The sequence below is a fragment of the Longimicrobiales bacterium genome (assembly GCA_029245345.1).
GTDB lineage: Bacteria > Gemmatimonadota > Gemmatimonadetes > Longimicrobiales > Gaopeijiaceae > CALFPJ01.
This window is the reverse complement of the sequence record JAQWPM010000026.1, coordinates 1-54,633: the sequence shown is the minus strand read 5'-3', so window position 1 is coordinate 54,633 and position 54,633 is coordinate 1. Positions and strand designations below refer to the sequence as shown.

Annotated in this window: 50 protein-coding genes and 4 tRNA genes; 8 read left to right on the top strand and 46 right to left on the bottom strand. The window is 61.5% G+C overall.

Annotated features, from left to right (window positions below):
• From P8L30_16420 to pyk, 18 genes are all read right to left on the bottom strand, one after another.
• On the bottom strand, positions 1-133 hold a 133-nt coding region (locus P8L30_16420), incomplete at its 3' end, for a GTP-binding protein (protein ID MDG2241790.1).
• Between the two features lie 50 nt (positions 134-183).
• Positions 184-255, bottom strand: a tRNA-Thr gene (locus tag P8L30_16415).
• A gap of 30 nt (positions 256-285) precedes the next feature.
• A tRNA-Gly gene (locus P8L30_16410) sits at positions 286-359 on the bottom strand.
• A gap of 55 nt (positions 360-414) precedes the next feature.
• Positions 415-496: transfer RNA gene (locus P8L30_16405), tRNA-Tyr, on the bottom strand.
• A gap of 206 nt (positions 497-702) precedes the next feature.
• Positions 703-775 (bottom strand) — tRNA-Thr (locus tag P8L30_16400).
• Positions 776-862: 87 nt separating this feature from the next.
• The gene (locus P8L30_16395; protein MDG2241789.1) at positions 863-1,225 is read right to left on the bottom strand and encodes a hypothetical protein; all 363 of its coding nucleotides are present in this window, start codon (positions 1,223-1,225) and stop codon (positions 863-865) included.
• 31 nt (positions 1,226-1,256) lie between these two features.
• The gene (gene cysS, locus P8L30_16390; protein ID MDG2241788.1) at positions 1,257-2,690 is read right to left on the bottom strand and encodes a cysteine--tRNA ligase; all 1,434 of its coding nucleotides are present in this window, start codon (positions 2,688-2,690) and stop codon (positions 1,257-1,259) included.
• 37 nt (positions 2,691-2,727) lie between these two features.
• On the bottom strand, positions 2,728-3,426 hold the full coding sequence (gene pyrF / locus P8L30_16385; GenBank protein ID MDG2241787.1) for an orotidine-5'-phosphate decarboxylase: 699 nt from the start codon (positions 3,424-3,426) through the stop codon (positions 2,728-2,730).
• 49 nt (positions 3,427-3,475) lie between these two features.
• A complete protein-coding gene (locus P8L30_16380) occupies positions 3,476-4,384 on the bottom strand; it encodes a dihydroorotate dehydrogenase (protein MDG2241786.1) in 909 nt (302 codons plus the stop codon).
• A complete protein-coding gene (locus tag P8L30_16375; protein ID MDG2241785.1) occupies positions 4,381-5,712 on the bottom strand; it encodes a hypothetical protein in 1,332 nt (443 codons plus the stop codon). The genes P8L30_16380 and P8L30_16375 overlap by 4 nt, the downstream gene beginning before the upstream one ends.
• Entirely contained in the window at positions 5,709-6,998 is a 1,290-nt protein-coding gene (locus tag P8L30_16370; GenBank protein MDG2241784.1) for an N-acetylmuramoyl-L-alanine amidase, read from the bottom strand. Before P8L30_16370 ends, P8L30_16375 begins: the two co-directional genes overlap by 4 nt.
• A complete protein-coding gene (smpB, locus tag P8L30_16365) occupies positions 6,995-7,465 on the bottom strand; it encodes an SsrA-binding protein SmpB (GenBank protein ID MDG2241783.1) in 471 nt (156 codons plus the stop codon). The genes P8L30_16370 and smpB overlap by 4 nt, the downstream gene beginning before the upstream one ends.
• Positions 7,466-7,493: 28 nt before the next feature.
• A complete protein-coding gene (locus P8L30_16360) occupies positions 7,494-8,096 on the bottom strand; it encodes a L,D-transpeptidase (GenBank protein MDG2241782.1) in 603 nt (200 codons plus the stop codon).
• The gene (locus P8L30_16355) at positions 8,093-8,995 is read right to left on the bottom strand and encodes a YihY/virulence factor BrkB family protein (protein MDG2241781.1); all 903 of its coding nucleotides are present in this window, start codon (positions 8,993-8,995) and stop codon (positions 8,093-8,095) included. Before P8L30_16355 ends, P8L30_16360 begins: the two co-directional genes overlap by 4 nt.
• A gap of 71 nt (positions 8,996-9,066) precedes the next feature.
• Positions 9,067-9,492, bottom strand: coding sequence for a YtxH domain-containing protein (locus tag P8L30_16350; GenBank protein ID MDG2241780.1), 426 nt, complete (start codon positions 9,490-9,492; stop codon positions 9,067-9,069).
• A 109-nt stretch (positions 9,493-9,601) separates the two neighbouring features.
• Positions 9,602-10,990 carry a glucose-6-phosphate isomerase gene (locus P8L30_16345; protein ID MDG2241779.1) on the bottom strand — a complete coding sequence of 463 codons (1,389 nt, stop codon included), beginning with the start codon at positions 10,988-10,990 and terminating at the stop codon, positions 9,602-9,604.
• Positions 10,987-11,721: an MBL fold metallo-hydrolase gene (locus P8L30_16340; GenBank protein MDG2241778.1), complete on the bottom strand. Its 735-nt coding sequence runs from the start codon at positions 11,719-11,721 to the stop codon at positions 10,987-10,989. The genes P8L30_16345 and P8L30_16340 overlap by 4 nt, the downstream gene beginning before the upstream one ends.
• An 80-nt stretch (positions 11,722-11,801) precedes the next feature.
• Positions 11,802-13,220, bottom strand: a complete 1,419-nt coding sequence (gene pyk, locus P8L30_16335; GenBank protein MDG2241777.1) for a pyruvate kinase — start codon at positions 13,218-13,220, stop codon at positions 11,802-11,804.
• A gap of 185 nt (positions 13,221-13,405) precedes the next feature.
• Between pyk and P8L30_16330 the strand changes: the two genes are divergently transcribed.
• Entirely contained in the window at positions 13,406-14,545 is a 1,140-nt protein-coding gene (locus P8L30_16330) for an HRDC domain-containing protein (protein MDG2241776.1), read from the top strand.
• A gap of 76 nt (positions 14,546-14,621) precedes the next feature.
• Here P8L30_16330 and P8L30_16325 read toward each other — a convergent pair whose 3' ends face one another.
• Both P8L30_16325 and P8L30_16320 read right to left on the bottom strand, forming a co-directional pair.
• Positions 14,622-15,008, bottom strand: coding sequence for a TraR/DksA family transcriptional regulator (locus P8L30_16325; protein MDG2241775.1), 387 nt, complete (start codon positions 15,006-15,008; stop codon positions 14,622-14,624).
• An 89-nt stretch (positions 15,009-15,097) separates the two neighbouring features.
• Positions 15,098-16,093 (bottom strand): ketoacyl-ACP synthase III, encoded by a 996-nt coding sequence (locus tag P8L30_16320; GenBank protein ID MDG2241774.1) that lies wholly within the window; start codon positions 16,091-16,093, stop codon positions 15,098-15,100.
• 87 nt (positions 16,094-16,180) lie between these two features.
• On the opposite strand from P8L30_16320, the gene P8L30_16315 reads away from it, so the two are divergent.
• Positions 16,181-16,465: an oxidative damage protection protein gene (locus P8L30_16315; protein ID MDG2241773.1), complete on the top strand. Its 285-nt coding sequence runs from the start codon at positions 16,181-16,183 to the stop codon at positions 16,463-16,465.
• Between the two features lie 411 nt (positions 16,466-16,876).
• Here the strand turns inward: P8L30_16315 and rocD are convergent, their stop codons facing one another.
• From rocD to P8L30_16285, 6 genes are all read right to left on the bottom strand, one after another.
• Positions 16,877-18,091, bottom strand: coding sequence for an ornithine--oxo-acid transaminase (gene rocD, locus P8L30_16310; GenBank protein ID MDG2241772.1), 1,215 nt, complete (start codon positions 18,089-18,091; stop codon positions 16,877-16,879).
• A gap of 104 nt (positions 18,092-18,195) precedes the next feature.
• Positions 18,196-19,140 (bottom strand): carbon-nitrogen hydrolase family protein, encoded by a 945-nt coding sequence (locus P8L30_16305; protein ID MDG2241771.1) that lies wholly within the window; start codon positions 19,138-19,140, stop codon positions 18,196-18,198.
• A 7-nt stretch (positions 19,141-19,147) separates the two neighbouring features.
• Positions 19,148-20,092 carry a M28 family peptidase gene (locus P8L30_16300; protein MDG2241770.1) on the bottom strand — a complete coding sequence of 315 codons (945 nt, stop codon included), beginning with the start codon at positions 20,090-20,092 and terminating at the stop codon, positions 19,148-19,150.
• 16 nt (positions 20,093-20,108) lie between these two features.
• On the bottom strand, positions 20,109-21,353 hold the full coding sequence (locus tag P8L30_16295) for an amidohydrolase family protein (protein MDG2241769.1): 1,245 nt from the start codon (positions 21,351-21,353) through the stop codon (positions 20,109-20,111).
• A 149-nt stretch (positions 21,354-21,502) separates the two neighbouring features.
• Positions 21,503-24,040: a vitamin B12-dependent ribonucleotide reductase gene (locus P8L30_16290; GenBank protein MDG2241768.1), complete on the bottom strand. Its 2,538-nt coding sequence runs from the start codon at positions 24,038-24,040 to the stop codon at positions 21,503-21,505.
• Positions 24,041-24,322: 282 nt separating this feature from the next.
• Positions 24,323-27,403, bottom strand: coding sequence for a BamA/TamA family outer membrane protein (locus tag P8L30_16285; protein ID MDG2241767.1), 3,081 nt, complete (start codon positions 27,401-27,403; stop codon positions 24,323-24,325).
• A gap of 5 nt (positions 27,404-27,408) precedes the next feature.
• Between P8L30_16285 and P8L30_16280 the strand changes: the two genes are divergently transcribed.
• Positions 27,409-28,089 carry a hypothetical protein gene (locus P8L30_16280; GenBank protein ID MDG2241766.1) on the top strand — a complete coding sequence of 227 codons (681 nt, stop codon included), beginning with the start codon at positions 27,409-27,411 and terminating at the stop codon, positions 28,087-28,089.
• Here P8L30_16280 and P8L30_16275 read toward each other — a convergent pair.
• Both P8L30_16275 and murQ read right to left on the bottom strand, forming a co-directional pair.
• On the bottom strand, positions 28,035-29,753 hold the full coding sequence (locus P8L30_16275; GenBank protein MDG2241765.1) for a glycosyltransferase family 39 protein: 1,719 nt from the start codon (positions 29,751-29,753) through the stop codon (positions 28,035-28,037). The two genes, P8L30_16280 and P8L30_16275, sit on opposite strands and share 55 nt — an antisense overlap.
• On the bottom strand, positions 29,750-30,649 hold the full coding sequence (murQ, locus tag P8L30_16270; protein ID MDG2241764.1) for an N-acetylmuramic acid 6-phosphate etherase: 900 nt from the start codon (positions 30,647-30,649) through the stop codon (positions 29,750-29,752). Before murQ ends, P8L30_16275 begins: the two co-directional genes overlap by 4 nt.
• 65 nt (positions 30,650-30,714) lie before the next feature.
• Here murQ and ggt point away from each other — a divergent pair, with 65 nt between their 5' ends.
• On the top strand, positions 30,715-32,532 hold the full coding sequence (ggt, locus tag P8L30_16265; GenBank protein MDG2241763.1) for a gamma-glutamyltransferase: 1,818 nt from the start codon (positions 30,715-30,717) through the stop codon (positions 32,530-32,532).
• Between the two features lie 12 nt (positions 32,533-32,544).
• On the top strand, positions 32,545-34,338 hold the full coding sequence (locus tag P8L30_16260) for an ABC transporter ATP-binding protein (GenBank protein ID MDG2241762.1): 1,794 nt from the start codon (positions 32,545-32,547) through the stop codon (positions 34,336-34,338).
• Between the two features lie 7 nt (positions 34,339-34,345).
• On the opposite strand, the gene P8L30_16255 is transcribed toward P8L30_16260, so the two are convergent.
• From P8L30_16255 to P8L30_16200, 12 genes are all read right to left on the bottom strand, one after another.
• Complete coding sequence (locus P8L30_16255; GenBank protein ID MDG2241761.1) at positions 34,346-35,077, bottom strand: cytochrome c biogenesis protein CcdA; 732 nt, start codon at positions 35,075-35,077, stop codon at positions 34,346-34,348.
• Positions 35,078-35,086: 9 nt separating this feature from the next.
• Positions 35,087-36,583 carry a phospholipase D-like domain-containing protein gene (locus P8L30_16250; protein MDG2241760.1) on the bottom strand — a complete coding sequence of 499 codons (1,497 nt, stop codon included), beginning with the start codon at positions 36,581-36,583 and terminating at the stop codon, positions 35,087-35,089.
• Positions 36,584-36,678: 95 nt separating this feature from the next.
• A complete protein-coding gene (locus tag P8L30_16245) occupies positions 36,679-37,236 on the bottom strand; it encodes an FtsX-like permease family protein (protein ID MDG2241759.1) in 558 nt (185 codons plus the stop codon).
• Positions 37,237-37,291: 55 nt separating this feature from the next.
• Entirely contained in the window at positions 37,292-37,603 is a 312-nt protein-coding gene (locus tag P8L30_16240; GenBank protein MDG2241758.1) for a hypothetical protein, read from the bottom strand.
• Between the two features lie 129 nt (positions 37,604-37,732).
• Positions 37,733-38,716, bottom strand: a complete 984-nt coding sequence (gene speB, locus P8L30_16235) for an agmatinase (protein MDG2241757.1) — start codon at positions 38,714-38,716, stop codon at positions 37,733-37,735.
• Positions 38,717-38,746: 30 nt separating this feature from the next.
• Complete coding sequence (locus P8L30_16230) at positions 38,747-39,247, bottom strand: Fur family transcriptional regulator (GenBank protein ID MDG2241756.1); 501 nt, start codon at positions 39,245-39,247, stop codon at positions 38,747-38,749.
• On the bottom strand, positions 39,244-39,690 hold the full coding sequence (locus P8L30_16225; protein ID MDG2241755.1) for a hypothetical protein: 447 nt from the start codon (positions 39,688-39,690) through the stop codon (positions 39,244-39,246). Before P8L30_16225 ends, P8L30_16230 begins: the two co-directional genes overlap by 4 nt.
• Positions 39,672-40,718 (bottom strand): bifunctional oligoribonuclease/PAP phosphatase NrnA, encoded by a 1,047-nt coding sequence (locus P8L30_16220; protein ID MDG2241754.1) that lies wholly within the window; start codon positions 40,716-40,718, stop codon positions 39,672-39,674. The genes P8L30_16225 and P8L30_16220 overlap by 19 nt, the downstream gene beginning before the upstream one ends.
• 104 nt (positions 40,719-40,822) lie before the next feature.
• Complete coding sequence (gene coaE / locus P8L30_16215) at positions 40,823-42,127, bottom strand: dephospho-CoA kinase (GenBank protein MDG2241753.1); 1,305 nt, start codon at positions 42,125-42,127, stop codon at positions 40,823-40,825.
• On the bottom strand, positions 42,084-42,545 hold the full coding sequence (locus P8L30_16210) for a DedA family protein (protein MDG2241752.1): 462 nt from the start codon (positions 42,543-42,545) through the stop codon (positions 42,084-42,086). Before P8L30_16210 ends, coaE begins: the two co-directional genes overlap by 44 nt.
• Before the next feature lie 158 nt (positions 42,546-42,703).
• The gene (locus tag P8L30_16205; protein ID MDG2241751.1) at positions 42,704-43,087 is read right to left on the bottom strand and encodes a hypothetical protein; all 384 of its coding nucleotides are present in this window, start codon (positions 43,085-43,087) and stop codon (positions 42,704-42,706) included.
• Complete coding sequence (locus P8L30_16200; GenBank protein MDG2241750.1) at positions 43,080-43,448, bottom strand: hypothetical protein; 369 nt, start codon at positions 43,446-43,448, stop codon at positions 43,080-43,082. The genes P8L30_16205 and P8L30_16200 overlap by 8 nt, the downstream gene beginning before the upstream one ends.
• Positions 43,449-43,710: 262 nt before the next feature.
• Here P8L30_16200 and P8L30_16195 point away from each other — a divergent pair, with 262 nt between their 5' ends.
• Positions 43,711-45,864, top strand: coding sequence for a dehydrogenase E1 component subunit alpha/beta (locus tag P8L30_16195; protein ID MDG2241749.1), 2,154 nt, complete (start codon positions 43,711-43,713; stop codon positions 45,862-45,864).
• Here P8L30_16195 and P8L30_16190 read toward each other — a convergent pair.
• Entirely contained in the window at positions 45,861-46,358 is a 498-nt protein-coding gene (locus P8L30_16190; protein ID MDG2241748.1) for an outer membrane beta-barrel protein, read from the bottom strand. The two genes, P8L30_16195 and P8L30_16190, sit on opposite strands and share 4 nt — an antisense overlap.
• 95 nt (positions 46,359-46,453) lie before the next feature.
• A complete protein-coding gene (moeB, locus tag P8L30_16185; GenBank protein MDG2241747.1) occupies positions 46,454-47,623 on the bottom strand; it encodes a molybdopterin-synthase adenylyltransferase MoeB in 1,170 nt (389 codons plus the stop codon).
• Between the two features lie 317 nt (positions 47,624-47,940).
• Between moeB and P8L30_16180 the strand changes: the two genes are divergently transcribed.
• Positions 47,941-48,153, top strand: a complete 213-nt coding sequence (locus tag P8L30_16180; GenBank protein MDG2241746.1) for a BlaI/MecI/CopY family transcriptional regulator — start codon at positions 47,941-47,943, stop codon at positions 48,151-48,153.
• Here the strand turns inward: P8L30_16180 and P8L30_16175 are convergent.
• From P8L30_16175 to P8L30_16165, 3 genes are read right to left on the bottom strand one after another with little or no spacing between them, the layout of a single operon-like run.
• Complete coding sequence (locus tag P8L30_16175) at positions 48,150-50,399, bottom strand: DUF2723 domain-containing protein (protein ID MDG2241745.1); 2,250 nt, start codon at positions 50,397-50,399, stop codon at positions 48,150-48,152. The genes P8L30_16180 and P8L30_16175 overlap by 4 nt on opposite strands.
• 28 nt (positions 50,400-50,427) lie before the next feature.
• Complete coding sequence (locus P8L30_16170; GenBank protein MDG2241744.1) at positions 50,428-51,696, bottom strand: aminotransferase class V-fold PLP-dependent enzyme; 1,269 nt, start codon at positions 51,694-51,696, stop codon at positions 50,428-50,430.
• A gap of 33 nt (positions 51,697-51,729) precedes the next feature.
• Complete coding sequence (locus tag P8L30_16165) at positions 51,730-52,170, bottom strand: RidA family protein (protein MDG2241743.1); 441 nt, start codon at positions 52,168-52,170, stop codon at positions 51,730-51,732.
• A 155-nt stretch (positions 52,171-52,325) separates the two neighbouring features.
• Here P8L30_16165 and P8L30_16160 point away from each other — a divergent pair, with 155 nt between their 5' ends.
• The gene (locus tag P8L30_16160; protein MDG2241742.1) at positions 52,326-53,426 is read left to right on the top strand and encodes a hypothetical protein; all 1,101 of its coding nucleotides are present in this window, start codon (positions 52,326-52,328) and stop codon (positions 53,424-53,426) included.
• Here P8L30_16160 and P8L30_16155 read toward each other — a convergent pair.
• Positions 53,423-54,633 (bottom strand): HEAT repeat domain-containing protein (locus tag P8L30_16155; protein ID MDG2241741.1); only part of this gene is annotated, 1,211 nt, incomplete at its 5' end. The genes P8L30_16160 and P8L30_16155 overlap by 4 nt on opposite strands.

The following is a 54,633-nucleotide window of genomic DNA, read 5'->3' as shown; positions in this document are numbered from 1 at the left end:
CCGCGTCTCCGCCATGCTTCTTGGATTGAGTGAGCGTGATCGCTGCTGTCAGCGTCGTTTTACCATGATCAACGTGACCAATCGTGCCCACGTTGACGTGTGGTTTCGTCCGCTCGAATTGTGCCTTACCCATCGTTCGCTCTCTGAGTCTGTTCGTGTGTTTCCTTGCTACGTCGGGTAGCAAGCTCTGAGCGGGGATTGAACCCGCGACCTCGTCCTTACCAAGGACGCGCTCTACCACTGAGCTATCAGAGCGCGTTGCTGACTTCTGTACTTCACACTGCAAGCGGGAGACGGGACTCGAACCCGCGACCCTCAGCTTGGAAGGCTGATGCTCTAGCCAACTGAGCTACTCCCGCAGCGCTTCAAACTCCAGCTTTCGACTTCATTTGCCTTCCGCAAGCGGAGAAGCAGTGGTGGGGGGAGGATTCGAACCTCCGAAGGCGTAGCCAACAGATTTACAGTCTGTCCCGTTTGACCGCTTCGGTACCCCACCAAATTTTCCCGAAACAGTCCTTTCGGGGGTGTTCACTCAATCCGTCCACGCATCCCCACCTAACGCGGAAAAGAGCCGCCCCATGCAGATGGGGCGGCCTTTTACGGCCGAGCTATGGAAGGTAACCGACCCCCTGCGAGGCGTAAACCCCCGAAACGCACCGTAACTACAGGTCATCCGAGGTCCTGCTCGGAGGACGAACCACAAGCTGGCGAAGGGACTTGAACCCCCAACCTGCTGATTACAAATCAGCTGCTCTACCAGTTGAGCTACGCCAGCACTCGTTAGTGAAAAAGTAACCCAGCCGCCTGAACGGTCAACGAATTGCGTGCAGATGGCACACCTAGGCCGTCCAGCGGGCTGCCTTTACATGCGGAGGACCCGGGCCAGGAGTCCGATGGCCACGGTAGCCGCCAGTAACAGCCCCCATCCTACCCTGGACCCTGTCTCGTACACCGGATCAGCGGTCGCATCCTCTGGCGTGCGCACGACCCCTGTCGGTGTGACATCGTAGAAAAATGAGAGCACGACGGCCAAAGGTAAGCCCAGAACAGCGGCTCCGAGGAGAATGCGGTGCAAGGTGTCACTCTCTCCTCCCGTTCCGACCACCCACTTCGCCACCTCGACCAGGGCAAACGCGATGGTGATATAGGCGCTGGAGACCCGGCCGACGCGGCGGCGCCTCAACTCCTCCCAGGCCCCTACCCTGTTCTCTTCTGTTTCGTCCATGGGTTCTCTTTGGCTCAGCGGGAAGAAGCGGCTAGCCGACCACCTTCCAGCGTGTCCCGTCCGCTCCGTCCTCGAGTACGATGTCCTTCTCCGCGAGCTCGTCTCGAATCGCATCGGACGTCGCGAAGTCCTTTTTGGCTCGCGCATCCGCACGTTCCTGGATCTTCTGTTCGACATACGCGGCCATGTCGTCATCCACCGACCGTGAAGCGTGTGCGACTTCGAGAAGGCCGAGCACCTCGTCCATCGATCGAAGAACCACGACGACGGCATCACGGTCCGAGGACGACACCACCCCCCGCGAGTCCAATTCGGCATTGACCCCACCGACCAGAACAAAGATCGCAGCCATGGCATCTGCAGAATTGAAGTCGTTGTCCATCGCAGATTGGAACGACCCGCGCGCCGACTCGGCCAACTCCGGGAGCTTCGAGGCTTCTGCCGCGTCATCCACGACCGCGGCATCGAGCCGGGCTTCGAAATCCAATATGCGTTGAACCGCAGCCGCGGACGCCTTTAGTCCGTCACGCGTGAAGTTCAGCTCACCGCGGTAATGCGACGAGATGAGTTGGTGGCGGATCGAGGCAGGATCGTACCCTTCTTCGAGGAGTTCGCGGACCGTGATGAAGTTGCCGAGTGACTTCGACATCTTCTTGCCCTCGACGAACAGATGCCTCACATGCATCCAGTAACGGACGAACGGCAATCCGGTCGCACATTCGGACTGCGCGATCTCGTTTTCATGATGCGGGAAGACAAGATCTTCGCCCCCGAGGTGCATGTCGAGGGTGTCACCCAGTTCGGTTGTGCTCATGACCGAGCACTCTAGATGCCAGCCAGGCCGACCCCTGCCCCAAGGTGAGTCCCACGCAGCGCCGACCTTCTCGTCTTCTTCTGTGGCGGCCTTCCATAGGGCGAAGTCACGGGCGTCTTCCTTCTCGTATTCGTCGTGGTCCACGCGGGCGCCAACGATGAGCGTCGAGGTGTCGATACCCTTGAGCTTTCCGTATTCAGCGAATGACTCGATCGAGAAGTAGACCGCACCATCCTCAGAGGCATACGCGTGTCCGCCTTCGACCAGTCGTCCAATGAAGGTGACCATGCGCTCGATGTACTCCGTCGCGCGCGGATAACGATCGACGGTGCGGATTCCCAGCGTTCCGGTGTCCTCGAGGAAGACGTCTCCGAACGGGCCGGTATGCTCCGTGATGGACAGGCCAGCCGCAAAGGCAGTCTCGATCACCTTGTCATCTACGTCCGTCAGGTTCATGACGAACGTGACGTCATATCCGCTCCACTCGAGATAGCGGTGCACGAGATCGAAGAAGAGGAAAGTCCTGAAATTCCCAATGTGGGCATGGTTGTAGATGGTCGGTCCACACGCGTATACCGTGGCCCTTCCCTCATTGAGAGGCTCGAACAGCTGCAGTGATCGCGTCGCGGTGTTGTGGACCTTCAGCGTCATCCATCCCCCAGATCATTAATAGCGACTGCGGCGGCGGTCATTCCTCGACGGACGTAGCGATTTCACTCAAGATCGCTGCCAGCGAAGCGGCTGGGTCGTCGGCCTGTGTGATCGGACGGCCGATGACCAGATAGTCCGAGCCAGCCAGCACCGCGGCGGCGGGAGTAGCTACCCGGCTCTGATCTCCCCGATCCGATCCGGACGGCCGAATCCCGGGCGTAACGATAAGAAGGTCTTCGGGGACCTGCCGACGCAGCCAGGACGTCTCGAGCGCGGACGCGACCACCCCATCCAATCGACTCTCCGTAGCCAACTCTGCCAAGCGTCCGACCTCTTCACGGATCGACCGAATCTCTCGTCCCCACACCGACTCGATCTCGGCCCCGGACAAAGACGTCAGTACGGTGACTCCTAGGATCTTGATTCGCCCTGCAGCCGCCTCCCGAGCAGCGTCAAGCATCGCGGTGCCCCCCGCGGCGTGCACGGTGAGCAGATCAACCCCGAGTTCGGATGCCGCGCGCACGCCCCCCGCAACGGTGTTGGGAATGTCGTGGAGCTTAAGGTCCAAGAAGACCCGCTTCCCACGTTCCGTGAGCTCCGTGACCACGGCCGGGCCCGCTCGTGTGTAGAGCTCTAGGCCCACCTTGTAGAAGGTCCCCGCCTCGCCGAGCACGTCGACCATGGCGAGGGCCTCGTCAGCCGACGCAAAGTCCAGTGGGACGATTACCTCAGCCACACGCCCTCCCTCTCCCATGAAAATTCGTGGTTCGTACCTATAGGATGGCTCATTTCGGTGGTGCGCGCAGGTCGTCCCATCGATCTGAAGGGCGCCCCCACCTACTCAGTCCGCGCACGACCTTCTCCGCAGCGCGTGGAGCGGCGAATGAGGCAGTGCCTATTTCGACTAACGAAGCCCCTGCTCGGGCGTACGCCACAGCATCGGTCGGAGCGAACACTCCGCCCACACCGACGATGGGCAGCACCGTTGCCGCTGAAGCTATGCCTACAGCCCTCAGCCCAACGGGTCTCAGCGCCGGGCCACTCATCCCTCCCTGCCCCGCACCTAACTCCGGTGTGCCATCCCTCGCATGAAGGAGGATTCCAGGAACGGTGTTCACTAGGGTCAACGCGTCCGCACCGGCTTCCGTCGCGACCCGAACCGTATTCCCAAGATCGGGATCGTTCGGTGCGAGTTTGGCAACGACGGGCCGCTCCGTACGGGCCCGACATCCGCTGAGGATTTCCGAAACAGCCTCTGGATCGAGCGCGAAGGGCGCGCCGCCCCTCTTCGCGTCGTTCGGACATGACAGGTTGACCTCAAAACCGAGGAATCCGTCCTCCCCGTCCAACCCCTCTATAAGACGGAAGTACTCCTCTGTCGTGTGACCGGCGATGCTTACCAAGACCTGTGCCCGGCGGATGTTGTCGCGGATCCAGGGCAGCTTATCTCGTTTGGTCCCCTCGAGTCCTGGGTTCGCGAGTCCAATGGAGTTAAGCATACCGCCGCCGAACTCGGTCACACGCGGGGCGGGGTTTCCAGTGCGCGGTTCCATGGTGACGGATTTCGTGACGAAACCACCCAACGCCTCGAGATCGATGACGTCCTGCAACTCCATCCCGAAGCCACAGGTACCTGCGGCAAGGAGTACAGGATTCTGGAACCGCACGCCTAGAACGTCAGTCTCCAGCCTCATCGGTTCCTCACCTCTTGTAGGAGCAGCGCCAAATCCTCTTCTAGGGCCTCGAACCCTGGGGCGGCAGAGCCCCGGGCGGCCAGAACGTAAGGACTCTCGCGGTGCACCTCCAGCCGCCCCCGCAGCCAGGCTCGGTCACCCTCTCCAGGAGACACGTCGATAGCAGCCAAGAGTGCCTTCGCCGCCCAAGGCTCGCGCGGGTCCGCGTCGGCGTAGGCCAGGAACAGTCCTCGCGAGAGGATCGGAGCTTGGAGGTCGTCTCGGGCGATCTCGCCGGCGGCGAACCAGCCCAGAGATTCTTCGAGCCCGAGCGCCGCCAGCCGGTCAACCTCGTCGATGAGCTCAACGAGTTCTTCGACCGCGGGCTGTTCCCCTGCGGGAAGTAAGAGGCCCCTGACCGCGGCCAGCTCCGCGAGATCCCTAGCCCGCACGAGACGAACCTTCGCGAGCCATAACCGAGCTTCACCTGCTCCCTCGCCGATGCCCCGAGCAACGGCCCAGGCGGCCTGTGACGCCGCCGCGGTGTCGCCGGCCTGTTCGAGAAGCACAGCACGTGTGAGCCGGATCCTGGCCCGACCCACCCGACCCCAATCCGCGGAATCCGCACCCGCAAGGAAGCCAGCCACGACCGACGGGCCCCACTGGAGCGCGGCCGCGTGCGCGAGCACTGCCACGGAATCGAGGCTGGGCGCCGCTTCGCTCGACTTCAGGAGTCGAGTAAGTGCTTCGCTCGCTCGCCTCGGCTCGTCGAGTTCGACGGCCCATCGTAAGCGGGCCAACCCGGCCTCTACCCGCGTCCCAGCGTCGACGCTCGGCGCACGATCGAGGTCCCACCATCCTCCGTCTCTTTGACCTTCTTCCAGTAGGATCCGGCCACGGAGCAGATGCCCATCGGCCAGGGCGGGCCCGGACGAGAGGCCATCCAGGGCTCGATTCACGAGTCGAAGGGCGCCCTCACGATCCCCGATCTGTTCAGCCGCCACAGCTCGGTACACGAGAATAGCGAGGCTGTCGCCGGGCTCCTCCGCTAGCGCTTCCGCGGTCTCGAATGCGGCCTGAGCCGCGCCAGTTTCGCCCATGCGCAACCGTGCCCGGCCCAACAGGAAGAGCGCATCCGGCGCCCATTGGCCCTCCGGATCTCGCCGATACCCCTCCGCAGCTTTGCGGATCACGTCCTGATAGCTGGCCGTCGCGAGAGAATCGCGACCTGCTCGCCGATGGGCCTCTGCTTGGTCGTAAGCCTGTTCTGCGTTGTAGATAGAGTTGTAGTACACACACCCATTCATGAAGAAACAAACCGTCATGATGGCTGTTGCGGTCCGTATCACACTCCGTCTCCCGGTCCCCCGGTGCCGCTACCCGGCGGGTATCGCTCGAAGAAGCGGAGAACGGCACGCGCGATGGAGCGAGCCGCCTCGTCCTGAAACCGTTCCTGAACGAGCAGCGGCCCTTCGTCCTCATTAGTCACGAAGCCGACCTCAACGAGCACGGACGGCATAACGGCGTTCGTAAGCACCGCGAGCACTCCCTGTTTCACGCCACGGTTCGGTCCCGGATGGAAGTTGGCCATCTCCTCCTGAACGAACTCGGCTAACATTGCCGACCAATGCTGGTGATCGAGCGTGCGTAGCTCTCGGAGGATGAAGCCTAAGTCAGGCTCGGCATCTGCGTCGATGCTCTGCCCTTGAACCTGGAGCGGAGCATTCTCGATCGCCGCGACGCGTCGCTCGTGATCCGTCCTCGCCTCGGAAAGGAAGTACGTCTCGAAGCCCCGCACGGACCGATTGGTGAGTCCGTTCGCGTGTAGTGAAATAAACACTCCTGCCTGCTCGCCCTTCCATTCGGTCGCCTGATCGCCTCGGTCCCAAATCGGGACGAAGGTGTCGTCATCCCTCGTCAGGTAGACCTTGATTCCAGGCTCACGCTCGAGAAGGTCCGCCATGATCAGTCCGATTCCGAGAGCGACGTCCTTCTCACGAACGCCATTTCCGAGCGTACCCGGATCCCCTCCGCCGTGCCCAGGATCGATGATCACGACCCGATCGCCTTCGTACTCAGGGGTGATCACTGGGTCTGGGTCAGAAGCCACGGGGTCGGTCGCGGGAGCCCGTTCGGTCTCGGTTAGGCCCTGCGGTTCACTTGGTGAGAGTGTCTCCACCACTGTGCCACCCCAATCCGCCGGATCGGCCGCCTGAAGTGTGAACGTCGGACCGTCGAACGCATACAGCTCCGAAATCCGTCGAGGGACGAAGTCGATGAGGAGTTGGAGCGGGACGAAGGTCTCCGAGTCCTCTCGGTACGGTGCGTCTGCGAGCTGAAGTACTTCTTCGTTCCAGAAGAAGAAGGGCGACCCCAAGCGCATGGTTACGATCACTCCGTGGGGCCCCGACAGCGCAATAGCGGTCTCAACCTCAGCTACGGACCACCCCAACTGCTCGAACACGCCGAGTTGCAACGCCGCGAATCCGCGCTCCATCGAAGCCGATACGAACTCCTCTACTCCATCGGCACGTTGCACCCGGACCTCGGGAGCAGCGTCTTGGGCGCGCGTGGGGCCGGCCCACGCTAGGGTCACCGCAATGGCCAGCGCAGCTCCGACCGTGCCGTACCTCATCGATTCTCCAGCGCTCTGCGGGCGTCGAGGTCCTGCTGGCGGCGCTTTAGGTCTTCTCGCTTGTCGTACAGCTTCTTTCCGCGTGCCAACGCGATGGTCACCTTCGCAAAATTCCGAGAGAAGTAGATCTCGAGGGGCACCAAGGTGAGTCCCTTCTCCTCGACTTTCCCCATGAGGCGACGAATCTCGTCTCGGTTGAGGAGGAGTCGGCGGACCCGAAGCGGGTCAGCGTTGGCCCGATTGGCTTGCTGGTACGGATTGATGTGCAGGCTGTGCAGCCAGACCTGACCTCCCTCGAGGCGAGCATGGGCATCCTGAAAAGACACCTGACCGGCACGAATCGACTTCACTTCAGGACCCTTGAGTTCGATGCCGGCCTCGAAGGTTTCGAGGATCTCGAACTCATGGCGAGCCTTCCGATTCCGCGCCACGCTCTTTCGACCTGAGTCGCCCCTGTCCGTAGCCATTAGCAGGCCATTCCAGAGTGCGCGCACATCAAAAGATCAACACCGGAGTTCCGACGTCCACGAGGTGCATGAGTTCCCGGGCTGACTCGTTGGTGAGCCGAATGCATCCATGGGACACCCGTCGCGCCTCAGGATCCGGGTTAAGGAGAAGCCCGGGCTGATTCGTTCCATGGATCGCGATGCCAGCGCCCAAGAAGATCGCCGTATTGCCCATGATCCCGGCCATGATACGCGACGGGTGATCCTGAGGCGGCACAGGGGCGCCCTTTTCGATGAAGTGCCAGTCCGGGGCCTCCCACAACGGGTCCTTCTCCATGCGCTGGACCCGGAAAAGGCCACGGGGCGTAGAGAAGTTCCACTGATGCTCCTCCGTGTCGAGCCGGAACCCGGTCCCTGTGCCGGCCGGAGCCGACCATACCGAACGGATCCCGTCGAAGAGGAAAACTCTGTTCTCACCAAGATGCACGACGATGTAGGGTGCGTCGTGGTCAACGAGCGGCCGATCGACCTCGATCGCATGTTCGGACACATCAGCGCGAAAGCCCTCGGGCCCGCCCGACATGTGTGACGATTCCTGAGCCGCGGCCGGAGCCGAGGCAAGGAACAGGGCCAAGGGGAGGGTCCCTCTCATGGGCGGTTCTCAAAGCTCATGACTCCGGCTCTACTCGCTCGTCGCATGGTGTACACTTGGGCAACTTCGCCCCCGAGAATAAACCCTATCGACCCGTAATAGATCCAGAAAAACAACACCGCGACGGTGGCCAAATTTCCGAACGTAGAGCCGTAGTTCGCGACTCCTGTCGCATACCAGGAGAACGCCCATTTCAGGGCCTCGTAGAGCAAGGCCGAGAAAGTGGCTGCGACCCATGCCGTCGACCATGGGATACGGCGCGCTGGAAGGTACCGATACGCGAAAAGGAACAGCACCCATATGGACACCAGCGCCAATACGTATCCGAGGATCCTCTCAGCCCACGAGAGCGTACTGGCGCCGAGTCCGAGCATGCCACCGCCCTGACTGACGCCCGTCTCGACCATGACCGTGACGCCAAGATTGAGCGTCACCAGCACAACTCCGACGATGACAGCCTGAACGTCGAAGATCTTCCCGCGAAGGATGCTTCGCTGTTGCTCAATGTCGAAGATCTTTCTCAGCACGACGCGTAGCGACGCGACAAGCCGAGTACTGACCCAAATAAAGAAGAGGGCGCCGAATACGGTGAAGCCCGTGCGCTGCTCCACTAATCCAGCTACTGGACCACGCAAGGACTCGACGACATCCAAGCCGCCTCCGGTGAGCGGGAGATTGTCCCCGAACAGCGCCAGGACTGCGTCTGTGGGATCTGGGAAACGAGCACTCAGCACGTAGCCAGTCAGTCCAACTCCAAGGATGATCAAGGGGACCAAGGCCACGAGGACATTAAACGCGATCGCGCCAGCCATGAAGAAGATCTCGTCTTCTGCAGACTTGTCCCAAAGCCGGCGAAGGAACTCGCGGACCCGATAACGAAGGCTGTAATGCAGCGGCACGGGTGTGCCCTCCGCCATCAAGCCCTAAAGGCTCCTAGCGAGTTGGGCCCGTCCGCAACATGCAGAGGCCACTACTCCTCGGCCTCCGGCTCCTCAACCCCGGCGCCCACGGTATCACGGGCGGCATCGACACCCGCCCTGTAAGCGGCCTTCGATGTCTCGAGTTTCTCTTCGAGATCGCCGCGCGCGTCTTCAGCAGCCTGGCGCCCCGCGTCCACGGCCCGCTTCACAGTTTCGAGTCGGTCCTGGACACCCTCACGGGCGGTATCGAGGCGCTCTTCCAACTGAGCTTGAGCATCCTTCATACGGTCTTCTGCGGTGCTGCGCAGTTCGCGAGCGCGTTCCTTGAGCTCTTCCTGGGTCTCGGCACCCGACTTGGGGGCAAATAGAAGGGCCAAGCCCGCGCCGACGAGGGCACCGATCACGAAGGAGCCCATCTGGCCGCCTCCGCGGTCCCGTTCAATGACGATGTAGGGTTGTTCGTCGTGGTCACGCATGGTCTACCTCCCAACGTCTCATCCGCTCACCCGAACTAGGGTGGCCCGTATTCCAAAGTTAACGGTGCCCTTGAAGGCTATCTACCGGTCGGACCATGAGTTGCACGTCTCATACCACCCAGTCTGGGTCCGGCTCGGCGATCTCTGGTACCACGACACCTTCACGGCCCATCAGCCCATATGTGAGCAGCTTCGACAGCTCAACGCCAGGTTGATCCATCGGGTTCACGCCATAGAGAGTTCCGGCGATCACTGTCGCGACCTCGAAGAGCATATACAGCTGTCCCAGAGCGAAAGCATCGATCTTGGGGAGGACGATCGTCGCGTTTGGTCGCCCTCCTCTCCGGAGCGCCTCTGCCGTGGCGCGTCGCTCTGTGGTCAGGAGTTCGGCCAGCGAGTGCCCGCCAAGGTAGTCAAGCGCCGGGATTTCAGGATGCCGGTCCGGTATGGTGACGTCGGCTTCGGCGTCATCGACGTCTACGAACAGCACCACCTTGTCGTGCGGACCTTCCATGAGCAGCTGCAACACAGAGTGCTGATCCGTCGCCCCGAGTGCAGGTAGCGGAGTCGGGCCGGTGGGCCTGTTGGTGCCGTCCAGTCGCTGCGTCTTGCCAAGGCTCTCCGCCCAGAGCTGCTGGAACCAGAGCGCCACGGCACGAAGTCTGTCCGCATAAGGCATGAGGACATGGACTGATCTGCCCTGCTCCGTGTCTGCGTGATGAAGCAGACTGGCGAGGATGCCTGCCGGGTTCGATGCGAGGTCCGTCGAGCGGCAGCGCTCCTCCATTTGGGCGGCTCCCTCAAGCAAAGCGTCGATGTCCACGCCACTTACGGCGGCGGGGAGCAGCCCGACCGCGGACAGAACCGAAAAACGCCCGCCCACGTTACTGGGTACGGGAAGCATCGGGATCCCTTCGGCATCACCGATCTGCCGCAACGCCCCGTTCTCGGGATCGGTGGTAAAAAGGAAATGACCTCGCGCTTTGTCAGAGCCCACTTCCTTATCGAGCCGGTCGCGCACGACCAGATACTGCGCCATCGTCTCCGCCGTCGCGCCCGACTTGCTGATGACGTTGAAGAGAGTCCGCGCCGGGTCGACCCGGTTGAGTAGCGCCTGCAGGGTGTACGGATCCGGGTTGTCCACGACATGTAGCCGGGGATAGTGATCCCGTGCCTCGTCAGACCTCGAGTTCCAAAAGGGTCCCAACAGGGCGTCCCTCAGCGACGTCGCGCCCAGGCCCGACCCTCCGATGCCCAACACCACAACGTCCTCGAACCACTGCCCAAACCCATCGGCCAATTCCTTTACCTGCGCGACGTGGTCCGCCGCATAAGGCAGGTCGAGGAAGCCGAGCACTCCAGCTTCGCGCTGGGCTGCAACATCAACCATCGCTGCAGTAAACCGCTCAGCCATGTCGCCGCGAAGCAAGTCGGGAGATACCCCACCCTCGGTCTGCGGCGACATCAGATTTCCGAAATCGATCCGGATCGATGTCATGACGGCACCTCTACAATGAGTCCATCGTGGGCGGCCATGACACCGTCAGGCAGCCGCTCTTCGAGTTCAGCGTGTGTGACGCGATGGGTCAGGTGCGTCAGATAGGTCCGCTCCGCGCCTACTTCACGAGCAGCCTCGATCGCCTCTTCGATGTTGAAATGCGAAGGGTGGGGACGTCCGAACCAAAGCGCGTTCAGCACCAAGACGTCGACCCCCTTCAGGGCTTCTAGGGTCGTCGGAGGCAGACGCTTCCCGTCTGTGATATAGCCGAGCTTGCCGACTCTGAAGCCGTAAACGTTGGTCGGGCCATGGGGGACTAACAGGGGCGTGAAGCTCTCACCCACGATGCCGACAGGGCGCCCCTCTTCCAGCTCGTGCAGCTTCACACTGGGGATAGAACTCCCAGGCGCGGCCTGAACGGCCTCGTCGAAGATGTACTCGAAGTAGCGGGCAATCTTCTCCCGATACTCAGACGCAATGTAGGCGTCTACGTCGCCGCGACGGGCGGTGAACACACGTAGGTCATCGATGCCGTGCACGTGATCCGCGTGAATGTGCGTGAACCAGACCGCGTCCACTGCAGACACCCCCGCGGCGATCAGCTGGAGACGGAGTTCCGGAGGGGTGTCGACGAGCAAAGACCCGCCGTCCGTTTCTACCAAAGCTCCGTGACGGGTGCGCCGGTCTCTCGGGTCCGTGGACGAGCAAGCTGGACAGTCGCATCCAACCACGGGTACGCCAAACGAGGTGCCAGTCCCAAGAAAGGTCAATCTCACGGGGCTACGAGATCCGAGGGCGCCGCATCATACGGCTAGAGGCGCTCGAGGCGCATCGTGTTGGTCGAACCGGACTCGTAGAACGGGAATCCTGCGGTCACCGGAACCGAGGCACCTGGCTCACCGGCCTCACTTTCGATCACTGCCTGTCGCCCGAAGGCCGACTGACGCTCATACGACATCTCGACTCGGGCAGCCAACACCGGCCGGACCCCCCAAACGGCCGACAATTGCCGGTGCGTGTGTGGATCCGGGGTAACGGCAAAAATAGGAACCGAGGGTCGGTAAGACGAAACTAAACGGGCGGAGAAGCCAGACTTGGTGAGTACGATGATCGCTGGGGCGCCGACCCTAGCGACGGCGTCGACCGTGGCCGCCGCAACCGCGTGCTCACGCGGCGAAGCACCGCCTCGCGAATGCAAGCCTGGGTGCGTGAGATACCGCGGACCGCGTTCGAGAAAGCCACTTCTCTCGATTTCGGTGCCGATGCTCACAATGGCATCCAGCGCTTCAAGCGGATACTTCCCGACCGCGGTCTCTCCGGAGAGCATCACCGCGTCCGTTCCGTCGAGAATCGCGTTCGCGACGTCGGATGCTTCAGCGCGCGTAGGACGAACGTTCTCGATCATGGACTCGAGCATCTGAGTCGCGGTGATCACTGGCCGCCCGTAATAGTTGGAGAGTTGGATGATGCGTTTCTGAGCGAGCGGGACTCGTTCGAACGGGAGCTCCACGCCCAGATCCCCGCGCGCCACCATAACCGCGTCAGTCTCCGACAGGATCTCTTCGATCGCGCGAACCGCCTGTACCTTTTCGATCTTGGACACGACGAGGGCTCGCCCACCGACCCGACGCTTCAGGTCGATCACATCGTCGGCCGAACGCACGAAGGACAACGCGATGTACTCCGCCCCTTCTTCCAACGCAAAGTCCAAATCCGACAGGTCTTTCTCCGTCAGGGACGGAGCCTGCACGTTTACGAGGGGCAGGTTGATGCCCTTTCTGGGCTTTAGAAGCCCACCGCGCACGACCTCCAGTCGGGTCCGGTCCCCGGTGGTACCGACGCAGCGGAGTTCGAAGCTGCCGTCGTCGAGCAAGACAGCGTCGCCTTCTTGGATCTCACTCGCCAGCGGCTCGTACGTAGTCGGGATCTCGTCCTCGGTCGCGACAGCCTGAGGAGCCATCACTACCATCTCTCCAGCCACCAACTCGATAGGAGCAGACAATTCCCCCACGCGGATCTTGGGTCCGGACAGGTCGACCATGACCCCCACCGGGCGCCCGACTTTTTCTGAGGCAGCGCGCACCGCAGCAATAGAAGCCCGGTGATCCTCCCGAGAGCCGTGCGACATGTTCACCCGGGCCAGATCCAAACCCCGCTCGACCATCGAGAGAACGGTCTCAGGCGACGAAGTCGCCGGGCCCAGCGTGCAAACGACCTTGGTTCGGAGCATGAACTCGACACGAGGTGGTGGGGAGCGACCGTTCAGCCGCCTGGATAGGAATTGTGGTCGCGACCCGGAGAGCGGGCAACACCCAGGAGCGAGTACACGCGTGCTGTGAGGGGTGGCGCTGCAAGGACACCCCCGCTTTTATTCGGCCCTCCTTCACATTGTGACCACGAGGCGCCCGAAGGCGCATGGCCTACATCCATATACAAAGCGAGTCCGACAGCCAACGACTCGCCGACGACCTCAGTGGAGTGACCCAGTTCGCGCTCGACTGTGAGGCTGCTGGCTTCCACCGATATTCGGATCGCTTGTGTCTGCTTCAAGTCACAACTCCGACGGCGACGTACATCGTCGACCCGCTCGCGTTCGACGCATCGGATCTTTTTAGGACGGTGCTAGAAGATCCGGAGATTGAGGTTGTCATGCATGGCGCGGACTACGACCTACGTCTGCTCCTCCGAGATCTGGACATCACGCTGCGTGGGCTCTTCGACACTCAGATCGCGGCGTCGATGTTAGGACTCGAAGGACTCGGATTGGCCGCGCAACTGGCCGAGCGCTTCGGCGTGAAGCTCACCAAGAAGTATCAGCGCGCGGATTGGGCTGAGCGTCCACTCACAGAAGGAATGCTGGACTACGCTGCGAGCGACACGAGGTACCTGTTGGAACTACGATCCCAGATGGCGGCGGAGTTGGAAGTTGCTGGGCGGACCGCATGGGCGCAGGAAGAATGCCGCGCGCTGGAAGCGGCGGCAGTGGCACCCAAAGAGGTATCCGAGCCCGTGGATCCAGTGGCGCGCGTCAAAGGCGCCAGAGATCTTGATCCCAGGCAAGTACACGCCATCAGGGTAGCAGTCGAGTGGCGCGATGAGATCGCGAAGCGCCGTGACCGCGCAACGTTTCGTGTAGTCGGAGACGGCCCACTCATCGATGCTGTCGCACTCGCACCACGCCGCGCAGAAGAGCTGGTCGACCTCAAGGGCTTCCCCGGCGGACTGGCCCGCAACGAAGGGAAGGAGCTGATCCGGCGGCTCCATGCAGTCACCGAACTCTCGGACGAGGAGATCGTCCCCTATCCAAAGCGAAGGGGTGGCCCGGGTCGAGCGCCGCCGGAAATCGAAGAGTTGGCCGACAAAATCAAGGTCGTCCGCAACCGCCGCGCCGACGAATTGGGCCTGGCCCGCGGATCGTTACTGAGCAACGCCGTGTTGCTGGAGATCGCGAAGGTGAGCCCCTCCTCCATTGAAGAACTCAAGGCGATTGACGGCGTGCGAAACTGGAAGGCGGACGTGGCCGGTGAAGAAATTCTGGCGGCCCTGACGAGCTGACCACAGCCGCTCTGAACGAAAAGGGGGATCCGGCGTCGAACGCCGGATCCCCCTTTTCGTATCGATCTCAGTCCGGCTAGTCGATCGCCGACTCTTCCTTCCGCTTGCAATCGATGCAGTAACGCGCATGCGGCAGGGCATCAAGGCGCTCGAAGCCGACCGCGGCCTGGCAGGTATGGCACTGTCCAAAATGTTTGGGATCGTTGAACAGCCTCCGAAGCGCCTCCTCGAGGCGGTAGAGGTAGCGGCCTTCCTTCGTCGCGGAGACGGCTGCCTTTTCGCGCTCCTGCGCCTCAGTGCCCTGGTCCGCCATGTGGTCTGTATAGGTGGACAGATCAGAGTCACCCGACTCCCGACCGGCCTTAGCCATCTGGTCAAAGAGCCCTAGTGCCTTGAGTGCACGAGCCCGCTCGACGAGCAGTCTCTTCTCAAGGTGAGAAAGCTGTTTCTTGGTGAGAGCCATGATCGCATCTCTGTCTAGTCAAACTTGATAGCCTGAAAAACTAACCAGGGGCCCCGAAAGGGTAAACGGTGGTCAGGACCCTACATAATCTACCAACGAATGAGCGCGGAACCCCATGTGAAACCGGACCCGAATGCGACGAGCGCGAGTAAGTCACCGCGCTCCAAGCGTTCCTCACGAATGGCTTCCGCCAACGCAATGGGAATCGTCGCCGCAGTGGTGTTTCCATAACGCTGAATATTGTTCACTACTTGGTCGTCGCGTAGCTGCAATCGCCGCTGCACCATTTGAGAAATCCGAAGGTTGGCCTGGTGCGGGACGAGCAGATCAATGTCCTCCGTGGTCAACTCATTAGCAGCCAATGCCTCGTGTACGGCCTCTGGCATCCGAGTGACTGCGTGCTTGAAGACCTCCTTGCCTACCATCATCGGATAGTGCCGACCCGCGGCGATATCCTCAGCCGAGATGCGTGGGTTGGACTGAGACGACGGCGACTCAGCCCAGAGCATCCGGGCGTGCTGCCCGTCCGAATGTATGTGCGTCGAGAGCACCCCTCTGCCTTCCTCCTCCGTCGCGGTCAGTACCGCGGCTCCGGCTCCGTCCCCGAACAGGACGGCGAGATCTCGCCCGCGGGTCGTTAGGTCGAGTCCGGTGGATTGGATCTCCACACCAACGAGAAGGATGGTCTTGTACTGCCCAGAACGGATCCACGCATCTGCCACCGACAGGCCATAAACGAAGCCCGAACATTGAACTCTAATGTCGAGCGCTGGGACGCCCTCGAGTCCGAGTTCGTGTTGTAGAAACACACCTGTTCCGGGAAAGAATACGTCGGGAGTCAGCGTGGCCAACACAATCGCATCGACGTCCGAGGCAACCATTCCGGCGTCCTCAAGCGCCATGAGACTCGCGCGCTTGGCCATCTCTGTCCCAGTGAGACCGTCGGGGACCCATCGGCGCTCCTCGATCCCGGTCCGTTCCACGATCCACTCATTCGAGGTGTCCATCAACGCGGAGAGGTCCGCATTGGTCACAACTCTCTCGGGGACGTAGAAGCCGGTTCCAGCAAAAACGGTACGTGGCACAAATGCCTCCCAAAGGCGAACATGATGGGGATCTGGAAAGAACCGGTAGGGTACAGCCCGTCCCGATTCACTTTCGAAAGATAAGAAATGAGCGCCGACACTATCCAATGCCATCGCTGCGGAGCGGATGCAGCGAAGCTCGCGAAAGCTCCCTTCCGTACCGAACTAGGTGAACGGATCGCAAACCAAATCTGTACCAATTGCTGGCAGGAGTGGCTTCAGCACCAGACCTCGCTGATCAACCACTACGGTCTCGACCCGAGAGACCAGAAGGCACGGGCCTTTCTGTACGAGCAGATCGAAACCGTGCTGCTCGGTGACGGCGACGGCAAAGGCATCGACACGACGAAACAGGGCTCAATCGAATGGTAGGTGGGTTCGAATGGGCGGGAGTGCACGCGCCCCGCTAAGGGGTCGTTCACTCGGGTCCTTCGTCGTGGGCGTCTGTGGGTTCTTCCGGGATCTTGCGGTGTGGTGCTGCACGTTTTTCGCTCGTTCTCTATGCGAAGCGTAGCTTCGATTGCCCTTAGCGCGACGCGCGCGCTCCCGCCCACTCGCTCTTGGGGTCACAAAAGCCTGTGCCCCCACGGCGCCGTTGTGACCCACACGACACAGCCGGAGGGGAGGACCGGCGGAGCTTTCGAAGGGGTATCGAAGCTCCGCTTCGCATAGCGAGCGGACGAGTAGCAATGGACCCCGGACACAGTGACCAGACGACGCCACGACCCCGGCCCCCGCGAACGACCCCTTCGAAAGCTCCGCCGGGCCTCCCCGCAGGGCTCCCTAGGCGAGCACTTCCTTTGCATGTCCCAAGGCGAACTCGAGATCTTCTTTCGAGATCGTTAGCGGCGGCGCGAAGCGGATCACTTGGTGGTGCGTCTCTTTGGCCAGGATCCCTCGTGCTTGGAGCGCTTCACAGTACGGGCGCGCAGTGCCGCTCGACTCCTTGATGACCACGCCGATCATCAATCCCTTCCCTCGCACTTCTTCAACGTGAGGGGAATCGATCTTACGGAGTTCCTCCATGAACCATGTGCCGAGCTCGTCCGAGCGTTTTGCCAACTCTTCGTCGAGAATCACTTCGAGCGAAGCGAGTCCAACCGCCGCGCCGAGCGGGTTCCCGCCGAAGGTAGATCCGTGATCCCCCGGTGTGTACATATCCATAAATTCCGCGTCTGCGATGGCAGCGGACACCGGATAGACTCCACCACCGAGCGCCTTTCCAACGATTAGGACGTCGGGGCGGATGCCCTCCCAGTCGTAACAGAACATCCGGCCTGTACGACCGAGGCCCGTCTGAATCTCGTCCGCAATAAGTGCCACGTTGTTGGCGGAGCACACCTCGCGCGCCTGGGCCAAGAACCCCTCTGCGGGAACCACCACGCCACCCTCGCCCTGGAGAGGTTCGACTAAGAAGCCGACGGTGTTCTCGTTGATGGCTGCCTCGAGCGCCTCGGCGTCGCCGTATGGGATCTCTACAAAACCTGGAGTGAACGGACCGAAGCCGTCTTTGTACTGTGCCTCTGAGGAGAACCCGACAATGGTCGTGGTTCGCCCATGAAAGTTGTTTTCACAGACGATGATCTCGGCCTTTCCCTCTGGAACGCCTTTCACCTTGTATCCCCACTTCCGGACCATCTTGATCGCCGTCTCGACCGCTTCAGCGCCCGTGTTCATTGGGAGCGCCTTTTCGAAGCCCGTCACCTTGCACAGCGTCTTCAGGAACGGACCCATCTGGTCGTTGTGAAACGCTCTAGAGGTCAGCGTGAGCATCCCCATCTGCTGAACCGCGGCATCGATAATCGCGGGGTGCCGGTGACCTTGGTTGACCGCCGAGTATGCGCTGAGCATGTCGAGATATCGTGTGCCCTCGACGTCCCAGACCCAAGAGCCTTCACCCCGCTCAAGCACAACAGGGAGCGGGTGGTAGTTATGCGCGCTGAAATGGTCGACCTCTGTAAGGAGGCCCTCGGTCTTGGTCACTGTGGCTGTGCTCATGATCATATTCTCAGTGTTCACGTGAAAGCGGCGAACCGAGAATATGTATGTTTATGCGTCATAACGGAATAGTCTTCCGTTACTGAGCTTCCGCGTCCCTCAGATCAGCCTACAGGAGGATGCTCGGTCTCATCTACATCCAAGTAGAAAACATCGGGCCGCGCGTAGTGGCCGGTGACGTCGAAGTCGAACTTCGCTCGGCCGATCGCAGTCATGTCGAGTTCAGCCAACAAGATGCCCTCTTCGTCCCAAAGCGGCCCCGCCAGGCATTCCCCTAGCGGGTCGTAGATAGCCGACCCTCCTCGGCACAACGTCTCAGGCCAGGCGTTCAACTCGTCCTTGATCTCGAGATCGTCGGGATACATGTCGCGGTGGACGAACTGGTTACATCCGAGCACAAAACAGCGCCCCTCGAGCGAAATGTGCTGAAGGGTCGACTGCCATCGATCGCGCGCATCTGCGGTTGGGGCCAGATAGATCTCGACCCCTTTGCCGTACATCGCCATCCGCGCGAGCGGCATATAGTTCTCCCAGCAGATCAGACCTCCGATGGTGCCGAGTGGGGTATCGATAGCGGTTAGCGTACTGCCGTCCCCCTCACCCCAGATCAGTCGTTCCGCAGCGGTGGGCTTGAGCTTCCGGTGCTTGCCTACGAGCTCGCCCTCCGGACTGATGTAGAGCAGCGTGCAGTACAGGGTGCCTCCGCTATATGTGCTGTCTCGTTCGATGACCCCGACACATAAGAAGACATTCGCCTCGGCTGCGGCCGCGCACATCTGATCCACTTCTGGTCCTGGGACATCGATGGCCCCGGCATGATACCGACCAAAGGCGCGCCGACCTGGCTCGGAGCGGCCGCCAACCGCGGTACCAAACGCCAGACCCCACGGGTATCCACCCACATAAGCTTCCGGGAAGAGCACGAGATCCGCCCCTCTAGAGCCAGCCTCTGCGGTCATCGCGCACACCTTGGCCACGGCGGCCTCAGTGTCGAATGGGCATGCCGCCGCTTGTACTACCGCAACGTTGACGGTCGAAGAGTCAGTCATGGGTGGATCATCCTCCAGAGTAAATCAATTCCGTCACGACCTGCCCCACGATTCCGAGGGTCCGCGCACTGACGTTCGCGGGCGAGTCGTTGGGTGTGTGCCAGAAGGGATTGGTGGGCCCACCATAAGTGAAATCGATCACGTTGGCAGTTGGAAGGCCCGCCTGAATGAGAGGGACGTGATCGTCATTCAAGTGGACGCCGAGCGATTCCGGAAAGACGTCCGCGTGACCCAGACGGGCCGCAGCCCTCCAGACCTTGCTCACGACGACACTCGCGGCCTCTTGAGAATAGGGCTCGACCAAAAAACTGGGATCGGAGTCACCCACCATATCGAGCAAGACTCCGTACATGGGTCGCGCCCCGGGCAGATCTCCGCCAACGAGCAACTCAGCGTAGTGGCGGGCCCCTATGAACATGTCCACCGCATCAGGGCCGTAGTCTTCCCCGTCCACAAAGAGCAGGTCGACACCGAGAGGCGGCGGATTCTCGGCTAGAAGCCTGGCGAGCTCGAGTAGCACGGCCGTACCCGAAGCGCCGTCGTTCGCGCCCGGAGGCGGGATATCTCGCTCGGCCTGGGTCGCGCCTTGGTCCGACTGGGGCCGCGTGTCCCAGTGCGTGAGAATCAAGATCCGTCGTTCCATCTCCGGGAGGAAACGTGCCGTGAGATTCACGAGGGTCAGCGAATCGTCGTACGTCGTGACGTACGAAAACGTGTCAGCAACGAGGTCGGGCGCCAGTGACGCTAGCTCCTGCGTCATCCATTCCAGCTGGGCGACGTGTCCCGCGGTCCCTGGAATCCGAGGGCCGAACATGACCTGCCGCTCAACCTTGGCGAACGCACGTTCGCCATCGAACTCTGGACTGCCCGGAGTGGGCCCTGGAGGTGCACCCGCATCCAAACAACCGAACGACGCGGCGGCGAGAGTAAGAGCGAGCGGGAAGGGTTTCATCGTGGGTGGGCCTCGGCTATCGACGTGTCGTGGGGTCGTTCCGATACACCAGGCCAGCTCGCATGACGAACCGCACCCGACCGAGCGCACTCACGTCTTCGGATGGGTCACCGTCAACGGCGATGAGGTCCGCTGCAAAACCCTCTACGAGCGAACCGACGGCCCCCCCCAAGCCGATGGCTGCTGCCGCCAATGAAGTGGCCGACACAACCGCATCCATGGGGTCCTGCCCACCTTCCTCGACTCTGTACACGAGTTCCTGGTAGTTCCGCCCATGTGAACCGGCGACCGCGTCTGTGCCGAACACCATTTTCAGTCCAGGCACGGACAGTCCCTGACGAAACACCTCGAGGGCCAACGGCTGGGCCCGACGCATCTGCGCGAAGCCCTCCTCGGTGTAGTTCCCCACGCCGACGAAGTGTTCGGCGTTCTCGAAATAATTCCGGAAGACCAAGTCGATGTTCGGATCGAGGTAGACACCCCGCTCCGCCATCAACTCGAGAGTCGGCCGATCCAGAAGCGCTCCGTGCTCCACTTGTGAGCAGCCGGCGTACACGACGCGCCGCACGGACTCGGGGTCGTAGGCATGCACGTAGGAGCGGAGCCCCAGTTCGGATGCGCGACCGCAGGCGGCATCGAGTTGAGCCTGAGACAGCGTCGGGACACCACCGTCCCTGATGCTGCCCGAAGCGAAGATCTTGATGGCGTCTGCACCTAGTTCGGCCATGCGGTCCACGTGCTGACGAATCTCAGCTGGAGAGCCGGTCCGGGCAGTCACCGCCTGGATCGAGGTCAGAATGCGGGGACCTGGGACTTGGCCCGAGGCAATCGCTTCACGCAGCGGAATGTCCACACCAGCCCCCAGACTCAGGGCCGTTGTGACACCGCCACGGAGTGTCTGCCAGGCGTTGGCCGCTGCATAGAGCGCCGCGTCTTCTGCCGTCTCTTCTACCCTGCCGCTGTGCGTCTTGTCCGTCTCTCTATCGAAGTGCCACCCGATATGCACATGCGTATCGATGAGCCCAGGCATCAGGGTGAGGTCGCCCAGGTCGTAACGGACATCGCCTGCCACACTGCCGCCTGCCTCGATCGCGACAATGACACCGTCGCGGATTACGACGTCGCGGTCAGCCCATTTTGCTCCACGACCGTCCAAGACGGTGGCTGCGCGCACGACGACCGTCTGCTGTGCTCCGACACTTGCCGGCGACACGGCAAACAGCAGGGCGAGACAGATTCTGACACTCGTACCGAGACGCATTGGCTTCAATCCAAAGAGGGCTGGGCTCAGAGCCACAGCCTACGTCGCCGGCCCGGAAGCTCGCCAGTCGTGGATCAAAATAAGAAGAGGCCCGTCCGGCGAACCGAACGGGCCTCTCGTGCTCCTAATGCGATGCTATCGCATCCGTATCAACCGCACTCGGAGTAGCCGCAGATGTGGCATTTCTTGCAGCCTTCTTCGAACGCAAGGTGGCCTGTGCCGCACTCCGGGCAGGTGCCCATGTCGAAAAGCTGGGCACCGGAGTCATACGACGACGATGCCTCTGGCTGAGTGCCTCCAACTGCGGGGGCCGGCGCCGTCAGCGGAAGTGCCTCCTGAATGCCTTCTTTTTCCATCAGGTAACGCTCAATGGCCTGTCCAACCGCATCAGGCACGGACAGCACCTTGTTGGGTCCGAGGCCGACCGCACGGTCGCACGAAATACCTCTGAGCTGATCCTTCACCCGTGTGATCGGGATGCCTGACCGCAACGCCAACGACATGAGTCGGCCAATCGCCTCGGCATCAGCCATGGCAGCACCACCGGCTTTACCCAAGGTACAGAAGACCTCGAAGGCCCTTCCCGTCTCGTCTTCGTTGATGGTGACGTAGAGGTCACCGAGCGGTGAGTTCATCTTCATGGTGAACCCACGGAGCGCGGCGGGGCGCTGACGCTTGTGGCGCGCAGCACCGCGGGTCACGTCCTGATCCTGCAGCTCGTGCTTCACGCACTCCACTTCGATGCGGAGGTTGTGCGCTTCTTCGCGGGCATCCGCCAAGGCGTGCTCGAGCTCAGAGATATCGGCCGCGACCTCATCCGACACATCGGCCTGAGTGGTCTTTCCTGTCGACAGGACCTGACCTTCGCGAGAACCGTCGCGATAGACGGTCACGCCCTTGCACCCGAGACCGAAGGCGAGCTCATAGATCTCGCGCACCTGCTCTTCCGTTGCTTCACGCGGGAAGTTGGTCGTCTTCGAGATGGCTGAATCGCAGTGCTCCTGGAACGCAGCCTGCATCCGTACATGCCACTCAGGCGGGATGTCGTGTGCGGTGCGGAAGATCCGCTGAATGTCTTCCGGTACTTCGTCGAAGTGGATGTGTCCTTCGTTTGCGATGTTCTCCATCAACTCCTCAGAATACCAACCACCCTCCTGAGCCATGCGTACGAAGTCGGGGTTCACATCAGGCATGAGCGAACCCGCCTGGTTGCGCATGAACGCGACGGCGAACAGCGGTTCAATGCCTCCAGAACAGCCGGCGAAGATCGAGATCGTCCCGGTCGGAGCCACCGTCGTCAGGTTGCAATTGCGGAGATTACGCTCCGGCCGAATCCGCGACCCGTCCGCCCTCACTGCAGCCTTGTCAGCTCCCCAGATCGACTCTTCCCACGCGGGGAAGACGCCACGCGTCTCCGCCAGCTTCTCAGATGCGTTGCGAGATTCCTCGTTCAGGAACTCCATGACCTTACGACCGAGGTCCACACCTTCTTGGGAGTCGTACGCGATGCCGAGGCGCACGAGCATGTCAGCCCAGCCCATCACACCGAGACCGATCCGGCGAATGTTCTGAGCGAGGTCGTGGATTTCGAGAAGCGGATAACGGTTCGCGTCGATCACGTTGTCGAGGAAGTGCGTCGACAGGTGAATGACGGTGCGAAGCGCCTCCCAGTCGATGCCCTCGTCGGGATCCACACCGGGGCGGGCTTCGTCCTTCACGAACTTGCTCAGGTTTACGCTACCCAGGTTGCACACGTCGTACGGAAGGAGCGGCTGCTCACCACACGGGTTCGTGGCTTCGTAGCTGCCCAGCGCCGGAACCGGGTTGTACTCGTTGGCACGATCGATGAAAAAGGTGCCCGGCTCACCTGTGAGCCACGCACCGTGAATGATCATCTGGAAGATCTCGCTCGAGTTCTCCTGCCCAACGACTTCACCCGTCTTGGGGTTCACGAGGTCGTATTCGGCGCCCGCGGAAACTGCATCCATGAAGGCGTCTGTGATCGCGACAGAGATGTTGAAGTTCGTGATCTGCGTCGTGTCGTTCTTGCACATGATGAACGACCGAATATCGGGATGGTCGACACGCAAGATGCCCATGTTCGCACCACGCCGCGTACCACCCTGCTTCACCACATCCGTGCTCGCGTCGTACAGCTTCATGAACGACACCGGGCCGGAGGCTACACCCATCGTAGACCGGACCGTCTCACCCTCCGAGCGCAAACGCGAAAAGCCGAAGCCGGTTCCACCGCCGGACTGGTGCACGAGTGCCATGGACTTGAGCGTGTCGTAAATCCCGTCCTGGCCGTTCGACAGCGCATCTTCCACCGGAAGAACGAAGCAGGCGGACAGCTGCCCGAGCGGTCGGCCCGCATTCATGAGCGTCGGAGAATTCGGCTCGAACTTCCCGTTGATCATCAGGTCGTAGAACTGGCGTGCGACCTCGTCCACGACAGCCTCAGACGCGCCGTACCCACCGTCGACATCAGCGATCGTGCGCGCCACTCGCCAGAACATCACCTCGGGCTCCTCGATCGGGACGCCTTCGGGATCCTTCTTGAGATAGCGCTTTCCGAGCACGATGCGTGCGTTTTCAGTCAGCTCCGCAAAAGGTAGATCCTCTGGGAGGACGTCGTCGAAGATCTCGGGATCGCTGGGGGGGCGAGGCTGGTGGACACGCGGCATGAGGCGGCAAGGCTCCTGTGGAAGAACTGGTGGAAAACACTGTAAAGAAGAGTTGAAAAACGGCGGAAACCCTACCCCGTCGCACTTTTTGTGTGGAAAAACCCCTCAACCCCACTAGATGTTGGACAGTGACCATAGTACGAGCCCAATATGTTGGGGTCAAGGGAAAACGGCAAAACACGCAAAATCGACTCAAAACCGCCCCATCTTCGGTTTTTGTTCGGCAACATGGCCCGCGATGACCGGATGTGCAACTCCGCGACAGTCCCACAGGGGGGTTCCCTAAAACGGAACCCCGATTCTGAGATAGATGCGGGCACCGTCACCCTCAACCAACGGGAGGGCAACGCCAGTGCGAACGCGCATGCTCACCCTATAGAAGGTCAGCACCTGAGCGGTTATTTCGGCCCCGACTGATACAAGCGGGTCGCGCCGCACGTTGGCAAAGCCGGACGGAGAGGCATCCGGGCCCCATGCGTTCCCAGCGTCAGCGAAAACCGATCCGAAAACGCGGTCGAAGTGCAACGGCCAAGCGCCAAGGCCCCAATTGAAGAGGGCCAGCGGGACCCGGTATTCCGCGGAGGCCGACCAGGCATAACGGCCGGACCGAATCGACGTTCGATAGCCCCTCAATGGAAGGAAGATCGGGGAACCCCCGAAGAGATTTGTACCCGTCACGGTCTCCCCGGACCCCGAGGCGCCCCCGACGTCGAAATATCCGATATCTGCACCGGGGCCGTGGGCCACACCGAAGGTGCCACGGACTGCGAATACGTGTGAGGCGAAGCCGGGTCCATCCACCGGCAGGTAACCCTGCACTCGCCCAATGACTTCGTCCGTCGACCGATCGCTTCCGACCACCCCAGCAAGAGAGTCCGGCAGACTCAACTCGTTGCGGACACGAGCGCGCACGAAGAGGGAGGCTCCGCGCGCACCGCCCATCTGAAAGGAGTGCCCGCGGGCAGTACTGACATAAAACGAAGCGCTGAAGTCGCTCAGCTGCGTGCCTGGGCGGTTGAGCTTGTACACGGCGGAGGGTTCGAGCGCGTCATCGAGAAGCTCTCGATCCTCCCAGACGACTCCCCCGGAAAACGACAGTGAGGTGGAGCGGCGCCACGACGGCCGGGAAAACGAGACGGAGGCCGATACGCTACGCTCACGCTTGAGCACATAAAGAGTGTCCAATGGAGCACCCTGATTTCGACGAGCCAGCCGGGGTCCATCGTCGTCCCAGCGCTGAGACGCACGCAAACCGAGGACAGGATTCCCGAGCCCGGAGTACATGTAGGACAGGCCCCCTTCCGCCTTACCGCCGGTAGTGAAGATGCGCGCCAGAGCACCATACGCATGGCGGCCAACGAGATCGACCCCACCGGTTTGAGCCCCCACGGCGTAACCAAGGAGTTCACGCCCCGGGATGAAAACGTCGTCGCCCTGCACGGTGCGCGTCTCGACCGGCTCCCTCAGAATTGGTTCCCAATACGTCGGGAGGAGCGTCGAGAGTGGAGAATAGTCCTGAATCTCGCCGTCGGCGGATCCACGAGCCGGCTGCGCCCCTCGGGGTGCGAACCGCTGATCTGCTGTGGGAGCAGGCGCGAGTCCAGCAGGATCAAAAGCGACGCGTTCCACCTCCCACCCATCCACATGATATCCGGAGAAGTACAGCCATTCGCCAGAAGGATCGAGACTCGGATACGCAGCGCCAGTGCGGACGTTGGTCAGCAGGACCGGTGTCCCTGCCTGCCCAGACTGGGGATCCACGGGTGCGCCGAGCACGTTCAGGATCCCCGTGCGATCTGAAGACCAGACGATGTAGTTCCCGTCCGCGCTCCAATCCGGGGCCCCATCCAACGCTCGGTCGCTGGTGACCTCATGTACGACCCGGCCCTGGGCATCTAGGATCACCACGTCTTGATTCGCTCCCGCTGTCCAACGCGTCACAGCGATCCAGCGGCCATCCGGTGACACCGATGGGAACGTCCAAAGGACGCCATCACTCGACGCAACGAGGTCCTCGACTTCTCCGTTAGAGAGATCGATCCTCACCAAGGAGGTGGTACCCTCACCTTCCGCCACGGCGATCGCCCAGGAGCCGTCTCCACCAACCGAAGGGTGGGTCAGCCTGGCGCCTGTCGTGACACGCGTCACCACGCCGCTCTGGCTCACGAGATACAAGTCACTGAAGGCGCGGTAACGGTCTCCGAACTCAAGCTGCGCAAAGAGCACGTCACCCGTGGGTGTGAAGTCGAACGTTGCGAGTTGATTGGTGCGCGTGAGCGTTCGCTCCTCCGAACCATCTGCGTTCGCCAAGACCAGCTGCTGATCTGACTTCGCGTTCGACCGCACGTAGACCAGCGCGGATCCATCGGTAGACACCTTAGGATGCAGACCCCATCGGGCGTTGTTCGTCAGCCGCTCGGGCGCGGAGATCGCTCCGAGTGACGCGAGTTCACTGTCGAGTCCTTCGGCTTCAGACCGAGCCTGATCGGCCCATGCAGCCCACTCATCGGACAGCGACACGCCGAACGAGCTTCTCCCTGCGGCGTCCAGCCGATACGGGATCCACTGCCCGGCCACAGCTTCGATGAACTGGTCCATCCGCTCGTCGCCATACTTGTCCAGCAGGTGCTCGAAGAAGAGTGAGCCGTATGCGTAGGCGCGCGTCCCTTCCGGCCATTGAGGCGAGCCTCCGGCTGCCTGCCCGATCGATTCGAATCGGCCTTCGAGCGCCGCTGTACGCAGTACCATGTCGTGGTATGTGCCACGGACCCGACCCGCATCCGTGAGCTCAGATTCGTACCATGTCGCGAGCCCTTCGGAGACCCACCTGGGAACCGCGGACGCCGGGAAGAACGGCCAGGGTGCGTTTACGCGACCGAACACGCCGCGCGCGAGGTCACCTACCCAAGTGCCAGTTCGGTCGAGGTGTACGACATGGGCCAATTCGTGCGTAATGACGAGTTCGAGCCAGTCATCGAAGTAGCCGAGTGCCAAGTCGTCGACCGGTGGCCGCGCATAGACCGTAATCCGGTTAGACGGAGTGTACTGGGCGAATCCGTTCGACATGTCGATGTGATCCGTAAGAAGCACATCGATGAGTCCATCCGGCGGCTCGGAGAACGCGCTCGACAGCTCTTCAAAGGCGCGCTCCGCACGGTCTGCGGCGGCGCGACCCATTCCTTCGAGCCTCTCCGGGAACGTCACCCGGAAGTGTTCTGTCCTCAGCGTACGCCAGGTCTCATCGGGGGGAACCTGAGCCGAGAGCGGTGCTACGGAGGCGAGCGAGAGCATCATGACCGTCAGGAGCTTGATAAGCCCCGACAGGCACGCCACCCTTCCAATACGCATAGGCTTTCTAATCAACGACCATGTCTCCGACAAAGAACATCTGGTACCGCATCGGCTACGCACTCGAGCAAGCTCGTCACGGCCCCCCGGCTACGACCCGCTCTCTGCGTGGATTCGCGGAGCGTGCAACGGAACGTAAAGCCGGGAAGAGCCCCAAGAGTGCCTCCCCAGCGGCCTGGCCGACAGCCGACGACCTGATTACGACCGGCCTCGACACGGTCGTGGCCAAGGCTCTGGATGGATGGAAGCCGCGGCGTGTCTCGGGTCTCGCGCGAATGCTTCGTGCTGGAGCGGCCGGCGCTGCGGCGGCACTTTTCGTCGAAATCGTCGGTCCGCTCCTCAAAGGAGAGAGGTTCGTTGGAGCTATCGACCGAGGAACGGGCGAGAAGATGTTGGTCGGTGCAGGCCAAGGTCTCGTGTACGGAGCGGTGATCGAACCCAGGGTGCCGGGTCCGGCCCTCATGAAGGGTGCGTTGTACGGCTCCGCCGAATACGCGGTGGATCCTATGGGCGGCCTCTCTCACCTGCTCCGCGGACACTCGCCGCAGGGCAAACTGCCGATCGTCGGTGCGCTGCTCGACGACCTCGACCCCCACGACCGCGCCTACGTGGAACACGTCATGTTCGGCATCGCACTGGCCGTCATCTATGGGTCGAGTCCATCGAGCAACGGAATTCGCATCGAAGTCGACGACGAATAATCCGCACTGGCCAAAGCGCCGATGAAGGTTCGGTCGGGGCATTTGCCAATACGGACTTCTTCCCCTCCTCCGCCAGATGCTCCCCGTTGGGTAGCAGCGCGAACACCGAAGAGATAGGTCGGAGCCTGCGGGTCTCCGAAGGTCCTCACGGAGCAAAACGCCTCCGGATATCGCGAGAGCGCAGAGCCCAGGTAACGGCCCGCAAGTCCGTCCCACCGGTCGAACAGTACTAGATCCGCCCCGAGGGCATCGGCTTCTGCAAGATGTACGGCGGGATCTTCACTGAATGGGAAGACCCTACTCGGGACTCCCGAGAGCACGAAGAACATTCTGGGCTTCCGAGAGAGAACCACTGAGCCGTCGGGCGCGGCTTCACCGATCCAGGTAGCCGCCGCGGCAAAGTCCTGCTGGCCGGGGCCGTAGCACGCCCATGGACCGTTGGCCCGCGTCGCTAGCACACACGCCGACGCCTGATCAACGGAAGACAACCACGACTTCCCTGCGGGCAGAACGACCACAGCCATCGCGACGACGGCCAACCCCCTCACGCCCCAGCTCCCCACGTGCCCGCCAAGGAAGCGCAGCATGGACGCAGCATACAGAAAGAACACCGGATAGAGGGGCAAGGCGAAGCGGTCGCCCGACCAGACCTCCGGCCAGAGGAGGATGAGCCCTCCATAGAGAGGCACGAAGAGTTCGGTGACTCCGATGCCCTTCCGGGCCTGCCGCACCCAGCCGGCCAGCGCCAACGTTGTCAGCACGACACCAAACAGGAGCATCGCTCCCCCTTCCCGCACGCCAAGGATGCCAGCAGGGCCGTGTAGGCTGACGTATCCCCAAGCATTCCCAACCACGCGGCCCACGAGCCCAGCGGCGTCAACATTCCCCAGTGCGGGCTGATAGGGATCGACCATCCATAGCTCCGCCCCGTAGTCACCTACTCCCTCTCCACGTCCGCGTAGCCACCACAGCAGCACCGGAATTCCGAGGGCGGCCGTGCTGGCGCCGAGCGCCTTCCACTTCTTCCGCAGCACGAGCCACGCGACGAGCGCCACCAACAGAGGGAGTCCCGCGGATCTAGTGAAGTATGCGAGTCCGACCGCGACCACTCCGCCGACCAGCGCCGCCCTTGGCGCGCCTTCTTCTTCCGACCACTCTAGGAGCCAGAGTGCGGCCACGGTCAAAGCGACAAAGAGAGGGTCCGACAGAATCCAATGGCTGTAGTAGACGACCGCTGAGGAAACTGCCAAGGCCATCCCGACTCCCATAGCGGCGAGCGTTCCAAGACGTCGCTCAGCCCACAAATACGTACAGCCCACACAGGCAACAGTGGACGCGGCCGTGACCAGCTTCAGAGCAACCCATGTCCGAGCCCCAAGGAGAACGAGCACGGCCAGCAATCCTGGAAAGACCGGTGGGTATTTCGTATGTGGCAGGCCTGCAGGATCGAAAGCCTCGGTATAGCTCCCATCCACAACAAGCGAATAGGCAAGCGAGACATAGGCCGCGTTGTCCCCTCCGGTGTGGGGAGCAGGATTGAACGCTGCCCCAACGATGACCGTTGAAAGGAAGAGCGTGACCCCAAGAGGAAGCCACCTCAGATTGCGCTTCTTGGTGTCGTCGGGTGCGTCGTCCGGAGTCTCCTGGCCCAACCTACGGCTCATGGTTTCGCTCCAAGCACCTGGGCCACCTGCCCATCTTCTTCGGCCAATAGAGCTGTGGCCTCATCCGACGAAACACCGAGCCTGCCCATCACCAGAGCGACTTTCACACTGCCCTTGGACTGGTCGAGAAGCGCAGTCGCCTCTTCTCGGGTGACCCCGGCCATCTCACACAGTATCCGCTCTCCACGGTCTTGCAGCTTGGCGCAGGTAACTTGCAAATCAACCATCAAATTCCCGAAGACCTTCCCCATTCGGATCATCGCGCCTGTCGTGATCGTGTTGAGCACGAGCTTGGTGGCAGTTCCCGCTTTCATGCGAGTCGATCCTGTGATGACCTCCGGGCCGACCAGTGGGGCGATCACGACGTCGTGCAACGTGCGGAGTTCGTCCGAAGGCGGAGTGCACAACAAGAAGCCAGTCGCCGCACCGCGTTCTTTAGCACGGGCGAGGGCACCATGCACATAAGGAGTGGAGCCCGAAGCGGCGATTCCCAATACGAAATCCCGCCCGTCCACATCGAGTGCATCGACGGCAAGCGCTCCGTCCTTCGGATGATCTTCCGCGCCCTCCTGAGACTTCACCAGCGCCTCGAGTCCTCCTGCGATCACACCGCGCACCATAGACGGGTCGGTGCCGTACGTGGGGGGCATCTCGGAAGCATCGAGCACGCCGAGCCTCCCCGAGGTGCCAGCTCCCACATAAACGAGTCGCCCGCCGCCTCGAAACGCTCGCTCAGCGAGCGTCACGGCTTCCGCGATCGCAGCTCGTTCGGCACCCACAGCCTCCGCGACTCCACGGTCTTCGGAGTTTATCAGGTCGACGATATCCAACGGATCGAGCTCATCGATCTTCATCGACTGGGGATTGCGCTGTTCTGTGAGGCGGGGATCCCGCATGGGCGCTTGTCGGTAGATTGAGGCGGACAGATCTTGTCGGGCACCCAAACAGTACCCCAAGGCGCGTGAGCGCGGCAACGCGCGAAGTACGCTACACCGCATTCCCCAACATGGGCTCATCCATGCTTCGTACGACTCGTCTCATCACCAACCTCTCCATTCTCGCGGCGCTGACCATCATCTCAGCGACGGCATGTTCAGACGTGGAACCTGCCGACGCTCCGCTCTTTGCCGCCGGGTGGTTGTACCGGACCACACCAGAACCGGTAACGGCCGCCAACGGCATGGTGGTGACAACGGATGAGCTCGCGAGCCGCGTCGGCGTGGACATCCTCGAAGCCGGCGGAAACGCGGTCGACGCTGCGATCGCCGTACAGTTCGCTCTGGCTGTCGTGAACCCGGAGGCAGGCAACATCGGCGGGGGCGGCTTCATGATGGTGCGCATGGCGGACGGCTCATCGGCTGCACTCGATTTTCGTGAGAAGGCCCCGATGGCTGCCACCCGCGACATGTATCTGGACGAAGACGGCAACCTGACAGACAAGTCGGTCGCGGGGCATCTCGCGGTAGGTGTTCCCGGATCTGTCGCTGGCATGTGGGCTGCCCACGAACGCTTTGGCTCCATGAATTGGACCGCACTCGTCGAGCCCTCTGTGCAACTCGCGAACGGCTTCCCGGTGCGGCAACGCTTCCTGGGCTCCTTGAGCAGCACGATGGTGGACGCACTCTCTCGCTTCCAGGCTTCCGCCGATCAGTTCCTCCCGAACGACGGAAGTCCGCCGGCCGTCGGCGACACACTGCATCAGCCTGACCTAGCGGTGACCCTTGGGCGTATACGCGACCAAGGACCGGACGGCTTCTATCGTGGGGAAACTGCAGATCTGATCGTTGCAGAAATGCAGCGCGGCGATGGGATCATCACACATGAGGATCTCGAATCTTACACCGCCGCCTGGAGGGATCCAGTTTCCTTCACTTATCACGGCCACACGGTTCTCTCAATGCCACCGTCTTCGTCGGGCGGGGCCACGATGGCGGAGATGGCCAACATACTGGAAGGGTACGACCTGTCCGCCACAGGTTGGAATTCGACGGAGTCGATCCATCTTCTCGCGGAAGCGTGGAAGCGCGCCTACGCGGACCGAAACCACTACCTAGCCGACCCTGATTTCATCGATATGCCGCTCGAGCGAATGACTTCGGCGGCGTATGCCAGGGAGCGTGCCAGTACAATCTCCCACGGTGCAGCCACCCCGTCCTCCGAGATCGGTCCAGGGATGGAGGAAGGCCCGAACGAAGGGGAGAACACCACGCACTATTCGATCGTCGACGCACAAGGCAATGCGGTCTCGGTGACCACCACGATCAACTCGTGGTACGGCAGCAAGGTGACCGTGACCGGCGCCGGTTTCGTGCTCAATAACGAGATGGATGACTTCGCTGCAAAACCAGGAACCCCGAATCAGTTCGGGCTCGTCCAAGGCGAAAACAACGCCGTCGGCCCAGGAAAACGGATGCTGTCCGCGATGACGCCGTCCATCGTCGTGGGGCCTGACGGAAAGCTGAAAATGGTGACCGGCACACCGGGCGGCTCAACGATCATCACGACGGTCTTCCAGACGATCTCGAATGTCATTGATCACGGGATGAACGTCGTTGAGGCCGTCCAGGCACCGCGCGTCCATCATCAACATCTACCGGATCAGATTTACTTCGAGCCGGCGTCGCTCGAACCTGCCACGCGGCTCGAGCTCGAGGCCCTCGGACATACGACGGTCGAGCGTGGAGACGTATCCGGTGACGCCCAGATGATCCTCATCGTAGATGGTGTGCTTACCGGTTGGTCGGACCCACGGCGCGGGGGTCGTGCGGTTGGGCATTAGGTAGAGTCCTCCATGGGTGAACTGCGCACGATTCTTCCGTACTTCCGACCGTACATGCGGTCGTTCTACTGGGGAGTGGTGCTCGTTTTCTTCGCGAATCTGTTTCAGATCGCGGGCCCCTACCTCATCAAGTTGGCCATCGACAGCCTGTCCGAACCGGGAACGACCGCTGGGCGTATCGGATCATACGCCGGGCTCATCGTCCTCGCGGCCCTGTTCGGGGGCGCGGCCCGATACGGCATGCGCGAACTGCTCAACGGCATGAGTCGCAGGATCGAGTGCGACCTGCGGGACAACTTCTTCCGACACCTGCTGAGTCTCGACGCAGCCTTCTACAACGTGACACGGACCGGCGACCTCATGAGCCGCGCCACGAATGACACGCTCGCGGTGAGGATGGCAGTCGGTCCGGCAATCATGTACACGGTGAACACCGCTGTGAGCTTCGTGTTCGCCTCCTCGCTGATGATCTGGCTGAGCCCCAAGCTGACCCTGCTCGCCATGGTCCCGATGGTCGTTCTCCCACCGTTCGTGATCGGGTTCGGCCGAATTATCCACCGCAGGTTCGAGGAGATTCAAGAGCAATTCTCGTCCCTGTCGACCTTTGTTCAGGAGAATCTGACCGGGGTTCGACTCGTTCGGGCCTACACCCAAGAAGCTGAACAATCACGACAATTCGACGCCTTCAACAAGGAGTACCGCAGCAAGAACATGCGCCTCGTGATCACGGCCGGCGCATTTCACCCCATCCTGATGTTCGTCGCTGGGACTGCCATGGTCGTCGTGACCTGGTTCGGTGCGCTCGAGGTGATGGCCGGGAGCATGTCACTGGGTGACTTCGTGGCGTTCGGGTTCTACTTGACACTCCTGATCTGGCCAATGATCGCGTTCGGGTGGGTCGTGAACCTTTACCAACGCGGCGCCGCTTCTATGGGCCGCCTGAACAAAATACTCCGTGCGGAACCGACGGTCGCCGTGCCGGCGGATCCCGTGTCGATCGAAGGAGCGCACGGTCGAATCGAATTCCGAAACGTGTCGTTCCGGTATCCGGATACGGAGCGTATGGTCCTGTCGGGAATCAACTTCGTGGCCGAAGCAGGCGAGACCATCGCCATCATTGGACCCACGGGTTCCGGGAAGAGCACGCTCGTGTCCCTCATCGCCCGGATCTACGATCCGACCGAAGGAGCTGTGCTCCTGGATGAGATCTCCCTCGGTCAAGTGGATCCAGCCGAGTTGAGACTCCGCCTAGGCGTGGTTCCGCAGGATTCCTTCCTCTTCTCCGACACGATCGCCCACAATGTGGGGCTAGGGCTATCGGACGATATTCCGTTGTTGTCAGAGTCGGGCGAGCCTGCCGACGTGATCACCGACGCTACCGGGATCGCGCAGCTTCACGATCAGATCCAAGCCTTCCCAAAGGCCTACGACACCATGCTGGGCGAACGTGGGATCAATCTTTCAGGCGGACAAAAACAGCGCGCGACATTGGCTCGCGCCCTCGCCCGCGACCCGCTCGTTCTCGTTCTCGACGACGCCCTTAGTGCGGTGGATACACACACTGAAGCCAGGATTCTGGAAGATCTCCGAAGCGTGATGAAGGGCCGGACGTCGTTCATTATCAGCCACCGCGTGTCAGCGGTCATGAACGCAGATCGCATCCTAGTTCTCGAAGACGGGATGATCGTCGAGCGGGGAACGCACGCCGAGCTCCTCGGAACTGAGGGGACCTACGCTAGGCTGCTCGAACGTCAGCTACGACAAGAAGTCTTGGAGTCCGAAGTGGCCGCGACCGGCGGCGATTGACCCCGCTCTAGATCCGATTCTGAATAAATTCAGGCGTAAAGCGCGCGAGAACGGCCGTTAGCACGGTGAACTTTCCGGTAAGCAGGAGGATGCCCAGCAGCACGAGCATGATTCCTGAGGCTTTTTCCACCACCGGAATCCAGCGGCGGAATTTCTTGAAAGCCTGTAGGAACGAGTCGAGAGCGAGAGACGCGATCAGGAACGGGATCGCGAGCCCCGCGGAGTAGACGGTCAGCAACCCAACCCCTGCCCACATCGTGTCCTGCGAGAAGCCGTAGGTCAGAATGGCGCCGAGGATGGGCCCAATGCAGGGCGTCCACCCTGCACCAAATGCCATACCGACCCCGAATGTCCCGATGTAACCCGCCGGCTTGTTTTTGAAATGCATGCGCTTCTCGCGCATGAGCGGCGTGATTTTGAACAGACCGGACAGGTGTAAGCCAAGAACGATGATGACCAGTCCGCCGACCCGCGCGATCCAGATCTCGTACTGTCGAAAAAACTGCCCCAAGAACGACGCCGACGCTCCCAGCAGAATGAAGATCACGCTGAACCCGAGCACGAAAAGGAGCGAGTGGACGAACGTCGCCTTCCGGTTCACGCCCGCTTCCAGGTCTTCCAGACTCATGCCGGTGACCAGCGTCAGATAACTGGGCACAAGAGGTAAAACGCACGGAGACAGGAATGAGAAAATTCCGGCCGTAAAAGCGATAAAAATACCGACTTCTATTTCGTTCACATTCTCTCTCTATGTCTGTGCGCCGTCTTCGAGCGCGGCTTTGCGCTCCTCGGCGTTTGCTCTGCGCGCCTGAAGATACGCGCGAATTGCCGTAGTCAAGCCGAACCACCCTGCCACAAATGCCACGATCCACCCCACCACGACCGGGAGCGCCGCCGCGAACACTGCCAACGCGATGATGAAGACGGACACCGTACCGAGCACGGTACGGTCCTCTCTCCCAAGCGTGCGGTCCCCAGCCAAGGCTTCGCCGAGTGCCGCACTCGCGCGAAACAAAGGCGCCATTCTAATCTGTCCTGGCGTACTTCCCATCGACCGAATTTGCTGTTCCAGTCTTTCCGGCAACGTGCCTTGCGGATCCAACGATTTCGTGTCCACTCTGCCCTGCACCACTCGAGCCGGCCCGCCGTGCCCTCTCCCGGGGAGTACGATTTCGGACGAAGACGCCAAGTCCGCAAGGAAGAGCCCCTCCAACTGTCCTGCGAGACTCACATCCAGAACGCCGACATCGAGCTCCCAGTTCCCCATGAGGCTGGCCGAATTCAGATTGCTCGACCCAACCCGGCACCAGGTACCGTCTACCACGGACGTCTTAGCGTGGATCATGGGCCCCTGCCACTCGAAGACACGCACCCCCGATTCGAGAAGGAATCGATATCCCCCTCTGGATAAGGACCCTACGAGCGGCCAATTGTTATGGGCGGGCACCAGAATACGAACGTCGACCCCCTGCTGCGCCGCCGCACCGAGCGCCTCGGAGATGGACCGAGGTGCGACGAAATACGCATCGGTGATCCAGATGCGCTGACGGGCACGAGCGGCCGCAAGATGCAAGGTTCGATAAACTCGCGCCTTCCCCGGCTCTCCCTCGATGAGCCACACCGGGGTATCTCCGGGCGGTTCGGTTTTCGGCACAGTGGAGGAAAAAAAGAGGGGATCTCCTTCCTGATCCCACATGGCCTCGAAGGCACGCGCCGCGGAAAGGGCAGCAGGCCCTCTGATCTCGATCCCCGTGTCCCGCCACGGAGCTTCGGTCTTGGTGCCAGCCCATTCGTCACCTAGGCAGAAGCCACCTACGAAACAGACATCGCCGTCGATGACGACCAGCTTCCGGTGATCTCGCTGCACCGCACCGAAAGGGTTTCCTAAGCCCAGAGATGGGCGATTGAAAGCCCGCACCTGCGCCCCTGCCTGGATGAGCGGTTTCCAATAGGAGCGGGGGGTCGCCCAACAACCAAGCCAGTCGTATACGAGGCAGACGGGAACGCCCTCTCGGGCCTTCCTCACCAACACGTCCCGGAAGGCTCGTCCCACCCGATCATCCCGGACCAGGTAGTTCTCGAAATAGACGAAGCGCTGCGCAGAGTCGATCGCGTCGATCCACGCTTCGAATGTGCTCGACCCCTCGAACTGGAGTCCGAGCACATTACCTGCAATCGTGGGAGACCCGGTCGCTCGCTCGACCTCCATCCACGGGAAGGCAGCCCCGTCGGTGTTTTGCACCACAGGGGCCCGTTTCGTAGAAGCGTGATCAAGCGGTTCGGGCACGGAGGATGGGCCTAAAAGAGACAAGGCGAGTCTCTCCAAAGGTCGAGAGAGGCTCACCCCCAATCAAGCTGGACCCGAAATGCCCGAAAGAGCTGCTCCGAGCGGAGCGCCTCCATGGGATCCACAAGCGTCGCGCGCCTGGCGGGTACATAAGCCGCCACCAATGCGACGAGGCACAGAACTGCACCGACGCTCAGATACGTGGTAGGGTCCGTAACTTCGACCTCGAACAAGAACCCGACTAAGAAACGGGAAAGACCGAGCGCGGCCAGTCCTCCCGCGACGAGTGAGCCAATCGCGAGAAGCGCTCCCTCCTTCATTACCATGGCGAGCACTTGGCCCTGTCGGGCACCCAGCGCCATGCGGACACCAAACTCCTGGGTCCGCTGGCTGACCAAGGCCAGAACACCAAGGACGCCGACCGCAGCGATGAAGAGCGCTAGGACGGCGAACGCGGTGAAGAGTGTGGCATTCAAACACTCCGGGGCGATGTTGTCGTTCCGTAGCGCCTCGAGCGTCGCGACCTGGTCCAGCGGCCGATCCGCATCCAGGCTCTGCACCACTTCCCGAACCCTGGCCGACAGAGGCCCGGGGTCGCCACTCGTCTTCACAAGAATGCTCGGCCCAGCAGAGGACTGAGCGGCCGGGCGGTAGACGGTGGGGTTCCTAGTCACCAACGACGGTGAAGGTCCGATCGCCGTACTCGACCAACTCATCCAACGTCCGTGCCGTGCGAAGGTCGTCGACCTCTAAGAACGAGAAAGACAAATTCGGGATCCCGGTGCTTTGGGCCGAGTGCCGCACGTACATGATGCGATCAGCATCCAGATACGGGAGCGGCGCGAGGAAGACCTCACTTCCGACGCTGAAGATGGCCGTGTTCATCCCGATCCCGAGTCCCAGGGTCAGAATGAAGGCGATCGTGTATCCGGGAGTGCGTGTGAGACTAAGGACAGAGGATCGGACGTTTTTCAGCATGATTTTTCCGTTCCCATTCCCTTTCTCCACCCAATCGAGACGCCCGCGGCGCCCCGAAAGCCCAAACAATGCTACCCGGTCACGTTCATGTCTTGAACGTTCACAACCTGGGCTGATTACCGAGCAAAATTAGACGAGCCGGCCCTGATACCGGTAGGACACGAGCTTGTAGACGAGTTTCGCAACCAAGAAGTCGGGAGCGTTGAGCCCGGGCGTCGGCGCCAACTCGACCACATCGGCGGCGACGACCTCACGTTCCGCAAACACCCGTTTGAGAAACCGGAGAGTGCGATACCAATCACCGCCACCTGGCTCCGGCGTCCCCGTGGACGGCACGAACGACGGATCAAAGTAGTCGACGTCGAACGTGAGATAGACCTTGGGTCCTAACGCATCGATCGCTTTGTCCATCCAGGCGTCGTCATCCATCATCTCGTCCGCCCAAACGAGTGTGGAGCCGGCATGGGCATTCGACACATCCACCTCTTCTTGACTGACACCTCGGACACCGACGGCCACCACGTCCGCGCGGTCGAGCACGCGAGCCATGGCCGAGGCGTGTGAATCAGGTGTGCCTTCGTACTCACCGCGAAGATCCGCGTGTGCGTCCATCTGGAGCACGGTCAGGCGTTCCTCATGCCGATCGGCCTGTGCGAGCACAGCGGCAGAGGAGATGGAGTGCTCTCCGCCCAGCATGATGAGAAATCTCTCTCCGACGGCTGATGCGATGCGGCCGTACGACTCACGAAGCTCTACCATGGCAGGGGTCGCCCCGGCACGAGTGAGTTCGAGTGCAGGCAGGGTGTTGATCCCAAGCACGGCCGCCGGTTCGCACCCGAACTCTTGGTCGTGGAGTTCGATGTAGCGTGATGCCTCGATGATCGCACGGGGCCCGAGGCGAGTGCCCCCGCCCCACGATGTCGTGGATTCGTACGGGACCGGGAGAATCACTCCGGCCGCCGTCTCCAGCGCCCCAGAGACCTCGTCCATAGCCAGAAACGTATGGGGCAATTCCCACGGGAGGTCACTCAATTCACTTGGCACGCCGGCAGGCGCCGCTATCTGGTCACTCTCGTGGCCGCGGCCAATGTCGGGATCGCGTCGGTTGGGCATGGATCGTACCGAGTGAGTCGAGCGTCCGGGTCAGACGATCTCGATGGGACAGAGGAGACCTTCATTGGGGATTTCTACACCTGCGGCCTGGCACTGACCACATAGTCCGTAAATCTCGAGCCGGTGCCGTACGGGAATGAACCCATGTTCACGGCGTACGCGGTTTTCCACCGTGTACAGTTCGGTGCTCTCGAACTCAGAGACCTTTCCGCACTCGAGGCAGATCAGGTGCTCGTGGACTGGGCTTTGGGAAAGGCGATGCTCGTAGCGCTTGAAGCCCTCTCCGAAGTCATGCTCAGCCACCAGTCGACTTCGCACCAACAGGTCTAGGGTTCGGTAAATCGTCGCCTTGCCGATTCTCTTCGAGCGGTCGCGAAGCAGGCCTTCCAGATCGTCCACGGACAGATGGGCGTCGGAGCCGAAGACAATTTCCGCGACCGCACTTCGCTGTTGCGTGACCGGGAGTCCTTGATCGCGCAGGTACCGACTAAAGAGCCGAATATGCGGGTGTTCCACCGGAACTGACTTCACAGCTGCTGGGCCTCCAAAAAGTCGACATCGAACTCCTCGAGAAGCTCTTCGAACTTCTCAGCCGACCCCCCGATCTCTACTTCACGGGGTTCCCCCTGACCTTCAACCGCTCCCGAACGCCGAACCACACCCGCCATGACTCCTGGAAACAGCTCCGCCGGGGCTTCCCCTTCTTGGGTAAACGACGTGGCCACGGACACACCCTTCCCAGTGTGCTCAGCCGTGTAGGCAGCGGTCACCATGACCCGGCGGTCTTCACCTTCTAGGAACGTGCTGACCGCGAGGAGCCCCTGCTCGCGCCGCCCACGCCGCACAGGAGGAAAAATCCACAGCCGGTCGACGGTGTCCGCACCAAGTTGATCCCTGAGGCGAATGAGAGATCTGGGCAGCGCCTCGGGCACGCCCGGGTCTGCAGATCGGTCCCTCACTGGCGGCTGTGACATTCGCTCCCTTTTTCCAGTTGTCGGCGCACGGCCTTTCGTGTCACCTCAAGCACCTCTTCAATCGCACGATCGAGCGGCCCGGCCACCATCGCACCGGACGCCTTTACGTGTCCTCCTCCGCCAAACTTGCGGGCCAACGCGTTCACGTCGACCGGCCCGTTGGATCGGAAAGAGAGTTTGATCTCGCCCGTGGACGCCAGACGGAAAAGCACACCAACCCGTGTACCATCCACAGACCGCGGGATGTCGACCATACCCTCCAGGTCCTCCGGTGTGGCATCCAGTTCCTTGTAGACCTCGGTCGGCACCGTCATCCAGGTGATCCCGAGTTCCGGGTCCGAGTCAAGTGTGGCCAATGCGTGCCTCAGGATCTTGAACTTCCTTAATGGCGCGGCTCCGTACACCCGTGTCCAAGTAGCCTCGGGGTTCACTCCCCGCTCGATCATTTCGGCCGCGATCTCGTGGCAATCTGGGGTGGAGTTCGTGAACCGAAACGACCCCGTGTCCGTCATAATCGCCGTGTAGATCCCTTGAGCGACGTAGTCGTTCCAAGGCCCATTGGATGCCTGCACCAGGTCGTACACGAGTTCACCTGTCGCGCACGCCTGCGGGTCTCGGAAGGAGATTCCACCAATGGATTGTTCACCAGGCGGATGGTGATCCACGACGACCGTTGGGATATCACGAATGAGATCTCTCACACGGCCGATCCGGGGGACTTCCCCTGTGTCGAGAACGACGGCGAGGTCCGCTGAATCACAAATCTGCCGGGCCCGGCGAGACCCTGCCGGGACGATCCAGTCTTGGTTCTCCATCAGGAACCGGAACCCGTCCGGGAACGGCGTGGGATTGATGATCCAAACCTCGGTTCCGTTCCCCCTGAGCCAAGAGGCAACGGCGGCCTCTGAGCCCGCGCCGTCGCCATCCGCATTCAGGTGCGTGGTCAGCACAACCCGTCGTCCCGCGAGCAACGCGTTACGGGCTTCCTTGACCATCGCCGTCCGCTTTCTAGGCGTCCGGTAGCTCAAGGTGATCTCCTATCCCAGAAGGAATTTTACGTCGCGAATGCCACGCTCTGAGATCTACACAGAGTGAGTCTCACGCGCCACGTTCGGCGGCCCGCCGAGCACCTCTAACCGGTTGGGGCTCCGGGGAGCTTCTTCCGCACTTTCGCCCAAGTGGATGCGAGGTGCACGAGGTGGGACGAAGACTTCCCGGTAACCTGCGCCTGCCGGAGAGCAGCCAGAAGGCCGGCTGGAGTATTCGGATGACCCGGGACCTCCACAAATGTGGTCCCCAATTCCCCGATGGTATGCGCGTCCGATCCGGCTCCTTTGAGCTTCCCATGCCGCTCCGCGAGTTCGTCCGCAAGTCGTTGGGGCCTCTCTGAGTGAAGCCGCGCGTTGAACACCTCGACGACGTCACACAGCGGGGCGAGATCTTCGGCGAGTCTACCCCCCCCGCCCTTTCCACCCGCGAAGGGGTGAGGCAGGTAAGGCACACCACCCTGCGCACGAATACGCTCAATCGTCTCGACGGCTGGCGTGCCCTTGGGAATTTCCTCGGTCAGGTAGAGTCCTATGACATCCACACCTTCGGCGGTCTTCACTTCTTCACCCGGCACGATCCGGTCCGGGTACGCTTCCGCCATGCGTAGTGCCACATGGAGCTTATTGTGATCGGTAATGGCGATCCGGTCGAGACCTTGGGCCAACGCGCGCTCGAGCACCTTTTCGGGATCGGACAAACAGTCCCAGCTCCCAGCGGTGTGGAGGTGGAGATCCATGCGTATCGTGCCCCCGCCAGCGATCTCCCTCAGGTCCTTCAGGACCCGATTGGCCGACGCCTCGAGATCGGCCAAGGTGCCGTCGTTCATGATCACGTGATCTGATCGATCCCGTTTCGGTCCGGGATCCCTCTGAGCCGCCATCATCCTAACAGCACCGTCTTCTGACATCCCTCGATCCTCAATGAGACGCCGGCGGCGTTCCACCTGCGCAGCATCCACGAACACGATTTGGTCGAAGTCACCCTCAGCGCCCGTCTCGAACAGCAGAGGAATCTCAGAGACGACGAGAGGATGGCCTTCAACTCGACGCTCAGCCAGCCACTCGTCCCTGAGCGTCCAAATGATGGGATGCACAATGGCCTCGAGTCGCTCGCGCTTCGACTCGTCCGCAAAAATCACAGCGCCCAAAGCCGCCCGGTCGAGGGTCCCATCTGTGGTGATGACATCGGGTCCGAACAACTCACGAACGGCGTTCAGTCCGCCGGACCCGGGCTCCACAGCCTGCCTCGCAAGTTCATCTGCACTCACCACAGGCACCCCTGCTCCAGCCCAGAAACCCGCTACCGCGGACTTCCCGGAGGCTGCGTTCCCGGTGAGCGCGATATTAAGCATCCGCATCTCCAGCGGGAGCATCGCTTGCAACTTCATCCGAACGCTTCATAAAGATCCAAATAGAGACACCCACGACGGCGAATACAGCCGTGCCGCCCACTCCGACGAGCTGTGTGACCACTCCCCAACTTTCCCTAGCGAGAACACCGATCGCGACATACATCGCGGTCCAACCCACGAGGCCAACTAGCTCGTACAGAAGATAAGTCCGGTATGGGAGCCCGCTCATGCCGGCCGCCATCGGCATCATGGTGCGCACAAAAGAGATCAACCGAGCAACGGTCACCGAATACACAGGATGTTTCCCGTAGAGTCTTTCCAGCGCAGCGCGCCCGGGAGCGATTCTGCGAGCCCACCGCCTGTCGCCGAGAAGAGCCCTTTCACCGGCACGCCGTCCGACCCAGAACCCGATGGAATCTCCCACCGCTCCGCCGACTGTAGCGGCCACGATCATTAGGTACGAGTTCGACTCTCCCCTGAAGCGCGAGCACGGTAGCGAGAGAAGTGGCGACGCCGGACGGTACGAAGAGTCCCGTCACAAAGCTGGTCTCAAGAACGGCCAGCGTGAAAAGCAACGCGGGGCCGTACGCGACGAGCAGCTCGAGGAGTTGGTTAACGCCCACGCCTTTCGCGCAGGGTCACAACCTGGAAGTCGTCGTCCGTGGAACGTGTTCGATCAGGTCCGTATGACACGATCGCAACGGAGTCCGCCCACACCTGGAGTTGATAGACGGTCCCCCATGGATCCTTCCTGAGGTCGTCCGCAGAGTAGCGGTAATCGAGCCACCCCACCCAGTTCCGGCGATCCGGGAGCTGCCCGGTCAGACGCTCATGTTCTATAACGTTTCGCCCCACCTGTCCCATCTCTCCTTGCGTGCTCCACTTCACAGCGGGCGCGACGACGGGCGCGGCAAACTCCAACAACATCTGCCTCGAATCCGGGAAGTAGTACGTCGCAGTAACCCCGAGCAGAACCAAGAGGAACAGTCTAGACAACGGGCCCCCGGGTCATCTCAGCACGCATGCGGGACGTCCAGAGCACGTAACGTTCGATCTCGTCATCAGATGGCTTGGCGTCCGCCGCGCCGTACGCCGTCTCCAAACGCCAGCGCATATACGATGCCGGTGGTAGCGGAAGAAACGGTGCACACCGATACCATCCGCGGGCCCTGAAGGCCCACGCTGCTTGCAGCAGGTACGGGATCGTTCGGGGGCGCCGAAGCGCCAACCCAGCCATGGTCAGGTACAGCGACTCGTCCTTGGTTCGGGCCTCACACCGCCCTGGGCGGCGGATGTCTGGTGGAAAGCTAGAGCGCGCTACGGTGCAAAACAACGATCTGAAGGAGGGCAGCGCCATTTGTTTCCTGTTGCTGCACCTTCCGTACCGCTAACCTCGGCCGGTTCCCACAGTCACAGGCCTTCGGGGCCAGAAGCGCTTGATCTCGCGAAAAACACCGATCGACCGATCCTTCTTTCGATCGGATACTCTGCGTGTCAGACGTTGGAACGGCGGGGAGCGTTCGGCAGCGGGCCAACCTCCTTCGTGCAGTCAACCCTGCACCTGCTCCCTGTGGGCGCTATCTTTGTGGCTGGAAATTGACCAGACGATTGAAGGGTTCATGGCGACACAAGAGAAAGAGATTCTTGCGACTGCTGAAAATGAGTCGACAACGGATCTAGCGGGACTGTCCCCCGAGCAGTTACTCCGCTTCTATCGCACGATGGTTACCTCGCGTCGAGTCGACGATCGCGAGATCAGCCTCAAGCGGCAGAACAAGATTTTCTTCCAGATTTCCGGTGCAGGTCACGAAGCCATCGGCGTCGCTGTTGCAGAGCACTGCAAGTCCGCCCACGACTGGTTCTTCCTGTACTACCGCGACCGCGCGATGACGCTGGCGCTTGGGCAAACACCGCTCGACCACCTGCTGCAGGCGGTGGGTGCCGAGGCGGATCCGGCCTCCGGTGGCCGTCAGATGCCTGCTCACTACGGTGATGTGCGGTACAACATCGCGAGCACATCGTCACCAACCGGCACGCAGTTCTTACAGGCGGTCGGAGCGGCCGAAGCGGGCACCAAAATCGCTGGCGTGGATGGCGTCCGCGAACTCATCGACCGATTCGAGGACGACGAAGTAGTCATCGTCACGACCGGTGACGGGACAACGTCTGAAGGTGAGTTCTGGGAATCACTGAACAGCGCGTGCAATCTCAACCTACCGGTGGTCTACGTCGTTGAGGACAACGGGTACGCGATTAGTGTGCCGGTCGCGGTGCAGACGGCCGGAGGCAGTATTTCCAAGCTGGTTTCCGGCTTTCCAGGTCTACACATCCTGGAGTGCGACGGCACCGATGTGGTCGAAGCATATCGCACCGCAGGTGAAGCAATCGCTTATGCCCGTGAGAGAAAGGGCCCTGCCCTGATTCACGCGCACTGCACGAGACCTTACTCCCACTCGATGTCCGACGACGAGCGGACCTATCGCACAGAAGAAGAACGCGCGGTTCAAGAGGTCCGCGACCCGCTGACCCGAACGCGTTCCCTGTTGATCGAAAACGGGATCGCCTCCGAGGAGGAACTCGACACGCTCGAGGCAAGCATCACCGACGAAGTGGCTCAGGCCGCGGACGACGCGCTCAAGTCGCCCCAGCCGGATCCCTCTACTGCGTTGCAGCACCTCTTCTCAGAGGATGTGGATCCCACGTCCGACGACTTCGACACCGAGGACGATCCGCAGTACGAGGACGACAAGCTCCTCACCATGGTCGATCTACTGAACGCGTGTATGGCGTCAGAGATGGAGCGCGATCCGCGCATCGTGGTGTTCGGCGAAGACGTCGCCGACGTGTCCAAACCCGCGGCGCTGGGTGAGGTGAAGGGAAAGGGCGGTGTTTTCAAAGTCACGCATGGCCTTCAGGCGAAGTTCGGGGCAGAGCGGGTGTACAACTCGCCGCTCGCTGAGGCGAACATCGTTGGAAGAGCCATCGGACAGGCGCTCAGAGGGATGAACCCCATCGTCGAGATCCAGTTCTTCGACTACATCTGGCCGGCGTTCCACCAGATCCGAAACGAGCTGGCGACCATGCGCTATCGCTCGAACGGGACATTCGCGGCGCCGCTCGTCATCCGAACGACGTACGGAGGCTATCTGAAGGGCGGAGGCATCTACCACTCTCAGACGGGTGAAACACTCTTCACGCACTGCCCTGGCCTGCACGTCTGCATGCCGTCTACGGCCGAGGACGCCGCGGGTCTCCTGCGTACCGCGATCCGTTGCGAAGACCCGGTCCTCTTCCTCGAGCACAAGCACCTGTACCGACAGATCTACAACAAGGGGCGCAACCCAGGCCCCGAGTACATGATTCCGTTCGGGAAGGCCAAGGTCCGCCGCGAAGGCTCCGACATTACGTTGGTCACGTGTGGGGCGCTGGTGAAACGCAGCCTCGATGCCGCCAAGATCGCGTCCGAGCAGCACGGCGTCGAAGTCGAGGTCATCGACCTACGCACGGTGCAGCCGTTCGACATGGAGCGGATCGCCGATTCCGTGAAGAAGACCAACAAGGTGATGGTCGTGCATGAGGATTCCCTTTCATGGGGAATCGGCTCTGAGATCGTGGCACGTATTGCCGACGAACTCTTCGAGTACCTCGATGGACCGGTGAAGCGCGTAGCCTCGCTCGATACCTGGGTGGCTTACGCTCCCGCCGTGGAGAACGTCATCCTGCCGCAGACACCAATAATCGTGGATGCAGTGCTGGACCTCGCCTCCTACTAGAAGCGGAAGCCCACGGTGATCGGGATGTACCGCAAGTCGCCGGACAGGTCTCTAATGTTCACGAGTCGAATTTCCGCATAACCACCGAATCCGAGTGCGCCCACGCTCACTCCGAAGCCTCCGTGGATTCCGTTCGAGGTCGCCGCCTCGGCAGCGCTCGTATTGATGTGGTACTTCCCGAATCCGCCGACCACGTAGGGCGAGAGCCCGAGCCCTCCGAGTGAGACGACGCCACTGATCGTTCCGGTCAACATCGTGGTGTTGTCACCACCCGTCTCCGGAAGCCGATGCAGTTCACCTTCCAGTCGGGCGGAGACCGGAAAGATCGGGACGCCGATCTGAATCCCAACTCGGCCGTGCATTCCCGCTTCGCGCGAATCCGCGAAAGTACCGATCGGAGTGCCGAGCCCTCCACCGACCATGAGGCGGGCCTGGGCACTGGCGGCAGCGGGCATCGCGAGGGCGAGGGCAGCAAGAAGCGCGATACGGCGCATGGGCGTCATCCTTGGGGGCATTGTCGTAGAGCGTCTATACCAGTCTCGCACGAAGCGGGGAGGAGCGGCAAGCATTAGTGGCCGGCAATGCAGCGCTAGACCACCGGCAGGCCCGGCTCGACGTCCCTCGCCCAAGAGAGAATGCCACCCTCGAGGTTCGTAATGGGTCCCAGACCAGCCTCCGCGAGTTGACGAGCGGCCGTCATGCTCCGCTGACCGCTCCGGCAGTACACGATAATGGGCCGGTCGTTGGGGACCTCGGCCATCCGCTCTGTGAGTTCACCGAGCGGGATCAGACGAGCTCCACGCGCGGACAAATTGCTCACAGCCCATTCCCAAGGCTCCCTAACGTCCAAAAGGAACGGCGCCTCGTCTTCCGCGGACAACGACGCATCGAGCTCACCCGCTGTCATCTCGGGGATGGAAATCCCGTGGACGACTCCGCCGGCAGCGTCGACCCCAATACCGCAAAAGAGCCCGTAGTCGATAAGCGCACTTTGAGTGGGATCGTCGCCACAGACAGGACAGTCGGGGTTCTTTCTTAGGGCAACCTCCCGCCATGTCATATCAAGCGCATCGAAAATCAAGAGACGGCCAGCCAGAGACTGTCCCTTTCCGAGGATGAGCTTGATCGTCTCCATCGCCTGCATCGATCCGATGATGCCCGGAAGAACACCGAGGACGCCACCTTCGGCGCAATTAGGCACGAGCCCCGGCGGGGGAGGTTCGCGAAACAGGCAGCGATAACACGGTCCACCTTTTGTCGCGAAGACGGACACCTGTCCCTCCCAACGAAAAACGGACCCGTAGACGTTCGGTATCCCAGACAACACGCACGCATCGTTCACCAGATACCGCGTGGGAAAATTGTCGGTCCCGTCCACTACCACGTCGTACCCACTCAGAATGTCGAGCGCGTTCTCCGAAGAGAGTCGAACCTCGTGCTTCACAACCTCCACGTGAGGATTGACCGCCAAAAGACTGTCGGCCGCGCTGTCCAGTTTGGAGCGTCCGATGTCTTCTGTGCCATGCAGGATCTGCCGCTGGAGATTGCTCGCGTCGACCGTGTCGAAATCGACGATCCCCAGAGTGCCGACGCCCGCCGCCGCGAGATAGAGCGCGAGTGGCGATCCCAACCCTCCGGCTCCCACGCACAAAACCCGAGCTTCTTTGAGTCGGGCCTGTCCATCTAGCCCCACCTCGGGTAATGCAATGTGGCGAGCGTACCGTAGCAGCTCGGCGCGGGAAAGGTCGGAATGTGTCATTGGAGATTGCACCCGCTCGCCCGTCCCGAGTTCCGCCCTCGTCGCCGAGCACAGGACGAGTTGTCATCCCACTCCGGCGGGATCGTACTAGATGCCTCGAGGGTTAGGCTGGCGAGTGTGAACCAGAACGATCCAGGAACCACCGGGGGTGATACAGCGATGGTGAAAGTGGCGGGGGTTACCGAGCGAGAACTCGACATCTTGAGCACCTTGTGGCGAGAAGGATCTGGGACCGTAGCTGAAGTGCAGGACGAACTTCATGACCCACCAGGGTATACCAGCGTTCTGAAGATGCTACAGATCCTGGAACGAAAAGCTTGGTCCGCCACGAGCGTGAAGGACGCGCCTACAGGTACTTCGCGACGTTGGCGCCAGAAGTCGCCGGCCCTGAGGCGCTCGGCACGATCATAGAGAAGATCCACTACGGACCCTCTGAATCTGCGCTCGCCCAATTGGTTGATGGCCGTATGCTCGCCCCAGATGTCGCCGCTCGCATGAAGAGCATGGTCGACCAGGCAACGAGAGACTAGGACCCGCCGGGCGTACCCCTCGCGCCACCCCGGGCGACGATCTGGAAGTTCTCGGCATCGTCCTCGAGGATGCTTACTTCTTCCTCCGGCACGCCAGCCGCTCTGGCCACATCCGATAGCTGCAATGTCATGGCGTAGTACTGCCACGGGATATTGAGCGTCGAACGATCCTGCCAAATGGGCCGGCTCTTGATGCCCCGGAACTCGTAGACATTCTGATAGAGCTCCAGGCTGGCCTGGACATCGTACCACTCAGCCCCGTATTCGGGACTCCCTTGGATCCATCCTTCTTGAGGCGGGGCGTCCAGATTCCGCATTTCCAATTTCACCGCCAGGCCATGCCGCACACCCCACCGATTGAGTCCGAGCTGGCTCATCATGCCCCCTGACGACGCAAAAAACACGGGGCGCTCGTCGAGAGAATCGTGGATGATGGAAAGAGCGATCTGGTGCGTACGATCGAGCACCATGTCAGCCGGATACAGAACGACCATACCGGGGAAAGAGATCCGAAGATCTTCACTGAGGCGCGCAGGACCCACCTGGTCCATCTGGACGCGGTCCATGTCGATGATCGATTCTGTAGGCAGCCCTGGGTCGCCGTAGAGGCCCGGCACCTGCTCGGCATTGAACGCTCGCTGACGGCCTGGAGCCGTCAGGCGCTTGAGCTGGTCGGGATACCACACGGTGCGGAGGTATTCGCCAACGATGACGGTGACGTCCTTCCGGACGCCTTCCACTTCCTGCAGGTACCAAAGCGGGAAGGTGTCGTTGTCACCATTGGTGAAGAGTACCCCGTACGGCTCGACGCTCATAAGGAGGTCGTACGCCCAGTCACGGGCCGCATAGTCCCCTGATCTGGAGGCCCAATCCCAATTGAGAATCAACGGGAACAGGGCGATGAGGAGCACGGGGGACGCCGTCTTATAAAGGCGAGGCCCGTCACTCATTCCAGCCAGCGTGTGCCAGACCCAACCCAGTCCGATCCCTGCTGTTGCGCCCCACAGGATAAAACCGCCGATGAAGAAATAGTCGCGCTCTCGCACCTCGTGCATCGCCGTATCCGCGATCTCGGGATTGAGCGAGAAGCCGTACTTGAAATTCAGGTAGATGACGAGCCCGATGGTGAGCGTGCCCGTAAGCGTGAAGAGATAGAGGAAGATCCCTCGATCGACTCGCCAAACGGCATACAGGCCCGCAAAGCCCAGTAAAACAAAGAGCAGCGTGAATGGCACCCTCGCGGTCCCCGGCTGTTCTGAGGCATCGATACCTCTGGCCCACTGCCAATCGAAGTACTGAAGATACGTCGCTATCTGAGCGCCGAGCGGCGCCTTCCTCTCTTGCACGGGCGGCGCCTGATACTGCTTACGCGACAAATTGTCGGCGAGCGCCGGGCAGCCACGTTTGCCGTTGCTGAACACCGCCTGGGCTGCTGAGACGAAGGACTCGCACGTGGGTTCACCTTCGTTGATCACCGGTTCGAGTGCAGACCGGATCGGGAGCACGAAGTTGAACGACAACCCGAGGAGCCCAAGTGGAATCACCCGGAGCAAGAACGACCGTCTCCATGCGATCGAGGCGTCCGTGAAGAGCACGAAGACGGCGAGAGCCGGAAGGGGAAGGACCGACATCTGGTGGTTCGTCGAACCCAGCGCCATCAAGAAGACCGCCCACAACAGGTACCGTTCGCTTCCGGGCTGATCGTGTTGATCTCGCCACCGGACCGCCAGCCACGAGACGGCTGCGATGATGAAGACACTGACGGTGTAGACCTTCTCGTTGACCGTCGACTGGCCCCAAACGGTGTACGCGGTCGCTCCGATCATCACCGATGCGAGAGCACCGTATATGGCCTTGTCCTTCTGATCGAACAGGGCCCAGAGCACCCGATGCGACACAAGGAAGAAGAATCCTGAGGCGCCTGCGCTCGTGACCGCAGCCAAGAGATTCACCCTCACGGCAACAGAGAGCCCGAGGGGAGCCAACAAGATCGTCCAGACTCGGCCGACCATGACGAAGAGAGAGTTCCCTGGCGGGTGGGGGATCCCGACGATGTGGGCCGTGGCGATGTACTCACTAGTGTCCCAAAACGCCGTGGTGGGCGCCAGGGTGAGGACGTATAGCATCAGTACACCGAGGCTCGCCGCCAGCGCCACCCGGTAGGGCGGGGTGTATTCGTCGCCCGTGCCCCCAGCGAAGAACGTGCCGAGGGCTGCTGTGGCGTCTGCCACAGAACGTCTGATCATCCGGTCTCCGTTGGGGCGTATGGCTGTTTTAGGGTCGGCCGTCTCGAGCAGGAACACCATTTCGCGCCGCATCATCCAGCAGTTCCAACACTCGCGCCACGTCGCCCGGAGAATTGTAGATGTGCGTGGAGAGGCGCATCCAACCGTAGTCGTACTCTCCGATCACTCTGGTGCGAACCTTGGCGGCACGCGAAAGGTGGGCCTGCAAGTCCAAGGACTCCACCCCGTCTATACGGAATGAGACCATCGCAGCATTCAGAGCGTTGTCCGACGGTGTGGCCAAAGACAGTCCAGGGATGTGCATGAGGCCGTCTTGAAGCATGCCCCGCAGGTACCTCACGCGACCCTCGACACGCTGCATGCCGAGGGCGTGGAAGAATTCGGTAGCGGCGAGTAGACCAGCGATTCGGGACTCGTCCATCGTCCCCATGTGGTTGAACCGATGAGCCCCCAACGTCATGTCGTCCCACCCCCCGGAAGCCAAGGTCGGCCACAACTTCTCTCTCCAGGGCTCCGCGATGTACAGGAGCCCTGTGCCCTGGGGTGCCAACAGCCACTTGTGTGGCGAACTGGCGTAGAAGTCGCCGCCGAGGGTGTTCAGGTCCATCTGGATCATCCCGGGCGGATGCGCACCATCCACAGCAAGGACGATGTCACGCTCAGCGCAGCGTGCCGACAGCTCAGTGATCGGCAGGATCGTCCCCGTGGTGAACGTGATGTGGGACACACACACGACCCTGGTCCGGTCCGTCACGCCTGACCACACGGCCTCGAGTAGCTCCTCACTGGAGGCAGCCGGCGCGGGCAATGACACAGTCCTCAGCGGCAGAACCCGGCGGCGGGTCACCAGCTTCCACGGCTCGATTCCGCCGATATGCTCGTGGTCCGTTGAAAGCACCTCTGCGCCGTCCGGGAGATCAAGGCCGTTCGCCACGAAGTTCATGGCTTCCGTCGTATTCCGAGGAAAGACAAAGCCCTCCGGATCTCCTCCGACCAGGCCGGCGAGAGACGACTTCACGTCATCCCACGAGACTCGCGGCGGGTACGTGGCTGCGACCCGACGGGCATGTTCGGTGACCGCATCTACGACCACGCGAGGGGGAGCCCCCAGCGTGCCGTTGTTCATGTAGATCCTGTCTGGCGGGATGAGGAACTGCCCGCGGACCACACCCCAGAACGCCTCATCGTCAGGTGCTCCGCCAGAAGCAAGCTGTAGCGCCAAGGCCTCTACCGCCCTGGGCCACGCCAATGAAGCGCCACCCAGGACGGAGAAGAAGGCTCTGCGGTCCAAGCTCACGTCAACAACCGAACGACGTGTGAACGAGCTGGATCAGTTCTTCACCGCGATAAAACTGATCTCGATGGCCGCTCCGGCGACCAGATTCGAGACTTCCAACGTGACGCGCGAAGGCGCGTCGGTCGGGAAATAGGACCCATACGCCTCGTTCATCTCGGCGTAGGCGTCGAGATCCGTGAGGTAGACGACGCCGCGAACGACGTTGCTGAGATCCATGTCGTGTTCCGCGAGCAGTTCTTCGAACTGACCCATGATGTTGTGGGTCTCGGCGGCCGTGCGGCCCTCCGTCATGCCCCTCGTCTCCCCGGTAGCTCCTATCTTGCCGGACAACCAGAAAATGTTGCCGACTTGGACGGCTGGGCTGTACGGAACACCGGCGCGCGCACCGTGCGAGATCTTAGGACCTTCCTGAGCGGCTGCGGGCATTGCTACGAAAGCCGTGAGGAACGCGACTACAAACGCTGAACGTTTCAAGATGAACTCCTGATAGTGGCTCGGATTGGATCTGGCCGATGATGCTGGGAGGACGCCCGCAGAGCAAGACGGTCAGGCGAACTCCGCCAACTGAAGGGTGGTCCTACGTCGCATTCCGACTGGCCCTGCGCATCGTGCCTCGGGTAGCTTCATTCATGTCATCCGCCTTGATACGAACCACACGCTACGTACGGACCTGGCTCACCGGCCGGGCCGACGTGACCGAAGAGGACGTCGTCCTAGACCGAGACGGCACCCCCATTCCGGCGACGCTGCTCCGGCGGAGAGGAGCCCGGGAGCCACTTCCTGGCTGGATTGTCATGCATGGCATCACCCGCCCAGGTCGCTCGCATCCACAGTTGGTCCGCTTCACACGAGCGCTCGCGGCGACAGGTGCCGCGGTGCTCGTGCCCGACGTGCCGGAATGGCGGAAACTGGATCTCGCACCCACCCTCACGCGACCCACGATCTTACGCGCGATTCAGGCCTTCGACGGCATGTCAGACGTGCGCACGGAGGGGTACGGCCTGATCGGCTTCTCGTTCGGAGCTCCTCATACCATCGCCGCCATGGCGGATCCGGCCATCCGTGATCGTGTGCTCGGTGCGATCGGCTTCGGCGGGTACTGTCACCTTGAGAGCACGATCAATTTCATGTTCACGGGTGAGCATGAGTACGGCGGCCAGAGCCACACGCTCCGCCCAGATCCCTACGGACGCTGGATCGTAGCCGCGAACTATCTCACTTCGGTCCCCGGGTACGAGGACGCGGGCGACGTGGCCCGAGAGTTGAGACGCCTGGCAGCGCTAGCTGGCGATACTGGGGCCGTGGCGTGGGATCCGATATACGATCCCGCCAAGGTCGAAGCCCGGAGTCGCATCGAGCCGGACCGGCTGCCTCTGTTCGACCTCATCGCCCCGGCGTCCAACGATGAGCCGGATCTCGAAGAGGGCCGACGGATGGCCGGCTTGTTGACCGAAACTGGATCGCGGATCGAGCCCGGGATGGAAGCGAGACCCGACCTCGCCGAGGTGGAGCGCCCCGTGCACATCATTCACGGGTATAAGGACCATCTCATCCCATACACCGAGGGTCACCGTCTCCAAGACGCCCTGGTGTCGTCCTCGGATGTCCGAGCGACTGTGACTCGGCTCTTCGGGCATTCCGCTCAAGACCCCTTCCCGTCTCCAGCTCAGGCGATTCGGGAGGTACCGCTCTTCCTTCGGGCTATAGGTCGAGCACTGGAAACGATCTAGATCATCCCGATCATGTCGCGGACAGCAGCTTTGACATCGGGATCCTTGTCGTCTACCGCCTGATTGATCAGACGCTTGGCGTGCGGGGTCCCAATGTTGTAGAGGGCTCGGTACGCTGCGATGCGAACATCAAGCGGCGATTTCGAGAAGAACGACACCGTTGCGCGTTTCGCGATCGAGTTGACCGCCCCGGGATCGCCCAGCTTCCCAAGCGCCTGCAGGATCGCCACGGTCACACTCTCATCCGACTCTGAATCGAGAATCCCCAAAAGGGGCTTCAACGCCCGTTCCACCTTCAGCTCACCGGCCGCCATCGCTGCGGCCAGCCGCGCATCCGGATCGGGATCCTGAAGCATCCCATAAACAAGCATACCAGCGTCTTCGCCGCCAAGCTTGGTCAAGGCGAGAAGGGCCTCTCGTCTGACTCGCCCGTCCGTGTGAGCGAGCGTACTCGTGATCAATTCTACGGCTCGATCGCCGCCGACCTCACCGAGAATCGCAACAGCATTCCGAATCACGAACCAGCGATTGTCCTCGACCATCTGCTCAACTACGACCATACCGGTACTGCCGAACATCACCATCGCGTCCATGAAACTGCGTCGGGCGAAACGGTCGTTCGTGTCCGAGAGGGCGTCCGAAATCGCGATCGCCATTTCGAGCCCAACGGCCTTACACACGGCGAACAGATGCTGTCGGCGCTCTTCGTCACGCTCCGTGCCCAGCCGGGCCGCGATTCGACTCGCCACGCCCGCAGTGACCATCAGGTCGGCCAAGGCGAGGCTCGCCTCATCGTCCGACGCTTCGGTAACAAGACGTTCTACAACGTCGGCGAGCGGCTCGAGAGCGTTGGCCGCTCGCAGCGCGTCCACCATCTGGTGGATCTCTCTCGCCTGCCTCTCTCCTTCGAGTCGCGGGCTGGCGAGGAACGCATCAAGCGCAGCCGAGAGTGCGTCCGGATCGGCCAGAGCTGGCACCGGACCGGCCTCCTTCACCTCGTCCGGCACTTCTTCCCGCATGACATCGGCGGCGGCTCCACCCTCGAGCGGCTCGCTCTCCGGCGCGAGCAAGACCTCTTCGTCCGGATCGGGGGCCAGTGAAGCGAAGTCGACCACTATGTCCTCGGGCGCATCCGGAGCCAGAGCGTCGAACGACATCTCGACTTCTTCGGGCGCGTCCGGAGCCAGAGCGTCGAACGACATCTCGA

Coding starts and splice junctions, on each gene's coding strand:
- cysS (MDG2241788.1), bottom strand. CDS start 2,690: ATGACGCTGAAGGTCCACAACACCGCGACGCGATCACTGCAGCTGTTC.
- P8L30_16360 (MDG2241782.1), bottom strand. CDS start 8,096: ATGAGAGGGACCCTCCCCTTGGCCCTGTTCCTTGCCTCGGCTCCGGCC.
- P8L30_16275 (MDG2241765.1), bottom strand. CDS start 29,753: ATGAGCCGTAGGTTGGGCCAGGAGACTCCGGACGACGCACCCGACGAC.
- P8L30_16175 (MDG2241745.1), bottom strand. CDS start 50,399: ATGATCAGACGTTCTGTGGCAGACGCCACAGCAGCCCTCGGCACGTTC.
- P8L30_16380 (MDG2241786.1), bottom strand. CDS start 4,384: ATGAGGCTGGAGACTGACGTTCTAGGCGTGCGGTTCCAGAATCCTGTA.
- P8L30_16370 (MDG2241784.1), bottom strand. CDS start 6,998: ATGAGGTACGGCACGGTCGGAGCTGCGCTGGCCATTGCGGTGACCCTA.
- P8L30_16200 (MDG2241750.1), bottom strand. CDS start 43,448: ATGGCGCTGCCCTCCTTCAGATCGTTGTTTTGCACCGTAGCGCGCTCT.
- P8L30_16260 (MDG2241762.1), top strand. CDS start 32,545: ATGGGTGAACTGCGCACGATTCTTCCGTACTTCCGACCGTACATGCGG.
- P8L30_16295 (MDG2241769.1), bottom strand. CDS start 21,353: ATGCGTCTCGGTACGAGTGTCAGAATCTGTCTCGCCCTGCTGTTTGCC.
- P8L30_16290 (MDG2241768.1), bottom strand. CDS start 24,040: ATGCCGCGTGTCCACCAGCCTCGCCCCCCCAGCGATCCCGAGATCTTC.
- P8L30_16350 (MDG2241780.1), bottom strand. CDS start 9,492: ATGCGTGACCACGACGAACAACCCTACATCGTCATTGAACGGGACCGC.
- P8L30_16305 (MDG2241771.1), bottom strand. CDS start 19,140: ATGACTGACTCTTCGACCGTCAACGTTGCGGTAGTACAAGCGGCGGCA.
- P8L30_16325 (MDG2241775.1), bottom strand. CDS start 15,008: ATGGCTCTCACCAAGAAACAGCTTTCTCACCTTGAGAAGAGACTGCTC.
- P8L30_16315 (MDG2241773.1), top strand. CDS start 16,181: ATGAGCGCCGACACTATCCAATGCCATCGCTGCGGAGCGGATGCAGCG.
- P8L30_16195 (MDG2241749.1), top strand. CDS start 43,711: ATGGCGACACAAGAGAAAGAGATTCTTGCGACTGCTGAAAATGAGTCG.
- pyk (MDG2241777.1), bottom strand. CDS start 13,220: ATGCTCCGAACCAAGGTCGTTTGCACGCTGGGCCCGGCGACTTCGTCG.
- P8L30_16240 (MDG2241758.1), bottom strand. CDS start 37,603: ATGCTGAAAAACGTCCGATCCTCTGTCCTTAGTCTCACACGCACTCCC.
- P8L30_16210 (MDG2241752.1), bottom strand. CDS start 42,545: ATGATCGTGGCCGCTACAGTCGGCGGAGCGGTGGGAGATTCCATCGGG.
- speB (MDG2241757.1), bottom strand. CDS start 38,716: ATGCCCAACCGACGCGATCCCGACATTGGCCGCGGCCACGAGAGTGAC.
- P8L30_16280 (MDG2241766.1), top strand. CDS start 27,409: ATGTCTCCGACAAAGAACATCTGGTACCGCATCGGCTACGCACTCGAG.
- P8L30_16330 (MDG2241776.1), top strand. CDS start 13,406: ATGGCCTACATCCATATACAAAGCGAGTCCGACAGCCAACGACTCGCC.
- rocD (MDG2241772.1), bottom strand. CDS start 18,091: ATGAGCACAGCCACAGTGACCAAGACCGAGGGCCTCCTTACAGAGGTC.
- P8L30_16300 (MDG2241770.1), bottom strand. CDS start 20,092: ATGAAACCCTTCCCGCTCGCTCTTACTCTCGCCGCCGCGTCGTTCGGT.
- P8L30_16190 (MDG2241748.1), bottom strand. CDS start 46,358: ATGCGCCGTATCGCGCTTCTTGCTGCCCTCGCCCTCGCGATGCCCGCT.
- moeB (MDG2241747.1), bottom strand. CDS start 47,623: ATGACACATTCCGACCTTTCCCGCGCCGAGCTGCTACGGTACGCTCGC.
- P8L30_16345 (MDG2241779.1), bottom strand. CDS start 10,990: ATGACATCGATCCGGATCGATTTCGGAAATCTGATGTCGCCGCAGACC.
- smpB (MDG2241783.1), bottom strand. CDS start 7,465: ATGGCTACGGACAGGGGCGACTCAGGTCGAAAGAGCGTGGCGCGGAAT.
- P8L30_16160 (MDG2241742.1), top strand. CDS start 52,326: ATGTCATCCGCCTTGATACGAACCACACGCTACGTACGGACCTGGCTC.
- murQ (MDG2241764.1), bottom strand. CDS start 30,649: ATGCGGGATCCCCGCCTCACAGAACAGCGCAATCCCCAGTCGATGAAG.
- P8L30_16225 (MDG2241755.1), bottom strand. CDS start 39,690: ATGTCACAGCCGCCAGTGAGGGACCGATCTGCAGACCCGGGCGTGCCC.
- coaE (MDG2241753.1), bottom strand. CDS start 42,127: ATGAAGTTGCAAGCGATGCTCCCGCTGGAGATGCGGATGCTTAATATC.
- P8L30_16395 (MDG2241789.1), bottom strand. CDS start 1,225: ATGGACGAAACAGAAGAGAACAGGGTAGGGGCCTGGGAGGAGTTGAGG.